This is a genomic window from Yoonia sp. F2084L (assembly GCF_023015625.1).
In the GTDB taxonomy this organism is placed as follows: domain Bacteria; phylum Pseudomonadota; class Alphaproteobacteria; order Rhodobacterales; family Rhodobacteraceae; genus Yoonia.
Map to the genome: position 1 here is coordinate 171,438 of NZ_JALKAH010000001.1, position 56,580 is coordinate 228,017.

Sequence of the window (56,580 nt, forward strand, 5' to 3'; positions counted from 1 at the left end):
CGCCGTAGATGTCGGCCTGATCCATGGTCGTGATGCCTTGCGCAAGACAGGCTTCGATCTTGGCTTGGACGTGTGCAACAGATGTGTCGCTGTCATCGCCCAGACGCCACATGCCATAGATGATGCGGCTGAAAGAAAGGTCGGCTGAGATATCAATGCGGTTCAACGGCGTGGTCCTGTGCCCAATGGGGTCGCTGGAGTTTCGGATGGCACACGCCCGTATTCATGAGGCAATGAGCAGGTTTTGAGGTGTGGCATCACGCGGCTGCCGAAATGTTCGGCCTCGTCGATATGCGGATACCCCGAGAAGATGAAAGCACGGATGCCCATCTTTTGATAGGCTTCAATTTTGGACATGATCTGGTCGGTTGAACCCACAAGTGCAGCCCCGCAGCCAGAGCGCGCCCGGCCAACGCCTGTCCAAAGACCGGGCTCGACATAGCCGAATTTATCAGCCAGTTCGCGCGCTTTGGCTTGGTGTGCGACGCCCAATGAGATGCTGTCATGGGCGCGGTCGCGGATCAGTTTGCCGTATTCATCGTCCAGTTTGGACGCGATGTAATCGGCGTATTCTTTGGCTTCTGCTTCGGTATCGCGCACGATCATGTGCACCCGCAGGCCATAGTCGAGTGTGCGGTTGTGGGCTGCGGCGCGGTCGTTCACGTCTTTCATGCGCTGTGCCAATTGTTCCATCGGTTCCGGCCACATCAGGTAGACATCGCATTGCGCGCCGCAAAGTTCCAATGCGGCGGGCGAGTAGCCACCGAAATACAGCAGCGGGCCGCCGTTTGTTTGGTAGGGGCGGGCTGGGTCCGTGGACAGTTTCGAGATTTGGTAGATGTCACCGTGGTAGCTGACTTCGTCCTGCGTCCAGCATTTGCGCAGGATTTCGACGACCTCGTGGGATCGCTTATAGCGGAAAGCGCTTTCCGCGACTTCACCGGGGAAGTCAGAGCTGATGACGTTCAGGGTCAGCCGACCTTTGAGCATGTGATCGAGCGTCGCGATGGTGCGGGCAAGCATGATCGGTTGCACTTCGCCACAGCGGATGGCGGCGAGGAAATTGATCTTTTCGGTTAGCGGCGCCATGCCTGCGACGAAAGACAATGTGTCTTGGCCAACCTGGTAGGAAGACGGCGCGAGGATGTTGCGGAAGCCTTGCTTCTCTGCGGTCAAAGCGATGTCGCGGCAGTGTTCCCACGACGACCGCAGATCGCCATCGGGCACGCCGAGGAATTGATAATCATCCGAGCAAAGCGCTGAGAACCAGGAAACTTCTGCTGCATCAAGATCGGCGCTGGTGACAGGCACGATGGTCATTGATTCTCCTCCCCAGAAGTCATGTCTTTCCACTTGCCTAGCACGCAAGTATCTGTGCAACAATAGTGTATCAATTTATCGCACAGGCTCAGGGAGGGGTCGCTGTGGCAAAAACCTCTGCCTTACCGAAGTTCATTCAGCTGAGTGAAATGTTGATCCGCGAGATTGCCGCCGGGCATCTGGCTGATGGCGCGCGACTGCCGCCAGAGCGGGATATGGCGGATGATCTGGGAGTGGCCGTTGGTACGCTGCGTAAGGCGTTGGCAGATGTAGAAGCCAAGGGTTTGCTGGACCGGGTGCAGGGGTCTGGCAACTATGTGCGGCACCGTCCAGCGGTTGATTCTGTCTATGCATTCTTTCGGCTGGAACTGCTGAAAGGGGGCGGTTTGCCGACGGCGCAGGTGGTGTCCGTGGATCGCTTGACCAAGCCTGCCGGCTTTGCGCGCTTGGGTGGTGATCCGCAGGGCCACCGGATTATTCGCCTGCGGTCGCTGGATGGTGTGCTGATCGCATTGGAAGAGATCTGGCTGGACGCTGCGGTGCGCGAGAATGTTGCTGTCTCAGACTTATCTGACTCGCTTTATCATTTTTACCGGCATGAATTGGGCCTAGTCATTGCCTCGGTTGAGGATCGGGTCGGGGTTGACGCGATGCCAAGCTGGACACCCGATGCATTTCACCTCAAGGCGGGGCAAAACGCAGGGTATATTGAGCGGGTCAGTTGGACCGCCGCGAAAGAACCAGCAGAATTTTCGCGCACTTGGTATGATGCCAAACGCGCCAACTACATCTCTCGTATGGGCAAGGGTTAGAACGACGTGGATACGGTAAACTACGGCCTGATTGGCTGCGGCATGATGGGTCGCGAACATATCTTGAACATCAATTTGCTGCCGCAGGGGCGGGTGTCAGTGGTGTACGATCCGGTTGCGGAATTGGCAGAATCCGCGGCAACCCTGGCTGAGGATGCGCATGTTGCGGGCTCGCTGGAAGAGCTGCTGGCGTTTGAGGCCCTGGACGCCGTGGTGATCGTCAGCCCCAACTATCTGCATGTGCAGCAGTTGCAGCAGATCGCTACGACGCGCCCCATGCCGATCTTATGCGAAAAGCCGCTTTATACGGATCCGGCGGACGCCGCGGTGCTTGATAAGCTGTTTGAAGGATATGCGCACCCGGTGTGGGTGGCGATGGAGTATCGTTATATGCCGCCGGTGGCCGCTTTGATCGCGCAGGCCGAACAGGCGACCGGCGGGATCAAGATGTTGACGATCCGCGAACACCGCTTTCCGTTTTTGCCCAAGATTGGCGACTGGAATCGTTTTAACGCCAAGACAGGTGGTACGTTGGTGGAAAAATGCTGTCACTTCTTTGATCTGATGCGGTTGATTTTGGACGATGAACCAATACGGGTCATGGCCAGTGCAGGGCAATCGCTAAACCACATTGATGAGCGTTATGACGGGGAAGCGCCTGACATTTGGGACAATGGCTATGTGATTTTGGATTTTGCGAAGGGAAGCCGCGCGATGCTTGAGCTTTGTATGTTCGCCGAAGGATCAAAGTACCAAGAAGAAATCAGCGCGGTTGGCCCCAAAGGCAAGATTGAAGCACTTGTGCCGGGGCCTGGGCGGTTTTGGCCCAAGCTGTTAGGTACGCCACCGGTGCCGCAGATGATCATCAGCCCGCGTGCGCCCAAAGGCCCGTATGTGTCAGAGATTCCGGTCGATCCCGCGTTGCTAGAGGCAGGTGACCATAACGGATCGACCTTCTATCAGCATCAGCGCTTTAACGCCGTCGTGCGAGGCGAAGGCGAGGTTGAGGTGACCTTGGCCGATGGGGCCAAGGCGATTGCTATTGGATTGGCCGCACAAGAAAGTGCGCGCACAGGGCAAGCGGTGACGCTTTAGCCTTCGGCGCGATCAGCCTGCGCAAATCCAAAGCAGTTTGTGCCTTCGCATGTGACCATTTCAATCGGAACGTGCAGGTCGCCGTTTTCAGTTTTGATGATATATGCGTTTTCTTCGAACCCTGCGAATTCGCCGGATACGGTCAAGTCATGCTTCTCAAACGTCAGCGTGATTTCTCCTGCGCTGGCGTTTGAGGGGACCATGAGGACCAGTGTGCCCAAGACCAAAGAACCAATTTTACTATTTACTGTTTTTACCATTACGACCACTCGTTACAATTTTAGTTTACGCGTGTTAATTACGACTGGGTTGACTTTGGGTCAATAAAATTCCCCGAAAATGGTTTACAAGCTGACCAAAAAGGTAGCGTCACGGTGCAATGCGCACATTTTGGATGCATTGTTGCCCTGATTGCGCCACGTTTTGCCATATTTCCCGGTCTGGATCCGCTAAGTTACCAGAATCTCAATCCCGTCGGCACCTATATCGAATTCCGCGGAATCGATTTGCCACAAGTTCTTGAGCAACGATGCAGATACAGTGCGATGGTCGGGGGTGTGCACAAGATCCTCCTCAACAAGTGCTGTCAGAGATGGCCGCTCGCCGCTTAACCCGTATTTGACACTGCCACCTGCGATGAAAAGTGCGGCTGCGGTGCCGTGGTCTGTGCCTGCCGGTGCATTCTCTCGGGCGGTCCGCCCAAATTCAGAAAGTGTCACGATGCTGACCCTATCCCACAGCCCGATGTCGGGCAGTGCTGAACTGAAACTGGCAATCGACTGGGTCAGATCATTCAGCAAATCGCGATGCTGATCTGGCTAGTTGTCATGCGTGTCATAACCATCCTGCACAACCTTGACGACAGAGAGATCAACGCGCGCATCCAACAAACGGGTGGCCGCGCGCAGCTGCGTGCCCAATGCGCTGTCCGGGAAATCAAAGTGACGTGCGGCACTGTTTTGCAATCGTTTGAGAATTGCGCCTGCTGTTATCTGTGCACTGTCATAGGTTTCCAGCACATGAGAGTGAGGGGTGTTCGCAGCCTTGGGCCGGACAGGGTGCATGGTGCCTGGCAGGTTATCGAAAGTTTCAAAGAACACCTCCTCGTCGCGCATCGCTGAAAATCGCCCTGCGCCATCCTGCGGCCGCATCGCCCTACCCAGCACAAGCCCGTCAGCATCGGCAGCCCTTTGCGGATGCTGCGCGGGCCCTGCCGAAACTCACCCTTGGCGCACCTGGCTTTCGGCGCTGCGTCCGACGTTCCAAATCTCGGTTGCGCGGAAGTGGGACCGATTTGGATTGGGATATCCGGTGGCGAAAGGATCGTGCATAATAGTGTCAGTTTTTCGGTTAAGGGCGTTGCCGTTTCGACCATTTCCTTCAACCACCAACCCGGTCACCAAGGCTGCCGCGTGTTCAGCATCAGAACGGGGCAATGCCCATTCCGCGCAACACGCGCAGAACGGTGATGCCATGCATATTCTGCAACATGCGGTCAGGGATCATGCAGCTGTCATGCCAGATGCACGTTTCAGTAGCCCGTCTTTGGGATTTGCAGACCAGTCAACGTTCCGGGTGTATTCGCTCAGCGACGGGCCAATGAGATTGAGATCATATGCAGGCGGGCTTTGGCATGCGGATGATTGGCGTGTTAAGCCATTTCCTGGGCGGTCATGTCGATGGCATCCATAAGGTTCATTTTCGGTAGTATTGTCGCTGAAGCCCCGTCGCCCAGTTGCACCAAAGTCGTCGCCTTTCTTGCATCACCTTTGGGCGGCAGTTCGTACCATTGGGACATTTCGATGCCAACAACCCGATCAACCATAAAGCCTATCTGGTAGCCGGCAGCCCCTGTCAGAAGAATTTTTGCGTTGTTTGGGTCTGCCGGACTGCGCCCCATGCAGGCGCTCAGATCAAAAAGTGCGATACTTTCTTCAAAACGCACAAAGTAGCCGCAAAACCCCGGCTTCTTGCGAAACGTATCGGTCAAGTGGTCAGGTGGTTCGACCACGCAATTGACTTGCGCCAGCGGGATGGCGATCCGCTCTGAGGCATCAACGACAAGATAGCGTTCCTTGGTGTGGACGACGTTTTGTTGATCGGACACCTGCGGCTTTGCCTTGACCTCGGGCTCTGGTTCGCGTTCAGACAGGCTCGCGATTTCTTGTAGGTCCGTTGCCACGTGAAGCTGCGCTACACTGATTGCATAGAGTTGTTTGTCATCGTCAAGAATGATGATTTTTTCGATGAAATTGCGTGCGGCTTGCCAAAGCGGAACGGGTGTCTCGCGGCCTTTTGAAAACGTACCGATCTCATGGATGGCATCCACTGCGAAGCCAAGAACCAGATCGCCAGGGAACCGCAGTGCGACAACCTCTGTCGTAATTGACGGGGTTTGGCTTCCCAAGCCAAGCGTGCGCACAGGACAAACAACGGGAATGCGGCGGCCGTGATATTTGATCTCACCTAGGCATGCGCCCATTGTGATTGCCGTTCGTTCAATTTGTTGTCGGGGGATCGCGGCGTAAACCTCGACCGCGGGCACAGAGTAGAGCGCGTTGCCGGCCTCGAATGTCAGCATTGGCGGCCGAGTGCGTAATAGTTCCTTTTGTGTGATGTTGGGGCGTTGGGCAGTGTAGACATCGGGCAGTGCAAAGACATGAGGGACATTCAGGACCGAGACGAATTGGTCCTGGTGCGCGAACATTTTGCCAAATAATGTGGTTGTTTCGTCGGTGCCTGCGCTGATCGCGTGAATATCCTCTTCGGCGACAGTCGTGATGTCCGCAATCATATCGACAAAACAAGCGAGGAGCTTTTTTTCATATTCCAGAATAACACCGAAGTTTGGTGTTTGGTTGGTATTCTTAAGTTCACCCATCCGGCCCAGATTCAGAACTGGAACGAGCCTGCCGCGTAGCGCGATCCCGCCGCGCAGATAGTCGCTGGCTTGCGGCAAAACCTCCTCTTTGTCGACGTGAAAAACTTCGGACAAATGCTCAATCGGAATACCAAGCGCCGTTTGCCCGATTTGAACAACACCAAACTGTTTGCTGCCCTTTTCAGTCATCACAGCGCTTTAGTTGCGACTTTGACTTGTAGGCTTTCGGCGATTTTCATCACCTCATCCATATTATTCGACTGTGTCTGGGTCTGTTCAATAATGGTTTGCAGGGCCTTTGTGGTTTGATCCAAAGTATTGGTTTGCGCGCCAAAGTCATCAAGAACCGCTTGTGTGCTATGCGCGCCAGCCGAGATATGTCCTGTCGCTTGTTCGACATGGCGACTGATCCCGCGCGCGGCTTCGCCATTGCGTTCGGCAAGTTTGCGGACTTCGTCGGCCACAATTGAAAAACCGATGCCGTGTTCACCTGCGCGGGCAGCCTCAATCGCCGCGTTGAACGCAAGCAGGTTGGTCTGGACGGCGATTTCGCCCACAACTTCAACGATTTCAGCCAGCTCGGACACCTCTGCTGAAACTTGGTTGAGTTTACCGAGCGTTGTTTCCACTTTGGATTTGTTCTGCAATGTCAGATCATGGGCCGATTGTGTTGCGGTCGATAGGTCTTCGGCGTTGCGCCTGATCTGTGCATTCGATGTGGCGCCACCATTCATGACTGTCGCGATCTGCTTGCCGCTTTCGGTCGCAGATTGCTCAAGTGCGATTTGCGGTGAAATCTCTACCCCAGATTTGATAATCTTTGTCACTTCACCGTCAATGTTGCGCACAGGATGATAGTTTGCCGACAGATACACATCACGGTTAAAGCGGGCGATCCGGCGCACCCGTCCGGTGTAGCCCTCACCTTTGCCAAGGTTGAACCAAAGCGATCTATACTCTTCGGTCTGCACATAGTCGGGTGAGCAGAACATCGAGTGGTGCTGCCCGACGATTTCACGCAAGGAATACCCGAAGGTCTTAAGGAAAATATCGTTTGCACGCAGGATGTTTCCGGCCGTATCAAATTCAATAACCGATTGCAGGGTATTAAGCGCATCCAGTCGGTAGCGCGTTTCGAGGCGGTTGAGTTTTTCCGATGTGATGTCGCTGCCATAGAAGATAACGCTGGACACGGCCTTTCTAGGGTCAAGAATTGGGCTGTACGCGCCCAAGAGCCATAGGTCCTGGTCACTTTGGTCACGATGCCGAAATTCGCCTTTTTCGCTGTTCCCGCCCATAACCTGCTCCCACATCTTGCGATGGGAATCTCTTTCTTGGGCGTCGTTGGCATATAGCGTGCTCAGCTTTTGACCTTTGACTTCCTGTTGTGAGATGCCGAACGCAGAGGTGAATTTTTCATTGACGTCGAGAACTGTCCCGTCCGGGGCATATTCGACCATCATTTGGGTCAGATTGATGGCCCGCATCCGTTCATCAAGTTTCATTTCACGGATTCTGCTTTGGGTGACGTCAACAAAGAACAACACCATTTTCCAGAAGTTGCCGCTTGGCGTGAATAGCGGCACATAGCTCGCCTTAATGTAGACGGTATCCCCTTCCGTTGTTTGCATCTCATCTGTTTTTTCGATCGTCGTGCCTTCATGCATGCGATCCCAGAAGTTGCGATAAAGGGCGTCGGCGGTCATGCGGCCGGAGAAAAGCCCTTTCAAATTGCCTTTCGAAAGTTCCTCAGGTTCAATTTTAAAGAGCTTGCGGAAGGTCTTATTGGCCCGCAGCAATGCGCCAGCCCCATCGAATTCTGCACGCCCCACCATGTCCTCGGAGGCGGTCAGCATCGCGCGACAATCTATGTAATCTTCGTATTCGTCGGTGATGTTTTCGGCGACTTTGATCACTTTTTGCAGTTCCCCTGCAGCATCCAGGACCGGGATCAGCGTTGACGACAGCCAGACCAAGCTGTGATCGCGTGCACGGTGTCTGATCCGAAGGTGCTGTATGCGGCCCTCTGCCAGGTCTTCCCAGGTCTTTTTATACAAGGTGCCACGCGCGAACCCTTTGTCGCAGAAATCGTTGTCGTGCTTTCCAACGGCATCATCGGGGTCATGGCCCAACGCATCTGCCATCAGCTTGTTCATCGCCGATACATGCTGATCTTTGTCAAATTCACACATCGGCAAGCTACGCCATAGTCCGTCGCTTTGCTCAATGGCCTTTTCAGCGGCATAGGTGCTTTCCGAGACGTCCATCAAGCACTGCAGCACGCGGCTTGCCTGACCGCTACTGTCCTCAATCGGGGTATAGATGCTGTGAAACCATACCTCTGTGCCGACCGCGGTGATATGTTTGTAGCGCCCTTCCACACTGCGCCCTTGCCGCAGCTTTTCCCAGAAATCAAAGTATTCTTCGGATTGGCAGACCGACTTGGGCCAGATTTTGTCGTGGTTCTGCCCGACAAGTTCTTCGCCATAGTCCTCCATCGCTGTCATGGCCCGATCGTTGAGCGATAGGATGTTGCCATCAAGGTCAAACTGAATTGTGCCTATAGCGGCATTCATACTATTTAACAGTGGGTTGTCGTCGCCGCTTTGTGTGCTTGCCGCTGACGGCGCTACCTCTGTCAGCTGAACCAAAACATGGGTTGCGGTGTCACCAACGCCGCAAGCGACGGCGCGTAGGTCCCCAGCCACCGAAAGCCCCAGCGCGCCTTCAATCGAGCCGGACCATGTGCAATCCGCACCGTCGTTTAGCGCGGTCCAGTGCAGATCCGCTGATTCCGCCCCGACCATTTCGGCAAATGTGGGCTGAATTGGATTGGTCAAGTCGAGCCCAAGCTGCATTTGCGCATTGTCATTCGTTGCAACCAACGTACCGGTTTCCAAATCAAACAAGAGCAGGGTTTTGTCTGCGAGCATTTTCGCCGCAATAGGCCCAATGATCTGCGGCAATAATGCTGCGGTGTCGTCGACTTCAATGCTGAGTGGTTCTTCGGTCATTGCCAATCCTTCGGTTCAGGACCGTGTCATAAACGCTGATCTTTAAGGATTTCTTTCGATCAACACGGGCAAACGCATTTTTCGCATCAAACCGGACGCCTTAGGCTTGCGTTAACCAAGCCGCCCTTAGTGTCACCTGGAAAATAAGGGGGGCCAGATGAGCCTGATGAAAACCGTCTTGAAGGCTGAAATCGTTCTGGATCGCCAATTGTCGATACCGGATGCTGTTGCTGTGGTTTGGGGCCGCGCGACCCTTAGCTTACATGCGCGCGCGCGCGATCGCTGCCGTGCCGCGCATCGCAGGTTGACGCGTGTGATTGCCGAGGATCGCCATGTTTATGGATTAACGACGGGATTTGGCCCACTTGCCAACCGTCTGGTCGATAAGGAATCTGGCGTCCAGTTGCAGCAAAATCTAGTGTATCATCTGGCGACTGGTGTTGGGCCCAATTTTGACTGGGCCAGTGCACGTGCAATGGTTTTGGCGCGCCTGATGTCTATTGTGCAAGGGGCATCTGGGGCGTCTGAGCATGCAATTGGCGCACTGATGGGAATGTTGAATTCTGATCTGTCGCCTTGCGTGCCCAGTCAGGGCACAGTGGGGGCGTCGGGTGATCTGACGCCCTTGGCGCATATGGTGTTGTGTTTTCAAGGTCGTGGTGCGTTCACAGATCAGAACGATCGCATGTTTGAGGGGGCGACCGGGCTTGAACGCTTGGGCCTTTCGCCGATTGATCTAGCCTGTCGGGATGGGCTGGCCTTGGTCAACGGCACCTCTGCGATGACCGGTGTTGCGGTGCTAAATGCGGACTTTTCTGAGCGTGCAGTGGCGTGGTCAATCGCGCTGACGGCGGCGATGGCAGAAACCCAGCAGGCGCGGGTTGAGGCGTGGCATCCCGCTTTTGGAGAATTGCGACCGCACGCGCGGCAGGTCGATGCGGCGCGGGATCTTTGCTTGCGCGTTGAAGGTAGCGACCGAGTGGTGCGAAGCCATTTGGCTGATCGCCGCCTGACAAATGTGGGCCCCGTTATTGAAGAGCAGGCCGGGCAGGATGCCTACACCTTACGGTGCGCACCGCAAGTAATTGGTGCTGTTTGGGATACTTTGGACTGGCACAACACAGTCGTCCTGACAGAGTTATCGTCAGTGACCGACAACCCGATTTTCCCGCCGACTGATGCGGACGATTTGCGCGTTCTGCATGGCGGCAACTTTATGGGGCAACATGTGGGGCTTGCATCTGATGCGCTGGCGAATGCTATCTGTGTGCTTGCCGGGCTTGCTGAACGGCAAGTCGCCCGGCTGACTGATGAGACGCTGAACCGCGGGTTGCCAGCATTTCTACACCTTGGGGCGCCGGGATTGAATTCGGGGTTGATGGGCGCGCAGGTAACAGCCACTGCGCTTTTGGCGGAAATGCGCACGTCGGGCGCTGCGTCTGTCCAGTCGATATCCACCAACGGCGCCAATCAAGACGTGGTGTCAATGGGCACGATTGCGGCGCGAATGGTTCAATCCAAGCTGAAGAAACTTGCACAAATCCAGGCTATTATGGGCCTGGCTGTAGCGCAGGCCATTGATATTCAGGACGAAGCGCAACCTGATAGGATGTTTTCCGACAGCGCCCTGAGCATCCGTGATTTTATACGTCAGATCAGCCCGCCCCTAAAGCAGGACCGGCCGCTGGGACGGGACGTCGAAGCAATCGCCCAAGCGCTTGCAAACAACGCCCCGCCAGCGTGATGAAGCGTCTGTTAGGCGGTGGCGGGATCAACCGTCAGGCCAACTGCTTCGGCGTATTTGAGCCAAGTTTCGACCGATGATACGACAGCGCGTACCTCGATCGCGATCAACTCAATCCCGACAAGTGAAATGCGCACAAATGCGTCAATCACAATGCCTTTGTCGAGGATACGATCCACGACTTCCGCGATGGACGCGGACGCGATATTTTTCTCGATTGCCATGTTATTCTCCATCAATTGACAACGCTGCAGGCCTTACGTTTTGTAAGGCTCGTTTCGGTGTATCGTGCAGTCCATAATTTTGTGTTGATCAGTGCATTTAGATGATGAAAGTTTTAGTGTTCTGGATGTATCCGACAGTCTTCGGTTTTGCTGTCTGATCGTGCATTGTCCATAATCTGCTTGGCGATCAGCTCTGCAAAACTGTGGCGCAAAGCCTCTAATGAAATGCGATCATCAGCAAAGTTGATCGGTGTCTGCTCGTGCGTTTGTCGCGCGGGCGCCGTTTCCGTGGGTGTTTCGAGTACGTGAATGCCGTCAGGTACGGCTTCGATTTGACCGGCGACCGCTTCAAGTCGGTTGAGCATTGCACCCATGGCCGTGCCAAACTGCGCCAGGCTGGCGCGTTGCATGGTCAAGTCGAGCACTGGTCCGGGTTGCTCTAGATGCGTCGTTACAGCGTTCCGTAGTTGTATGATTTCGTGCCGTTGAGTCTGCAATAGATTGGCCAGCTCGTTTGACAGCGTGTCAGGCTTCGCAGAAGCCTGATTTGTGTCCAACCGTGCCAGAATTTCGTTGAGTGTTTTGTCTTCATCAAACTGCGCGGCAACAGTTTCCAGCCGGGCGATCGCCGTCCCAATCGCATTGGCAAAATGCGCAAGGCACCGACGTTGTTCCGTCAGATCAAGAACTGGATCAGGGCGTTGTTTCATGTCAGCGACAGCTGCAGCGATTTCTTCCGACTTTTTGGGCAGCGTCTGCAGGTCTGCGCCTAACGCAGAAATTTGATCGCCTAGTTGGTTCAACGGGCTGATCTGCGCGGTCAGCGCGTCGATCTGTTGTGACAACTGGTTGATTGCGGGATCGGTGCCATTCGGTTCAAGGACGCAAAGCCGTTCAGTCTCGGTTTCCAAGCGCGCGAGTACCGTACCCATGGCCGTTTGAAACCGCGCGAACCCCAATCGCTGTTCGGTCATGTCGATGGTGGGATCAGGACGTTGTCTAACTGCGGTTACTTCAGTCGCCAACGCATTGATTTGCATGCTAAGTTGGTTGAAAGGTGCTTCTTCAGGCGCAGCGTGCGACGCATGGTTCAAGGTTTCGGTCAGTGCCTGTATCGCGCCTTGAACATGTGATAGTTTGTCGTCGATGTCCTCCAAGACTGAAAGACGATCTGCGATCTTATCCACGTCAAAGGTCTGAGCCGCCGCATCCGCCAAACTGCTTTGCTGCGTCGTCACAACGCCCAGATCGGATGATACTGAGTCCAGGGCCCGCAACATCGCGTCTTGTCGGGTGGTGATGTCAACAATGGCTTCCGGTGGCAATTGCGAAGCTGTTTGGGTGATCATTCGCTCTTCAAAGCTCGCCAGTATCTGCGTCAGCCTGTCCGGCGCGTCATCCCTATTTGTCGCTTCAATGCGGGTGACGGTCTTGGCAATGTCCTCTGTCTGTTTGCGCACCGAGTTTAGGTCATGCGCCGATTCAAGCATATCTGGTAAAGCCGCGATTTGTTTTTGAATGGCGTCCAGTGCCGAGACATCAGTCAGTTTTGCAGCGATGGCGTCGTGGCCGGATTGCAGCTTGTGTTCGATTTGGTCGATGCGGTCGTTCATGGACCCGCTGATGTGTGCGTGTTGGTCTAGCGCGGCACTGATGCTGTCCAGCCTGCTGACCAGAGTGTCAAGAAGAGGCGTGCTAACTTCGGTTTGTGGCTCTTCACTGGGCGGGATTGGGTTTGCGATGTTTACAAGCGGCTCAGGCAGGTCGCCATGACAGCCCAACACGATAGATCCATCTTCGAACGCTGCAGCAAAGGAAATCTCGGGAAAGTCGCGCACCTTTGAAAGCGCGAAAATCGGATCGACGGCATCAGCATTTTCTACAATATGCGTCGCAACCCCCGCCTGATGCAGGTTCCTAATCTGTGTCTGAAAGGACATCCCCATATTGTTTGATCCTTCACACTGCAAATGGGGTAACCCGGCCCATGTGATCAGTCATGCACCTGTTTCGTGCTTCATTGTGTAACCAGAATTCATTTACACCGTGTTACCGGTCATTCAGATGGTTTTGCCCAAAGGTCCAAGATCAAGCGACAGATCGGCGGGCGTTAGGCCGAATTTTGCGGCGATATCATGAATTGCCGCCTCCGCTCGCATCAGCGTTGATCCAAGTTTTTCTTCTTGGATATCGGTCAGCGCGCCGTTGTCCATCTGGCGAATGGCCTGCAACTCCATAAGCTGGCGGAGAAACTCCATCAGTCCCAAGACAAGGCGCGCAAGGTCTTGTTCAACGGTTTCTGGGTCAATCGTCACGCGATTGTTGTCATCGGCTACATGGGCAAGAGCATCCTGGACCGCGGCACTGTTAATCTCAAACGGATATGTCATGTCACCGCCGCGTGGTCAGTGCGCAGTTTGGCAAATCCAAAGGGCGGCCAAGGTCCCGTGACAAATAGCGATGCATTTGGAGAGGTGTCAATCGCAGCGGCTTGGGTGATCAAGCGTTCTTGTGTCAGAGCTACATCCTGTTGCTTGATTAGAAGATCGCATTGGACGGCATCCGCCTGATGACGCAGTGATGATAGGGCCGTCTTAGGACCAGCCACCATTGAACGCAAAATCTGTTCGTCTTGCAGCATTTCATCGTGCTGCGCCTTACGCGAGTGTATCCATTGGCGTCCCGAAGTGGGCTTGCTAAGGGTCGTCTGCGCCTTTGTAAGCGATACCGTCAATTGGCCCATGCCGCTCAGGCGGCGCATTTGCTCTTGCAAATCGACGTCTTCGGCAAGCCGCTGTGCCTGAAGAAAGCTTAAGTCAGCAGTTGGGGCCACAGGCATCAGATCCCATTCTGCTTTGAAACACTGCACTTGCAACGCAAGCCGTTCGCGCCCTTTGTCGGCATCGGTCAGCAAGACAAAAAGCCCCGCATGATGGCCGCAAGATACGCCTTGGGGCCATGGACCGTGCTTTGTTGTCCAGCCGAGGACATTCATTGCGGTGCTCCAGAAGCGCGCATTTTGTGGGGTGCTGCCAAAAGCAGATCAATACCGAGAAAGACCAAATCGACATCAGCGACTGTGAGCCAAAGCTCGCCGCGGATGACAACCCCGTGGTGTAACAGGCCGTCAACCAGATCGACCAAACGACGATCGCTTGATCCTATCGCATCTTCTGCTGTTGCCATTTCAAGCTCCAGTGGCATCATGGACCTCTTGTGTTGTCGCAGCATCCGGGTTGAAAGAATAGGGCGGCCAAGGCCCAGCGACGACCAGATCAAGACCGTTTTCTTTGGCCGGGCCATCCAGCGTACGTGCCATGCGCTGCAAGTTGGTAACCCTTTCGATGTCTACCAGAATTGCACAATTGAGCAGCTTGTCTGGCTTGGCATTCCCAGCGGAAGTTACCTGCAATGCGTCGGTTTTGAGTCTTTCAAGGATGTCATGGGCCATTCTTCTCTGGCTGACGTGAAGCTGTTGCCGCGTGTCCCGCTGATGTCGTCGCGCCTGCAAGAAAGCTCTGCCGCCTTTTGGTTCAGAAGCGGTGATCGGCGGCGGCTCTGTCAACGTTAGTTGAACCGTGTACTCTTTCACCTGCGCCAGTGCGCGAAGCGACTGACAGTGTTTATCAATTTCTGCCATTACCTCGCGTTTGATGGCAGCGTCGCTGGAAAATACGGCACCAACCGCCATGGGTAGAACAGGTGTATTAGCACAATATGCCAGCAGGACCGCATGGTGGTGCATCGCCCATGCGGCGACCTCATCCGAGGTGAGGTTTTCGAATTTCTTCAAGCTTGGGAACGAGCTGATCAATGCAGTCACCGGGCCGCAAGTTAGTAAACGATGCGCAGGGCCGCCGGATTGCGCCTGCGCGAATTTTGGAAGGAGTCCGTGAAGTTGCATCAGTCCCATTTCATGCGACCTTTTGTACCGATTTGGCGTGGGCCGCACCTTCTGCCTGGACCGTACAAAGCATCAATGCTTGGTCAAATGCGCCCACACGCACAGCGGCCTCAACAACTGTCACAGCCTGTTTGATTTGGGCGGCGTCCTGCGGTGTTCGTAGCAGGGCATCCCGGCGGGCCTGCTGAATGGCGTTGATCGTGATCTTTTTGTCTAGGCCGAGCCGATCAATCGCATATCTAATCTCAAGTGGGGTGATTGGCGCTATGTCAAGCAAAGCGAAAGATGCGGCAGGGGACGGACCAATTTGTTTGATGAGGAAGCCGTCGCTCCAGATACCATCAACTAATTCAATAGCTTGATCGAGTTTATCGGCGTGGTTGGCGGGCAGTAACACAACAGTGTTGATAAGCATGTCTTCAGCACAGGGCAGATGCAGCAAGTCGGTCGAGACACCATCAAGGATATCTGCAATATCACTGTGCAGCCGTGCGGCCAGCGCTGTAATTCCCAGCGTCAACGCATCTTGGCTGGTTTGGCCAGATTGAAAGATTGGCGTTATTTCGGGCGCGCTGCGGAAATGATCCAAGACCCCCGGTGGTGTCCAACTCACTGATACCTGAAATTGCACCATATCGCGCAGCTGGCCAGCCAGTCGATCCAGAACAGGTTGATTTGCGGTGACGAAAGCCGTCAATTCATTGATGTCCAGATGGCACCCGGGGCGAAAGACAAGTAGCGGCCCCAGCGGCATACATGCTTCAAGCAAGGATTGGCGAACGGCCGCATCTTGCAGCACCTGCCGACGACTTTGCGGCAACGCAATTGTTGGGCGTTTACTTTTTTTCAGCACGGCTGTGAAACCAGCGGCGGTTACAAACTGCAGGCGATGATCGGGGGCAGGTGTGTCGACGGTCGGGAGAATAGCAAGGATTTCATGAGACGGCACTGGATGACCCCCCGGTTGTAATAAAGTCTTGGAGGCGGGATGCATCTGACACCGCAAGCGCGGCCAATGCTGTCTTGAAGTCTGCCATTGTGATAGCCGGATCAGTTGTCTTTTGTGACATCGCGGTACGTAGTGCCGACCGCGCGGCACTTTTCGTCAAGGCCGCGAGCGTGGCACCCGATGTGCCTTCAGTGTTGCGCACGATTTGATCAAGATCCACATCCGGCGCAAGCGGCAAGGTGTTGCAATGGACCTGCAAGATTGCGTGTCGCGCATCGGCGTCGGGCAATGGGATCGGGACGATAATATCAAACCGACCCGGCCGCGTAAGCGCCGGATCAATGGCCGCCGCCCGGTTTGTGGCAGCCAGAACAATCACGTCAGTGTTGCGCGACAGGCCATCCAACTCAGTCAGCAATTGCGCGACAATCCGGTCCAGCACCGCATCCTTGCCAGTCCGGCGAGGGGCCAGCGCGTCAAGCTCATCAAAAAATATCACGCATGGGGCGGATTGGCGGGCCTTTGCAAAAATGTCGGCGACGGCGCGTTCTGCATCCCCTAAGAACTGTGACATGATGCGACCGGGCCGGACGGGGATGAAGTTCATCCCGCTTTCAGTGGCCAAGGCGCGTGCCAAAAGTGTTTTGCCGCTGCCCGGTGGTCCGGACATCAGCACACCTGCAACAGGGTTTAAGTTGAGCCGGGCAAAGCTGTCTTTGTGTTGTTGGGGCCAAATGACCGCTTCGGTCAGCGCGTCTTTGACGGATTGTAGCCCACCGACATCGGCAAAGCTGACCACCGGCGTTTCGACGAAAGTGTCGCGCAAAATGCTGGGGCTGGTGGCAGCAAGGCCCTGTTTGAGGTCTTCTTGGGTAATGAAAAGCTCATCAATGCGAAGCTTATCTTCACCGCCCGCCTTTGTGACAGCGCGGTCCAAGGCCGCAAGCGACGCTTCGCGCGCGAGCGCCGCAAGATCTGCGCCGACATATCCGTGGCTGTCCTGGGCAATTGCATCAAGGTCGACGTGCGGATCCAGTGGGGCATCACGCAGATGAATGGCAAGGATTTCATGGCGTTGGGCCTTGTCAGGCGGACCAAAGCCGATTTCGCGATCAAACCGACCGGGGCGGCGTAAGGCGGGATCAAGGCTATCGGGGAGGTTCGTAGCAGCCATCAAGATGATGCGCCCGCGTTCCGACAGTCCATCCATCAAGGTTAGCAACTGTGCGACAATGCGGCGTTCAACCTGTTTTTCACCAGACAGGCTTTCGCGTTTTGGGGCGATTGCATCAATTTCATCAATAAAAATGATCGCGGGCGCATCTTTTTGCGCGGCATCAAACACCTTTCGCAGGGCGGCTTCGCTTTCGCCGTAGTGTTTTGAAACGATCTCCGGTCCGCTGATCTGAAAGAAGGCGGCTGATGTTTTTGCAGCAATACTGCGTGCGAGCAGCGTTTTGCCAGACCCCGGTGGTCCCGTGAACAGCACACCGCGCGGGGCAGAAACCCCCAACCGCGTAAACAGTTCCGGGCGCAATAGCGGGACCGCAACCATTTCATGTACACGCGCGATTTGTTCGGTCAGGCCTCCAACGTCATCATAGTCGTTGGAGGCCGTCGGCTTTTCGCTCAACGACAGGCTTGTTTTTTCATTGAATAAGCCAGCCGGTGAAGGGTCTAACGCAAGCACCTCTATTTGTGCAGTGCGTCCCATGGGTAGTGTAACTTTGATCACGTCACCCAGTGTCAGTGGCAGATCATAAAGCGTTTCAGACAGATCCTGAACGTCGCTGGTGGTTGTGCCGGACAGTTTAACAAGCACCGTGCTGAGTGGTATCAAGGCGGCCGCGCTCACCGTGACCTTATCGGCCCAGCTGCCACCTGCATTTTGTGCAAGCTCTTCTGTCGTCTCTATCTGGTCACTGCCACGGGGGGCGGGCATGACGCGGGCGTGCGTGGTACGTGTGCCGGAAACTGCGACGGTATCGCCCGATTGCAGACTGAGTGTTTGCAGTTTGTCCATTGGGATACGTACCAATGCGCGTCCCTGCTGCGTTGGCTTGGCAGGATGGAGGGTCAGCTTGATCTTCAAGGCTGTGCTTTCAGCCGTACCAGAAGATCGGTTTCCGCTGCATCATAATCTTCCTCGCTAATTTGGCCTGACAAAAGCTGTTGCTCCAGCTCGTGCAATGTTTGGCGCAGCGTAGCTGGATCATTTAATTCGCGATTGGCGGCTTCTTCCACCTTACGGGCAACCCAAAGGGTGCCATTAACCGGTGCTTTGATGGGTGCCGTCAAAAGAGTGCGCAAGATCCCCATCACGCGGCGGCCTGATCAGGATCAAAAGCAAGATTGAGCCGCACAAAGTTATACATCGGGACCGGCCCGATGATCTGAATTGCCGGGTCGCAACCGGGTGCAAAATCGAGGTCGGTCGCGGCAGTCGCGACCGCGGTTTGAAACGTCTCTTGCTGCGTTTTATCAATCAGGAATTCGACACGTAAGACCTCAGCATCCGTTTCGGGGCTGCGCAGGACATGATCACGGCAGAGTGGCCGAAGTGCTGATATCAGCTTGCGCTGTGCAACGCCCCGCCGTCGATCCAGATGTTCGGCCAGCTTGCCGCCAAATTCAGCCATGGCAAAATGCGCTTCTGGCCCTCTGGACCGCAATGCGTCGCGCGCGGCCGATAGCGTGGCATTGGCGTCCAGTGTCGCGGCGAGTGCGGCGTCACGGGTAAATGACACCCGGACCCCCAATTCAATGCCGCCACTCACTTTGTCAAACTCCGACTGAATGGTGCTAGCGCGGGTTTCAATCAGCGCAGTCACTTGTTCCAGAGTGTCTGCAACCAGACCAAATCGGGCGGGCAGGACGGTTCCCAAGGATAGGACATGTTCAAGCACTTTGGCATGGGTCAAAAGCAGCCGTCGTTTTGGTAAGATTTCCTGATTGTCGTGATCAGAGTATATCAGCGTCCAACCATTGAATTGTATCAACCTGATAGGTCCTTGCAGGCCTTCGGTGTCAGCAAGTGCAGCGGCTACCGGAGAAAAAGGACCTTGGACCAGCCCGTAAAGGTAAATCATGCAGGATCCACCTTCTTAACGTGGAGGGTCAGGATGCCGTTGCGCAATCGTATCTTGATGTCCGTAAGGTTTAAGGGGGCGTCAAGCGCAACCTGCACATCATAGCGGCGGGGGCCTGTTGTTTTGATAATGAGCGTGCTTTCATTCTGGGAAAGCTCCAGATCTGTGCGCTTAACACCAGGCATATCTGCCGTAAGAATCCAGTCTGCGACATCTTCGAATATCTCGTAGGGCAACGACCTGCTATCCACCTCTGCCTTTGTTGGCTTGGCGCGATCTGGATTGACAGGCTGCGGCGTGTCGGCGGTGACGCCTTCGGTGTTGAGACCACCCATACGCAGCCTTACCCCTGCATGTGCTCTAACCGGTCCTTTGGATGTTTCAAAGACTTGATCGCGCATGACGGCACCGGCATTACCCTCTTCCAGACGCGAGACGACATCACCGATGGCATCACCAAGCGCGCCAAGAAGCCCGTTCAGACCTTCCTCGATACGTGTGGAAGTATTTTCAGATGACGGTTTTTTGTAACGTGACATCAAGCAACAGGCCTTTCTTCAATTTGGGTCGCGAGCTTCGCCTCTAAGGCATCAATACGGGTCAAAAGGGATGCATTCTGCGTTTCCAACGCATCTGCCTGAGCAGACAAACGTGGATCGTTTTCCCACCAATTGATGCCCATTTCCTTGGCCTTATCGACAGTCGCAATCAAAAGCCGCAGTCGGATGGTTAACAGTTCGATCCCGACAAGCGAAATTGACACATCCCCCGCAATCACTACACCTTTATCGAGGATACGTTCCAATACGTCAGCCAGACCATCGCCCTGTGCGGGACCCTGAATATCATATGCCATCAGGCGTCCTTATCCTCGCGGTGATAACGACGAAGCCGATTGAATTGAATTAGGTTGGCCTGCGCGTCGATTTGCACCTCATAGGTCGCAAGCAGGTCATTGTCGCCCATACGTGCAAGGCTTTCTATGACGTCCAATGCGACTGTCCATACCGTTTCCGCACTGCGCGAGCATTGGACAATTGAATCGATGTCCTGACCTGTCATGCTATTGACTGCGGACTTTGCTGCGGCGATTGCCTCTAACATCGTCAGTGCACTGTCATCGCTCTGGGCCGTTTTGAACTGATCTTTTTCTTCGTGCTTCATAATTCTCGTTCACTGAATGTTCTATACATTCAATATCCCCATCAGAATCTTGCGCTGGTCTGTGTTGCGGCTCAGCTCTTGTTGATAGCTCTCCGCGCGGTTGTTTGCTTGGTCGATGCCCATTTGCAGTCGTGCGGCGTCAAACTCCAATCTGACCAAGTTGATCGCGGCATCCTTTGGCGTGCGTGCGCTGGCGCTACTTGCCATGCGTGGGCGCTTCGGCATTTGGGTCTTGGGTCGCTTCATTGGGCCACCTCCTTTTGGGCTGTTTGGCCGAGGTAATTGGCGACTTGGCCGGTGGTGACTTTAACGCCACGTCCGCTTAAAACATCGGCAGCGATCTGCGCCAGAAGCACGTCTGACAGGCTTGCAGTTCGCAGGCGCATGGCCGAAATCTGGGCAATCAGGATCGCGGCACGCATGGAACATGCCGTTGCTGTATCGCTGAGGTCGTTGACGAGTTGAACAATCCGCATGCTAAGCTTTGTGGACAACCCCGTACGGGCTGCGACGATGCCGCTTTCGGTCTCAGGCGAGTAACGGGCCATTTGGAATGTCACCATCCGATCAAGCAAGGCATCCGGTGCCATGTTGACGCCCGCGTAATCATGTGGGTTTGAGGTTAAGATGATCCTAAAATTCGGATGCGCTTGGATGTTGTCATCGCCTGCCAAACGATCCGCAACCACCAGCACACCCTCCTCAAGAACGCTGAGGAGAATACCATTTGCCTTTGCGTTAGAGCGGGTGAACTCATCGTAGACCAGCGTATGACCTTGTAGCATCGCGTCGGCCAGGATCGCATTTTCCCAGTCATAGCGTATTGTCGCCTCGCTTCGGCGGACCCGTTGCACGTATTTGTCCACGACTGAGTGGGTCGATTGGCCGACTTGCTTGCCGACCATGTCTTCGATGCCTAACCAGTCATTTCCGGTCATAATACAAACAGGGCGACCCAAGCGTTTTGCTATTTCCATGGCCACGGCAGTTTTGCCGCGCCCCGCTGTGCCCTGAAAATGAATGGGAACACCGGACCGTGCATAAAACAGCCCGCGGTGCAGCAGCGCCGTGATTTCGTCATTCTCGAAAAAACGCGCGTTACCCTGCAGTCCCAGCCACGGATTATATGTCTGGTCAGCATCGTCCAGCTGTAGACCTTGCATAGGTTGTTGATACTTGCTCAATCTTGGTCCTGTTCTGACACGATTAATGATTTCCGGTGGCTGTAGGTTCTGACATCCGGGTGAAGTTTTTATTAACTTTGATCTAAATCTCTGCAGATTTGCTTGCCTCGTTATGAGGTGGCTAAAGCAAATCTGTGGCCATCTAGATCCAGCTCCCGATTTTGCCAAAGTCACAGCGTGGAAATTGATCGCTATATGTAATGCTGTCTGGCCGAGCTGCCGGTGCCAGATTTGCGCTCACATGGTTTTGCACCTCGCGCGCGACAGTTGCGCGATCTTGGCCGTTCTTTGGGATGACAAAGGCTTTAAGCCGCTCGTTTTCAAAGCGTACATGCACAGCGCGAACATTGGCTGCTTGGGAAATGACCTGTTCCACGTGTTGAGGGGATACATTTACGCCGGCGACTTGGATGACCTGGTCAATGCGTCCGGCGAGGCGAAAGTGGTTCTGGCCTGTCCAGACAAGGTGGTCCTGCAAATCGAGTGTTGTCTTGTTGGCTGATCGGTGACGCACTATGCCGTGATCTTGTGTCAGATGCGGCAAAAGTGTGAAGTCGTCGTTTTGTACTTTGCGAAACCCGATTCCTCCGGTTTCTGTTGCCCCATAGATTTCCATCAAATCTGCGAGATGCAAGCGCCCAACAGCGGACCAAGTCAGTGCATTTGATGGGCCTGCTGAAGTGACACCGAGAACGTCCGGTGGCACCTGCTGCCCGGACTTGACCAATCGTTCCCAAATGAAAGGTGTCGCTATAATGATATCGCCAGATCGTGCTTGTCTGATGACGCTTGTGGGTGATTTTTGATGCAGGTCGACAGTTTCAAAATCAGCAAGCGACGGTAGTAAGCACGAAAAGAGGAAGCCGTAGATATGATGCGGCGGGACAAGCGAAAGGATGCGCGTGCTATCCTCTTTGTGGCTGAGCATAAGTTCAAGAAACATGCGCGCTTCGGCGCTCAACGTTGTAACTTCATGCGTTATGACGGAAGGATTGCCAGTGGAGCCCGAGGTTTGAAAAGAAAAGGTTGCATCATCGCCACATAGGGCAAGATGGTGAAGAACGAGTTCCACCCAATCGCCAATTTTTCGTTTCACTAGAAAATAGTCGTCGACCCCGGAACTGTGCAGGCTAAAAAACTGGTTTACACGCAAGACGAGGTCGAGTCGGGAAAGGCTGTCAAAGCCTAGTGATGTTTCGTCGACAGTCAAAGCGTCGATCTCGGCCTCAGTTCGGTTGAGGGTCAAAAGCGGCACCGCGCAATTCTTGCTCAAGGTGCCTTTTTTGATCAGCATCGACTGCTCAACAGCTATTAAGCTGAGTAGCAGCCGCCGGACGCTGTCGCGCGTCAAGACAGCAGTGCTGGCTGGTTCAGTTTTTTGGATGAAACTAGCAGTCATGTCTTCGATTGCTGCAGCCTTGCGCTATTCCTAGCTGCCATTTTCAAGGTCAAACAGGAATTCACCGACAAGACTGCGGTAATGGTGCCGTGCGTCTGCAATTTGCGCAATCATTTGCAATGCAGTTGCTGCCGCTTCTGCGGCGGGTGCATCGACTGATCCCAAATGCAGTCCAACTGGTACATCATGTGCGGCATCATAGCTTGTCAATTTGTCGATGGCGGCGTCCAGTGACACGGACTCCCAAGCGTTGACACTGTCTTGCTGGTCTTCCGCCTGATGGAATAAACGTACGGCGGTCACGAAGCTTTGTTCAACGGTGCGGTAGATATTGATCTCGTACCAATAAGGAATGGCAGATGTGTAGCTCATTGCCATGGCCAATTCTGAACCTTCGAAACGCAAAGGGCGACCGCCTGCGCGTTTGATATTGTACGACATCGCCGTCTGAGAGAATTGCGACACGCTTGTCGTCATTGTCGGATCTGACTGGGCAACTTCCATCATAGTCGTCATAGGTTTTTCCTTTCTTAGGACACAGGTTCAAACTGGATGCTGTGCGATGTGATTGACTGAAACTGGTATAAAATCTCGGTGAACATATCTGCAGGTCGTGAAGACTGTGTTACCGACGCGGCAGTTTGGGAGAGTGTCTTGCACCACTCCAAAAAGAGCGATTTTGGCGTGGCCGGATTTATCGTTGTAGCAAGAAAAACTGACCGGGTCGGTGCATCAGGCAAAAGCTCCAAGCTTAAAGATGCAACCAGCGCATGCGGTGAGCGGAGGTAAATCAAAACGTTTTGTCGACCTGACAGATTACCTACACATAAATCACCAGAGAAGTTCAGAATTCGCAGACCGTCAAATACCATGGGCTGTGTGCCGTCATTGCGCAGGCACACACGCTCCCAGTGTAATTTGCGCGTTACAACAGCCTCTTCGTGCGCCGGTGCTGCCGCCGAAGCCAGAGGCAAGGGCGGCCCGCGGTAACGGTCGCCAATCACTCCAGCGGCGCGCAGATCTCGTAAGGTTTGCGAGATCGTCACGCTGATGTCTATCGGTGCGGGCTGGTGCATTCGATCTAACGCTTAAGTACGCTTGACAAACATCCAGCAGTTTTGCCCATCGGGCTGCGCTTTAAGGTGAATTTTCACACCAACATCAGCACCCTTGTAGGCGAACTTATAGTCAAACATCACATTCAGTTGGCCGGTGCGGTGGAATTTCAAAAATTCACCATGGAACCGCTTGCCTTTGGCGCAGGGTGCGACGTCGTTGAAGAAGTCTTTGCCGATCATTTCTTCAGGCGTACGGCTTGCGATCAAGCCTTCAGCTTTGTTGTATTTTACGATCTTTCCGTGACGGTCCAACATGACTGCGCCGAACGGAAGGTATTCCGCGCGCTGTGGTTCGCGGTTGAGAATGTTATCAAGGTCTTGGCTACCGAAGGGGATGATTTCCATGTTTTTGTCCTTGCTCTAAGCTTGTGTTTCGGTTGTCGCGTCATCGCCGTCGTGATCGTTCTGCAAGAACGTATCTGCACGGGTAAGCGACATGTCGTGAACGCGTTTCAGAGCTTGATCGCCAAACTCTTCTTGCTTTTTTGCGCGGCCTTCCGGGGCAGCCCATTTATAATCCATCTTTCCGACCGTCACGATACACTGCGGTATGAGGTCAAACCGTTCCTTGAGTGCATATTTGGCCGAGTCGACCTCAATCGGTTCAACGGCTTCGAATTCGACCATCGCGTTCAGTTCTTCGACAACGCTTTCCGCTTCCAGGCGCGCTGTGTTTCCGACAACTTCGGCGGCGGCCAGAAGAACCCATTCCGGATGTTCGCCCCTTACGATGAGATTGCGACTGGGGTCCCGGAATTCATATTGACCGTCAGCTTCGCTTAGGCGTCCAATTTCATTCATTACTTTGCTCCTTTCGGCGCAACGCGGGGCTTTACAAACCGCATTGCTTTGCGAATGACCCCTTCAATCGTGGCGAATAATGAACATTTCGCAAACTACCGAAGAAAATCGCGATTTGTTTTGGATTGACTGAACAGGTGTCGTGTTAAGCTGTTTTGCGTCGTCCAGTCATTAACGTCAAAGTAACCGCCCGCCTGATATGCAATGGTGATGTGCCAGAGCTTTGCAATATGACGGTCTGTATGACAAACGAACTTGGGTCGCCTGATGTGCCGGTAGATGACCCGTGGGAAATCACTGTTGTGGCACGCCAGAACAAGCCGCCTTTGCGGTTCAAAGGGCAGCGTATCGCACGCGTCAGCTGCGCGCTGACACCGCACGCCGACATCTTTATTGACGTTTGGTTGCGCAAGAAGGGCGACTGCGTTGTAGCCTATAGTGATGTGGTCGGTGGGGTTATCAAACCTGATGCGCTGGTGCTTGCGGATATTTCTGATGTGGCCGATTATTTAGAAGACTTGGGGCGGCGCACCATGATCCCAATGTCGCAATCGGCCTTTCCAGCCGCATTAAATGACATCCTGCAATCGGTGGGTTTTCAACGGCAGTTCGGGATTCTTATTGGCGATCTGTTGGCGGTATTGGATCCGCTCTGCGCACCTGATCTGACTATCGCATCTGACAGTGAGGTATGAATATGCAAACGGAAAACTATAAGAAACGGGCGGTCGACGTGAGACGCTCTGCCCGGGCAAATCTAATCGAAATCCGCAAAGCACGGATGGCAAGGAAGTCTGCCATTTCCGCCGACAACAACCGCTTGGTTGCGTCATTTGAAGAAGAACAGACTTCGCAAAGCGATCCAACGCCGCAGGACGCGATTGTAACGGCAGCAGCAGAACCTGTCGAAACTGACTTGGTTGCAGATGAGGCGATGAGCACTGCGATTGAGGATGATGTGCCGGCGGAAGAAGCAGGCGACATTCCAGAAATGGATAGTCTTGATGAGTTAGCAACCAAGAATGCGGCTATGCCGGAGATGGAAACGCCGGAGATCGAAACGCCGATCGCGCCGGTTGAGACTGTGCCTCAGGCAGAGCCAACCGAGGCGGATGTGGCGCCCAAAAGCTTGATTGAAAACTGGAAGGAAAGCGACTTGGCCGCGTTACCCGGAGCGGGTCCTGGCCTGATCTGGATGTTGGCACAATGTGACATTGATAGTTTGGCGACACTGGCGACGCAGGATGCAACAGAGTTAGCGGCACGCCTTGGTGTTGTGGGTCAGATTCTGGATGTCGGTCAATGGATTACTTTTGCGCAAGAATATGGATGAGGCTATGGCGCGCCGTCTGCCTTTGACTTGGCATGCTGCGACAGACAGGAGGCGGTTTTGCTGACAGGGGAGTCTTCCAAAGGGGCACGTGGTTGATTTGTTGCTGCGTAATGCGATGCCTTTGATCCGGTCCCCACTTCGGAACGTTTTTGCTGCATGCACGTACTTAAAATTGTTTTAGAACGCCAACTCTTGGGGCTTTGCCGTACAACCCTACGTCATGGCGCCGGCACGCGCATCTTTTGCCGTGCCGTAGGTGGGCAAATCTGCGGTTGTTTTCCCATGCGCCGCCATCAATGTGTCGCGAACAAAGGCAATATGCGCGGTCTCTTCGATGATCTCGGCCAAGTATTGCGCTGCCGTCAGTGTTCGACCAACGCCGATAGTGCCGTGGTTGGCCAATACAGCAGCGCGTATGGAGGTGTCTTGAAACACCGGGCTGATCTCAACCTCGGTTTGTGGACCGCCATTTTCGGATAGTGGAATAAGCGGCATGCGCCCTATTTTCTCAATGGTTTGGACCGTAAGACAGGGTATCTCGATCCCGGCGCTCGCAAAGCCGGTGGCCCATGGGCTGTGGCAATGGACGATAGCATTGATGTCAGGTCTGATCCGATACAAATCAAGGTGAAAATCCATATCCTTGGATGGCTTGAAGGCGGATGGTTCGATAGTCCCATCCAAATGGACCACTTGCAGATTGTCGCGGCTGCATTCGGCAAAGCCAACACCTGATGGTTTGATCACGATAGCCGGTGCTGACGAGAGCCGGATCGACAAATTGCCACCCGCATTGGTTTGTAAACCCAGATCAAAGCAGCGCTGTGCAGACCAGATTAATGCATCTTTTTTGGCTTCGATGTCTGATGGATCAAGCATTTGTGTCGTCCTTTGTGATGTCATTGAGTGCTGCAACGGCGGCCTCTGCCACCGCGGCGTCATTGATGTGCCCGTCAAGTCGGGTCAGTGGCACATGGGTTTCCAGTGCATTGGCAAATGCAGCACGCAGGTCGGGGCTTTCAATCGCGCCACCCGGACGGTCTTCGGAGGAAAAGCCGCCCATCGGGATCAGTACCCGCACGGGCCCGGTCGCTGCCTTCAAAGCGGTCCCAAGGATATTGGCGCATTTGATGATCTCAGCTTCGCTGCATTGCACATGCGTAAACAGCGGTGAATGCGAATAATGCGGGCGCGCAAGATAGGATTCCGGCATCAGCTCTGGTGCGCCCATCCCGATGAAGTTTACGCCGCCGGGTAATACGACGCGGGGCAGGTGGCCTGTGCTTGTGAAACGGTCAGGCATATCCGCCGCCACACCCGCGATGTAGCAGCGCGTCAGTTCGTGCGGAGTATAGTCGACCACCGATTTGAACGCGCCGATCTGCGCCCAACGACTAAACGCAGCTCCGCCAAATCCGTTGGCATGAAAAACGGTAACTTCTTCGCCTTGCGCCTTTAGTGCGGCGCAAAGTGCATCGGTGCCGGGTCCCGTGACACCCAGCGCAGTGACGCCAATTGACGGGGCCAGTGAAGCCGGACCCGTTGGCAGCGTTGCGTCATAAAGCCCGCCAGTGATCGCCGCTGCCCGGTCCAGTGCCGCGCGCGTGGTCGCATTGAGCCCGCAAAGATCTGCGATCGTGGGGACCAGCACGATGGCACTGTCAGCGATGATGTACCGTGGATCGAAGGGCAGGGTCGTGACCAGCACTTTTGGCATCGCGACAGGCAAAGAGCGCAGCACGCGGATCGCAATCTGGCCACCTGTGCCACCGCCAATGGCGACGACCATGCGCCGTCCGGTTTGAGGTTTATGCGAAATCTCAGAGATGGCGCGCTCTGTCGCCTCTGCCATCCCCGCGATCTTTTCCTTTGGTGACCAATGCGCGCCGCCTGCGTGCAGGGAAATGTCGATGGTTTCGACCGGCACGCCCAAGGCTGTCAGCGCCGTGATTAAGTAGTCGGCCTCTTCCTGCTTTGTATCGTAAGTGGCCAGCAGTAGGACGCTCATTACCCTTTCACGGCTCCTGCGGTCATGCCGGTGATGATCTGGCGGCTGGCAACAAAGGTAAAGATGATCGGCGGGATCGCAAGCAACATGCCTGTCGCCATGATCACACCCCAGTCGATGTCGAATTCGGTCAGGCTGTTAACGATTGTGACGGGCACGGTGCGGCTGTTGCGGTCTGCCAGTGCGTTGGCCAACAAGAATTCGTTCCATGCCACCCGGAAGGTAAAGATTGAGGCGGCCGCGATGCCGGGTTTGATCAAGGGCAGGACCACGAGAAAGAAGACCTGAAAAGGGCCAGCGCCGTCCATGCGTGCCGCTTCTTCCAACTGGATTGGCACCTGCACGATAAAGCTTTGCAGGATCCAGATGACGAATGGCAGGTTCAGCGCGACATAAACAAGAACAATCCCGCCGCGTGACCCGTCTATGCCGAACTGAAAGGTCCAGATGCCAAACACTGGCACCAGCAAAACCGCAGGTGGCACCATACGCATCATCAGCGTCCACAGCGACACCACATCGCGGCCCATAAACCGGAACCGGACCAGTGCATAGGCGGCCATTGTGCCGATCACCAGTGTGATTGCGGTGGAAACCAAACCGATTACCAGCGAGTTGACCAAAGCGCGCCCGAAGGTCGGATCGCAACGCCGCAGATGTTCGGGCTCATACCAAAGGAAATCGCAAAGGGCTGTTTCATAGTTGCGCAGTGTCGGCATGAACAGCAGGCTGGAGCTGTCGGACATGATATCGACATTCAGTTTCAGCGATGTCGCCAGCATCAGGTAAATCGGTCCGATGGCCATGACGACCAGCGCGATCAGAAGTGCATAAAAGGCCGGGTTCTGGCGATCATAGGTCTTGTCGCTCATACCTCTTCCTCCACTTTGCGCAATCGGGCCATGCGGGCGTCTTGTGCCTTGTTGTAGATGAACATTGTGAAGGTCAGGATCAGCAGCACGATCAACAGCAGGTTCGACATGGCTGCGGCCTCGCCCAATTCCCGGAATTCAGACGCGGTGCGGTTGATACGAAGCGACAGGATTTCAGTCGATAGACCGGGTCCGCCATTGGTCATCACAAGGATCACCTCAAGCACCTTGAAGCTGTCGATCAGACGCAACAGCAGGGTAACAATCAGCACCGGCAGCATCAGGGGCAGTTTGATGTAGATGATCTGTTGCCAGCCTGTCGCGCCGTCGATCTTGCTGGCCTCAATGGCCGAGGCAGGCAGGGATTGCAGGGCCGCCAGCGACAGGATGAAGATGAACGGGGTCCATTGCCAGACGTCGGCAATCACGACAGAGGCAAAGGCCCAGTCACCATCGGCAAGCCATGGGATCGGGTCAAACCCCCAGTCGGTCAGCGTGCGGTTAAAAATGCCCACGGTCGGGTGATACATATAGCGCCACATCAAACCCACAACGATGGGTGCAATCATCATTGGTAGTATAAACAACGTGCGCAGTACTGACATGCCGCGGATATTGCGATCCAGCAGCAAGGCAAGACCCACGCCAAGGATCATTTCGATGGTAACCACGACCATTGAAAACTTAATCGTGACCCACATGCTTTCGCGGAAGGCGGCGTCGCTGAAAAGCTTGGTATAGTTGCGCAGGCCAATAAAATCCGCCTCACCAATACGTTGGCTGGGGTTCCAGTCCAGAAAACTGGCGTAAATCATATAGCAGATGGGATAAAACAGCGCGACGGCCAGCACGATCCCGGCGGGGGCCAGAAACAGATAAGGCGTCATGCGATTGGCGCGGGCTGTGCTCATGATCCGGGGGCTTTCTGATACGGCGCGGGGCGAAAATGGGAGGGCCGATGCGCAATGCACCGGCCCACCACTTGGGAGGTTTTACTGCCAGGTATAGTAACCGGCTTCTTCCATGATTGCGCGTGCACGTTCGGCCACCCCATCAAGCGCTTCTTGCGGGTCCAGACCTTCGGTCAAGACCTGGCTCATGGTTGTGCCGATGTCTGCGTTGATCGTACCCCACGTCGGGATGATCGGACGCCAGTCCGGGTCAGCATATTGCAGCGCCTCACCGAATGTCGCCGAATAGGGGTATTTCTCATTCAGCGCGGCATTCTGATACGTCGAGAACCGGGACGGGTTCCCGCCGGCCATCGCAATCGCAAGGTCCTGCTCTTTGCTGGTCAGCCACTGCATCAAGAGAAACGCAGCCTCTTTGTTTTGAGCGTTTGACGGGATACCGATACCAAAACCACCGGTCTGTGATCCACGGCGGACACCTTCGGGGTGCATTGCATAGCCGACGTTACCTACAACAGTGGACCGGGTCGGATCCTCAAACCCGGCTGCAAAAGCAATCGAATCCATGAACATCGCAGCTTGCCCTTGCTGGAACGCAGCGGCTGCTTCGGCAGGGCCGAATGTTGTGCCACCCTCTGGGCCGCAGTCGACGATGGTTTTCAATGCGTTTGCGGCTGCAACACCTTCAGGGCTGTTGATGATCGGGTTCCATTCCGCGTCAAACACACGACCGCCAAGAGGGGCGAGGTGCAGCAAGAACGCGTGGCTTGCCTGGTGACCGGATGCCGCACGTGATGCCATGCCGCCCATTCCCGGCTCTAGCTCAGGAATTTGGCAGGCCACTTCCAGCAACTGGTCATAGTTTGTCGGCACCTCGATGCCGTGCTTTTCAAAGATGTCCTTACGGTAGGCCAGAACGGATGTCTCGGCACCGAACGGAATACCGAAAAGCGAACCGGTTTGACCGGGCAGATAGCCCTTTTCACCACCGGCAACACCAATGTTGGCAACATAGCCGTCGATCAAATCGGCAGCGTCATAGTTTGGGTCCGCAAGGCGCGGGTTCATGAAGTATTTGGCAAGGTTTTCCAACTGGTCAGCGAAGACATAATCCGCCTTGGAAAACACAACATAGGCGATGAGGTCATAATCGCCTTCGTCCTTCGTCAGCTCAAGCGTCTGACGTTCGCGCATCCGCAGGTACTGCAACTGGTCGACTTCTACTTCGATACCTGTCTGCTCTGTAAACTCAGGCAGTACTTCCAGCACAGCGTTGTAATGCGGGTGTGCGGGGAAGTTCACGACCAGCGTCGTGCCTTCATAAGGGGCATAGACGTCGGCCGTATGGCCATCGGCATAAGCGGCCGTATAGGTCAGGGATACGGCGATCGCCGCAGACCAGACTTTCGTTTTCGTTACCTTCATATCATCCTCCCAGATGGTTTTTTGCGGGCTTCAAAGCGCCGCTTCGGTTTTGGGATCAAAGAGATGGACTTCATCCCCTTGCACCGTGAATTCACGTTCTTCGCCGGCACGGATAGGCGCGACGGTATTGATTTCGATAGATACACGCTGACCACCCAGCTCAGAGATCAGCACGGATTGCGCGCCGATATATTCCGACAGGATCACCGGCATTTTAAGACCACCGGGTCCTTCGGCAAAGCTTGACGGGCGAATGCCTATGTGAATGTTGCGGTCGCGGTGGGCTTGCAGCGCGCCTTTGCGCGCGTCAGGCAGTGGGATGGAAAACCCATCACCCTTGGCAAACAGGGTGCCCGCATCATCGACCAATTCAGCGTTGAGGAAATTCATTGTCGGCGAGCCGATAAAGCCCGCAACAAATTTGTTGGCGGGACTGCGGTACAACTCTTCTGGCGTACCGGCTTGCATGATCTCGCCAAACTTCATGACGACAATCTTGTCGCCCAATGTCATCGCCTCGACCTGATCGTGGGTCACATAGATCATGTTCTTCTTGATCCGCTGTGACATCAGGGCCAATTCAGCGCGCATCTGTCCACGCAGTTTGGCATCCAAGTTTGACAGCGGTTCATCGAACAAAAACGTGCCTGCATCGCGCACGAGCGCACGACCCATGGCCACCCTTTGACGCTGACCGCCGGACAATTCCGCAGGCTTGCGATCCAGATAAGCGGTCAGGTCCAAAGTCGCCGCGACGTCTTTCACGCGCGCTTCAATGTCGGACTTGTTCATTCGCGCAAGACGCAGAGCAAACGACATGTTTTTCGCGACATTCATATGGGGGTAGAGCGCGTAGTCCTGAAACACCATCGCGAGGTCGCGTTCTTTCGGTTCAAGCAGTGACACATCACGATCCCCGATCATGATCTGGCCGCCTGTCACGCTTTCCAAACCAGCAATCATCCGCAGGGTCGTGGATTTGCCGCAGCCCGAGGGGCCAACCAAAACGGTAAACTCACCATCTGCCATCTCAAGATTGAGATTCTCGATCACATTCACTGCGCCGTAGTCCTTGCGCAGTTGTTGGAGCCGTATTTCGGGCATGTGGCGTTTACTCCCCCTTGTCGCGATCAAGGAATATCACTTTGTATACAAAATCAACCAAAATTATCCAAAGTGACGACTTTTGGTGGTTTTGGTCAGGAAATCATGCTACGGATGTGGCATCGCAAGACATGTTAGGATGCCAAAATGGACCGCCCCACAGCCAATTCGCGCGAATCTACCGGACAGAAAATCGAAACTGTTCTTTTGAGTGACATCGCTGCGGGGTTGCTGCAACCGGGCGAGCGTCTGGACGAAACAAAGTTGGCCGAACGTTTTGGTGTATCGCGCACCCCTGTGCGCGAGGCGCTGAGCCGACTGACTGCACAAGGCGTTTTGGTCGCCGGAGAGAAGCGCGGTGTGCGTGTTGCGCAGTATTCGCGTGATGAACTGGGGCAGATGTTTGAGGCGATGCAAGAAATCGAAAGTGTTTGCGCACGCCTTGCAAATCAACGCCTTACGCTTCTGGCCCGGTCCGAGATTGAGGCGGCGCAATTGCGGTGCAAGGCCGCGGCTGACGCCAATGATCGGATCGCCTACATCCACGCCAACGAGGCGTTGCACCTGTCGATTTATCGTGCCACTGAAAACCCCTACATCTTTGAATTGGCCTCTGACTTTCGCCGCAAGACTGGTCCCTTCCGCGCCAAAAAACTTGAGACACAAGCCGATCTTGTTGCCTCGGTTGCTAATCATGAAATCCTACTCGCCAAGATCTTTTCAAGCGATACACAGGTTGCTGTTGACGGTATGCGCCAACATATGACCGAAAGTTTTATGCGTGTTTTGGCGGTCAATAGTTAGTCAGATGACGCTTTTGTGGTGAAATCGACCCCTTACTGTAGACAGTTTTATATTTTTGTATACAAACATAGGCGACTCATTATCGGAGGACCCTATGGGCATTGCTGAGACAAAGATTTACCCGATCAACACAGGCTGGCTCGAAGCTGACCTTGGCACCTATATTTTCTGGAAGGGACCAGCGGGTAAGAAAATCTGGAACCCGGTTTATTGCCATTACGTCGATACCGGCACCCATAAGATCCTGATTGATACTGGCCTTTGTGATGAAGAACGCGCCACCAAGTATCACCATAAATGCGACAAACGCGGCTGCCTTCAGGTGCATGAGCATCTGGAACAAAAACTTGGCGTCCACCCTGATGAGATTGACGCGATTGTCTTCACGCACCTGCACTGGGATCACGTCCAGAACATGAAGCAGTTCAAGAACGCGCGCTACATCGCGCCCAAGGCCGAGATTGAAATGGCCTATAACCCGCTGCCGCTTTACTACCGTACTTACGAATGCGGCATTCTGGATATTGAACCGGCCTATGCGGGCTGCGTTTTTGAGGCGGTCGAGGATGAATGCGAGGTACTGCCGGGCATCACGATGTTCCATACGCCGGGCCACTCGGTGGGGCATATGGCCGTGTCGGTCGCGACCTCTGCGGGGGATATTGTTGTTGCAGGTGATGCGATTTTTCAGGAACGCAACATGGAACCGAACCCGGATGAAAAGTGGCGTTACTGGGTACCTGCGCGTTTCGTGAACAGCTTTGAGGGTTGGAAATCGGTTGAGGAGCTGGACAAGCGTGCAGACTACATCCTTGCCTGCCATGACAAGGTGGCCAACGCGCGCTCTGACGTGTTTCCCTACGAGGGGATGCCGATCCGCAAGCGCCGTCAGGTGATCCCCGGCTATCAGTTCTACTTTGGCGATATGCCTGCTGGGGCGGTGGATAAGGCCGCGCCCGCGTTGACACAAGCCGAGGCCGACGCCTATATCGCCGCGCTTGTGCCGCCAACGCCTGATCCGTGACCCAACAGATCGCAAGCATCGCTGCAATTGCAGGTCAATTCGATGCGATTGTTCTGGACCAATGGGGCGTGTTGCATGATGGCAGCAATGCCTATGAGCTTGCACAGGCGACGGTCGATGGCCTGCATGATACCGGGATGAAGCTTGGCGTCTTGTCCAATTCAGGCAAACGCGCGGCCCCCAATGCGGCGCGTATAGCCACGATGGGTTTTGATGCCGCAGTATTTGATTGTGTCATGACCTCGGGCGAGGCTTTGTGGCAGGTCTTTTCAGGCGACAGTCCCCCTGCGGCGCGTCTTTATCCAATCGAAGGTCAGGCCGGTGATGCGGCGGTGTGGGCCGCAGGGTTGACGATAGATCTTGTGGATACGCCGGCATTGGCCGATGCGATCTTGTTGATGGGGTTGCCCGACGGCACAGGACCAGATGACTATGATGGGCAACTGACGGCAGGTCTGAAACAAGGGTTGCCTCTTTACTGTTCTAACCCAGACCTGACATCGCCGCGTGGCGGGGGCACTTATGTGATGTCGCCGGGTGCTTTGGCGCATCGGTATCGTGACATGGGCGGCACCGTATATTTCTACGGGAAGCCACATTTGCCGATTTTTGCAGCAATGCAAGCAGCACTTGGCTGCCCGCCTGAGCGCATTTTGATGGTCGGCGACAGCCTGCACCATGATATCCTTGGGGCACAAACCGCCGGATGGGGCAGCTTGCTGATTTGTGCAGGTGTGCATGCGCCCGACCTAAGCGACGCGACACTGGCCGATGATCTTGATCGGCTGGCGCAAGCGGCCGGTATGGCAGCACCCGACTATGCACTTCCAGATTTAAGGTAAGACGATGGATCACTTGCTTACACCTGCCTTCCGCGCGTTTTCAGCCGAATTGGGTCAAGACCCGTTGCGGGTGCAAGGCCCCGGTGGCAATACCTCGATCAAGTCAGGCGACGTGATGTGGATCAAGGCCTCTGGTACTGAATTGGCCAATGCGGAAACAGCGCCGATTTTTGTGGCGGTGGATCGCAATGCTGCCAAGGCAGAGGCTGGCGGGGTAGGGGACGGCAGCTGCAAGACAACTGTGCTGGACCCCGAAAACACCCTGCGCCCATCCATTGAAACCACGTTTCACGCGGCCCTTGATTGGCCGGTTGTGGCGCATACGCATTCGATTGCAACGCTGGTACACGCGATCAGCCCGCAAGGACGCAAAGCGGCGGCTGAAAAGCTGCATGGATTGCCCGCGGTCTTTGTCCCCTACGCCAAACCCGGCCTGCCGCTGACCCGTGAGATTCTGAAGCGCATCACGCCTGAGACGCAGGTTGTTGTGCTGGAAAATCACGGGCTGATCTGCTGCGGTGAAACAGTTGCAGAGACATCAGCGATCATGGCCGAGGTCGAAACCCGGCTTGCGATGCCAGAGACCCCGCGTGCGCCAACGTCTGACGGGCCCGCCCGATTAGGTTTTGAACGGCTGGCCGAAAGCTGGATGGCCTTTGATGAACGGGTCAGCGCACTGGCGCTTGCCGGGTCGTATTACCCTGACCACGTAGTGTTTCTTGGCCCTGCACTGCCTAAATCGGATGTAGATCAGGACCGTCCTGTGCTTTTGATCCCGCAGCAGGGGGTTTATCTACGGGCAGGGGCGACCCCGTCGCAACGTGCGATGATCCGTTGTTTGTCCGATTGTCTGGGCCGGTTGCCCGCCGATTGGACGCCGCAGGCGATTGGTCAGGCCGCCGAAGCCGCGCTTTTGAATTGGGACGCCGAGAAATATCGCCAAGCGCTGGCCGAACGGTCATGACGACCCTCAGCCTTGGGATTGATATCGGGACATCGGGTGTCCGCACGGCTGTCTTGGACGAAATTGGTGCCGTGGTCGCGACCGCGCGCGCGCCGCATGTGCCTCAGGACCTTGCGCGTATTGATGCGATGGGCTGGTGGCAAGCCGTGAAGGACTGTCTGAAAGCGCAATTTGCGGCGCTGGACGCGTTGGGTTTCCAGCCAGGCGACATCGCGCGGATCGGTGTTGATGGCACATCAGGCACGATGGTCTTGACCGACTCGGATTTGCGCCCTGTCACCCGGGCACTGATGTATAACTCCGCCGGGTTCGACGCAGAGGCCGCAGTTATCGCGCGTCATGCCCCCGACGTTCATATCACGAAAGGTGCTAATTCGGCACTGGCGCGTGCCTTGCGATTGCAGGCTGAGGATACGGCGTGCAAGGCTGTGCATCTGTTGCATCAGGCAGATTTTATCACGGCGCATTTATTGGGGCGCGGTGGCGTGTCGGATGACAATAACGCGTTGAAAACCGGGTATGATCCTGAAACGAAGGCTTGGCCTGCGTGGTTTGCTGACACAGGCTTAAACGTAGATCTGCTGCCGACGCCTGTGGCGGCTGGGGCGCATATCGGACCGATATCGCCCGGTATCGCGCAAAAGCTTGGCCTGTCCGCTGATACGCAAATCCACGCGGGCACAACTGACAGCATTGCCGCGTTCTTGGCGGCAGCGCCTTTGAAATTGGGCGCTGCGGTGACATCCTTGGGGACAACACTGGCGATCAAAATCCTCAGCGAAACCCGTGTCGACGACCCCTCGGTTGGTCTGTATTCGCATCGTTTGGGTGACTTTTGGCTTGCGGGTGGTGCGTCAAACACCGGTGGCGGTGTGCTTGCAGCACTGTTTTCAGCGGAACAACTGGCTGCGCTGTCCAATGAGATTGATCCCACAAAGCAGAGCCCCCTAGATTATTACCCATTGCTGAAACCCGGCGAGCGGTTCCCAATTAACGACCCGGATCATGCCCCCCGAATGACGCCACGCCCGGATGATGACGTGACCTTTCTGCATGGGCTTTTGGAAAGCATCGCGCGCATCGAAAAGCAGTGTTATGACAGTATCGCCGCACAGGGCGGCGCCTTGCCAACGGTCCTATTCACGGCAGGCGGGGGCGCACAAAACGCTGTTTGGACGGCCATGCGATCAAGGGTGCTTGGGATGCCGTTGCAAAAGGCCGATCAAACCGAAGCCTCCGTCGGGATCGCCCGGTTGATCATGCACGATGCTTTGTAAGGTCGCTATCCGCACGCTCTTTCAGAGCAACACCTACCATCGCGCGCCATATGCGTGTCTTTGACTACGGTCTTATTGATTGGGCATGCTGAAATACATCTTCCGGATCATAGTGCCGTTTTATCTGCTGCAACCGCGCAAGATTTTGGCCCCAGTATTGCTGCGCCCAGTCAGTCAGGCCCCGATCTGGATAGTTGACATAAGCACCGGGCACCGTCGCGGGTACTAGCGTGGCCTGCACCTCTCTGAGTGCGGCATCAGTTTCAGCCGCGTCGTCTTGGGTAAGATCATTGACCTGAATTTGCACCAGGAAGCTGCCGGATCGACGATGTACATAGGCCGTCGCATCCGGTGACAGATCATCAATTGCTCCACCCAGAACTTCAATGCTGACTGAAGGCTGATAGGATATGTGGGCATCAAGTGCATTCAGGACATTCGTCCAAATGCCAGTATCAGTGAAAGCGCCCAGATAGTTTGAAGCGGCGCGTGTTTCAGTCCGCGGGTCATGGGCGCGGGGCCAGACCTGTTCGGCGATATCGTCGAAACTGCCCTTCAGAACAAAGGGTTCCGTAAGGCTAGGGGCGAGGCTTTGTAGGTCAGCGATTGCCTTATTGCTCGCGGCCTCCGGTGTGGTTGCAACCATGCGGACCCGGATGCGCGCGCGACCGGGCGCGTGACTGCTCAGATAAAGATAGCTGCTGATGGCGGGGTCAAGTGCCTCATTCAGGCTTTGCCAGCCGGCTATGAACTGCGCGGCAGTGGTATGATCAAGTATCCAGAAACTTTCAGCGAAGGTCGCGGTTGGCACATGTTGCAGCCGAAAGGTGAAGTCAGTCACGATGCCAAAGCTGCCAGAGCCACCGCCGCGCAACGCCCAAAAGAGATCAGGGTTTTCCTTTGCACTGGCCGTCACGATCTGCCCGTCGGCCAACAGGACACGCGAAGCAGTCAAGTGATCACAGGCCAGCCCAAAGCCCCGCGATAACACGCCAAGCCCGCCACCACCGATATGCCCGCCAATGCCAACGTTCTGGCAATAGCCTGCCGGCAGCACTTGGCCTGTGGGTGCGGTGGCCAGATTGGCATCGCCCAGCGTTGCCCCCGGTCCGGTGCTAAGTTGGGTGTCGCCGGTTAGTGCGACGTGATTGAGGTGGCGCAGATCAATGATCAGGTGATCGCTTTGCGACAACCCTGCAAAGCAGTGTCCGCCGCTTTGAATGCTGAAGGGCATGTCGCGGTCCTGCGCCCATCGCAGGGCTTGGGCGACACCTGCCTCGGTCTGGCACAGGGCGCGGTGGGCAGGCGTTTTGGCGGTCCTGCGATTATAGGCGCTGGTATCGGTGCTGCGATCAGCGTCAGTTTGCCAGATCAGATCGGCGTTACCGCCGCTCTGCGCATGCAGGAGGCCGGGTAGGGGCAGGTGCATGGCCGCCCCGGCCAGACCGGTCAAAACAGAACGGCGTTTCACTGGCATCGGGAGTTCACTCAGTCAGCCCGTAGGCGACGCGAATGCCCCGCTGGGTGCCGGGGCCAAAGTCGCCGTCAATGGTGCCAGAGTAGAATGCGTTGTCGGCAAGAACCGATTGCAAAGCCTTGCGCGTATCGGCTTTGAACATGGTGGGTTGGTCACGCAGCAACTCGAACACCTGGGCGGAACCGGACCGCAACGCTTGGTAAAGATACCCTGCGGCGGCCTGACTGCCCTTGTCGGGGACAAGACCGTCATCAATCAGTGCGGCATAGTTGAACATCGCCTGCGGATGGCGCAGGTCGGCGGCACGTTCAAAGAACCCAAGCGCGCGGTCAGGATCGCGCGGGATACCGAGCCCGCCTTGGAAGTACAAAAACCCCAGATCGTTGATTGCATCGGGAAAGTCAGCCGCGGCTGAGGCATGGTAGAGGGCGACGGCCTTTTCAATGTCCTGCTCAACGCCCAGACCAATCTCATATAGCTGTGCCAACTCGAACTGTGCCTCGGCAGAGTTTGCATCAGCAGCTTGTGATAACAGCATCGCTGCCTCTTGCGGGTTATAGCGGTCGTCCTGTGCATTCAAACGCATATAGGCCAGCCCGACCATAGAGCGTGTGTCGCCTTCATCGGCGAGTGCGGCCAGCTTGGTTTCCTGATCAGGGCGGATATCGGCCCAGGCGATGCGCATATCGGCATTGGTGACCAAGCTGTCATCATCGCCTGGTCCCGCGATGTAGAATGGCTTGCCGGGAAGTGATCCGTAGGTGTGGGGTTCTTGCTGATTTTGTGTCGCTGATAGCACTTGGTCGCGGACCTGTCGGAACATCAGGCTGATTTCCAACTGAGGCTGAGTCAGGTTGTTCATCAGGGCTGTGGCAAAGGGGCTGTTATTGCCTGCACCATCCAATGCCACTTCGCCATCACGGGCGGCGAAAGCCACCAAGGTTCCGCGATCAGGGGCAGGGGGTGCCAGACCGCCGCGGACGGCACTGCGGGTGGGTTCCAGTGATGTACCGGTATCGGCGTTGGCAACCAAATCAAGCGCGTCACCAAAGGGATCGTCACGGCAGGAATCCAAAATGACGATCCGCATCTTGCGTGCGCCGTCGACGGCTTCCAACAGGTAATCCAGCGATAACGCCTGACGCTGCACGTCCCGGTTTGAGGTCACATTGGCATCAATCGGGATCAGGAAATTTTCGCCCTGCACCTCAACCCCGTGTCCGGCAAAGTAGATCAACGCCAGATCGGCGGTCTCTGCCCGGAAAGAGAATTCATCAACCCCCGCTCGAAACTCTTCTCCGGAGGCATCCAGCAGCGTCGTCACCTCAAACCCGATCTCGGCCAGCGTTTCCGACACACCGATGGCATCGTTGATGGTATTGTCCAGCGTGACGACCGTTTCATATTCGGCCATGCCGATGACAAGTGCGACGCGTTCGCTGGCGTGGCTGAATTGGGCAAAGAACAAAAAGAAACACAGAACTAACTGGCGCATTGTGATCATCCTTACGGGAATCATGCAGGCGTAGCGCTAGTATAGCGCTGGATGGCCCGACCGCGAAATGCAGGCCGGGCCTTGTAAGAGGGCTGTGGATGCCGAGGCATCAAAGCGAGCGTAACAGCACTTTGTTTGAGCCGACGGCCTGCGCGATCTGTTCGTAATGCACCCGTCGCGCCGCCGAATTGGCAGCAGAGCGCAGAAGGATTGTTTCAGCCTCTTCGATAATCGCGATAGCTGCGGCATTGGTCTGCGCGAGGGTGTCGGTCCGCACCGGTGTCAGGGGGCTGTTGGACTGCGTACCATCGGGACCTGTGCTGCGAATGACGCCGGTGGGCAGGTCCGGGCTGGCATTTTCGCGTGCCAAAGCCCGCAGTTTGCGCGCGGCCTGCTCAATGGCGCCTCTTGCTTCGGCATAGTCGCCGGTTTGCGGCATGTCGCGCGCGATTTGTTCCAGCGCATCGCCAAGACAGTCGATGCCGTATTCCGCACTTGGTGCGCGGCGACAGAAGTCTTGTGCTGACTGGATGTCAAAGCGGATGGCGTCAGTCGCCTCGGCACTCACGGCAACACTGGTCACCGTGCCAGTTGGCGCAAAGACCGGTGCATCCACACCAACGGGTGGCGGCACAAAGACAGGCGGCGGCGGTGGGAGTTGTCCCTCGGTTGTCCCCGCATGAGCGAAGCCAGACAGATTAAGCTGCATCACGACAGCGGCTGAGAGGACGGTTTTGAAAGTAAATGTTGTCAATGTCTTATCTCCACTGTCCGGCATCAATAAACCAGCTAAGACCAAGCGAGATTTGTTGTCTGTCTGTCTCGTTCAGCGCGTCCGCGACGGCTAGTGTCACGGTCAGGTTCTCAATCGCACCGATCTTGAAACCGGTGCCAAGTTCGATCCATTCGCCATTCCATGCGGCACTCATACCAAGGTTGCGCGACAGGCCTATCCCGGCACCAAAAAAGACGCCCGGCTCAGTTGCCAGATCGCTGACATGGGTGCCAGCACCTACGGTGGCAATGGTCGGATAGCTGCTATTGCCAGCCTGCATGCTGCTAAAACGGGTCAGCATCACAGATGCGGCTTCATCAACATCCTCGGCCGCACCAGAGCCAGCGATCCGATCAATCGCAAAACCAATGTAAGTGGGCGCAGCGGCCGATTGCAGCCTTGTTGCGGTCTTCAGTCCGAAGTAGCTGAAGCTATCAAACGTATCCGTTTCAGAGTTGGCCGTGGCTGTGAATTGTAACCCAAATCCGTTATTTGCATCGCCCAGTCCAAATCCGAGAGATGCTGCGACGTCTTCTTCGGAATCGTCACCTTCAAGGTTGAAGGATTGAGAGACGCCGCCAAACAAGATCCCGCTGGGTGCCACGGTGGCTGAATGAATGCCCAGTAGTGTCACGAATTTACTGTCAGGCGATGCGCTGCTTTCTGCGCCTTGGCCTAAAACCGGCCCAGATATCAGCCCTGCGGCTGCCAATGATGCAAGAAATGGCCTTGAAAATAGGCGGGCGCACCAGACCCTTTTATGGTCAGTTCGTTCCATGTGATCGTTTCCAAATCAAAAATACTATAGGTAACCGGGCGCCGGGAAATCAGGTAGGTGGCGCCCGCATATTCGTTATATACTGCTCAAAACCGTAGCCGTTGACGAACATTACGTCAACTTTGTGGCGCTGTTAGCTCAGCGCTTGGAACTCGACTCTGCGGTTTTCGTCGGCACGTGGATTGGCCTCGTTGATCGGAAAACGTTCTCCCAAACCAAGAGTGCTGAGCCGGTTTGCCGCGATGTTACAACTGCCGACCAGATAGCGTGCGACTTCTTCTGCCCGCAGTCGCGACAACTGTTCGTTGTAGTCATCCGACCCGGAGGTATCCGTGTGACCGACGATCTGAAACATGTCGATGTCACTGTCACGCATCACCGTGCACATCTGGTCCAGGGTCGGTTTCTGATCATCTTCGATAGAAGCGGAATCGAAAGCGAATTTTACAAAAAGATTGACCTGTAAGTCCGGGTCCAGCCTTCCAAAAGTCACTGTTGTCGCAGTTTCTGGTGCCAAAGGTGATGTGCGTGCCACATCGGTATCGGTTTCAGTCGTTAGCGGGGCAAGTTCGGTCCCGGCAACAGGATTATCGGGTGTCTCAACCTCTGTAACGCTGGCGGGCTCAACGTCGTCGACCGTCAAAAGCGTCAGGCCACGGGTTTTGACTGTGCCTTCCTCGCGCAGCTCGGTAAAAGCGTCGCGCTGCGCTTGAAACCGCAACAGGATTTCGTTGTTGTCGATGTCTTGGGCATAAGCGGGCACGGTCGTGGTGATAAAAAGTAATGTCGTGAAGAAAGAAAATTTTTGCATAACAGTCCCCAAAGGAAAAACATTAGGACAAGCTATATTATTACGATAAACTGCCAATTATTGCAACGCTTGCCATGCGTGGTCAGTACATAATGGGCTATTTCAACCTACGCGGTCTGGGCATTGTCGCCTGTATTCTGGCCGCAGTGCGATGACTTCAGGTTTTTTTCCGCATTCGCTGCGGTTTTCCGGTGCGGGTTACACACACACGGGTCGGGTGCGGACGCGCAACGAAGATGCCATCTTACTTGATCCCTCGGGTCAGTTGTGGGTTGTCGCCGATGGCATGGGTGGGCACGGCCAGGGTGATGTTGCCGCCGCAATGGTGGTTGATGGTCTGGCAACGCTTGCCGATGGCGATGAGCCCGAAGCGATCCTCGCTGCGCAGATCCAGCACATCAACGCCGATATCTATGCCCTTGCCACACAGAACGGTAGTACGATGGGCGCTACGCTCGTGGCCGCCTTTCTGCAAGACGGGGTGTCCTATCTGGCGTGGGTAGGGGACAGCCGCATCTATCTTTGGCGCGATGGCGCGCTGCGCCAGCTTTCGCATGATCATTCCCGTGTGCAAGAATTAATGGATCAAGGGCTGATCGGTGAAGCCGAAGCCCGCAACCATCCAGACCGCCATGTCATTACCCGCGCTATGGGGGTGGCTCCTGCTGTCGATGCCGATTTTGCGACCTTACCGCTACGCGCAGATGATCGGATCATGTTGTGCAGCGACGGTTTGACCACCTGTGTCACTGATACGGCGATTGCCGACATACTCGGCGGCACCCATGGCGATCCGCAAACGACGGCTGCCGCGCTTGTGCGTGCTGCGCTGGATGCCGGTGCGCCGGACAATGTGTCAGTCATTGTCATCGCTGCGACAGAGGACTGAGGCCATGCGCGACACTGGATTTGTGGGACCATTGATCATTGCCATTGGACTTGTGATGGGTGGTCTGGTCTTTGCGATTGTCACTGTGCTGTTCCAGGTCGAGGATGGCGGCGCGCTGGTGCGGTTAAACCGGGCCGAGGTGGAGTTGCGTGCTGCACGCGCAGGTCAGGCCGTGGCAGAAGATGCGCTGAAGCAGGCGCAGGACGAAATCGCCGGTTTGCGCGCAGCGTTAGAGGCGGCACCCACGACGCCCATGTCTCCCGCAATTGGACCCAGTAGTCTTGATGCCGTCGATGTGCTGGCCGATCATGACGATACCGTTGAATTGACCGAGGAAATGACGCTGGCCCGTGATCGGTTCAACAATGGCGTCACCCAGCCCGGCAACCGCGTGATGCTTGAGGTGCTGGGCCAGCCGCGCGCGCAATATGGCACAACCTGTCAAAGCGTGACCAATCCCAATTTGCGCGCCATGCTGGAAACGCGCCAAATCGGTCCGATCCGGGTGACGATGATCAAACCTGCGCTCGACTCGCTGGAACGCATCATGGGCCGTTTGCAAGAGACTGAGCCGGATATTTACGCATCTATCGGAACCGCGGGTGCGCTTTGTGTGCGGCTGATCCGGGGCTCAAGCTCTTCCATTTCCAATCATAGTTGGGGCACCGCGGTTGATATCAAGCTCGAAGGTCGTTTGGACGGGTTTGGCGACGGCAGCACCCAGTTCGGTTTGCTGATCATTGCCGAGCTATTCAATGAAGAGGGCTGGTTCTGGGGGGCGACCTATTCGCGCGAGGACTCGATGCATTTTGAGGTTGGTGTCGAAACGCTCCGCGCCTGGGCCGATGCCGGGCAGATTTGATGGCCGAGCCGGGCGAACATAGCGTTTTTCGCGCACAGGCGACGGACCTTGAAGATTTTCTTGCCCACCTTGGCGCGCAAGATATTTCTGATCCGCGCCGTTTGGCAGATGAGCTGGCCGTGCGTCTGCGCCGCTTTGCCCAACACTGCCAGGCGCAGGGTCTGCCGTCCGTTCAGGTGCGGCCTGCGCGGTTGGCGCTGGCCACGCTGGCCGATCAAACAGTGCGCGTGCGGCGCGGTATTGATTTGAAAGCATGGTCGGGGTTGGCCCGTCAGAGCCTTTTCGACGGGCGCGATATGAGCAAGCAAGAGGTCGCGGGCTTTGCTGAGATCGCCAAGGCGCAGGGTAAGGATTATGCCGATCTCTCAGCGTTTCTGGATTACTGCCTGCGGCGCATGTCGGACGCACGCGGGCTGCGTTCTCGGCCACAACGCGCGCGGGGCATGGGTGCACTGGCCGCGGTGCTTGCGTTCCTGATCGTCGGACTGGCGTCTTATGTGGCTTTCTTGGAGGCGCGCTTTCATCGGCAGGCGTTTGAGGCTTACGCCGCCTTTGAACAGGACCTCATGGCGCAAAGCAGTGGACAGAGCGATCAGGTAGTGGGTGTGCTGAATACGCTATCTGACGATCTGACCCATGTGCGCGGAGCAGTGGCGCAGGCCCCATTGCGCGGAATGATGACGCTGCCCTTTGCCGATGCCTTCAGTCAGTCGCAGGCGCGTTATCAACGTGCCGTCAGTCAAACAGCGTCACCCTTGCTAAGCGAGGCGATCGGGCTTGCGCTGGCAACCGAAGGGCAGGGGCTGGCGCTTTACGACACGCTGCGGGCGCATGGCATTCTGACAGGTCTGACCGCGTGGGAGCCTGACTTTCTGGCCGGTTGGGTGGCCGCACGCGAAGAGGCGTTTGGATTACATGGCTTCGCCGCCCATGTGGCGCTGATCCCCGGACCGATCACTGATTTGCCGCCACCTGACCCACTGGTCATGGCGCAGGCTCGCGAATTTGCCGCCGAAACGGCAGAGGCAGATCGCGCATGGCTTGAAATGCTGCGCGCACCAGAGATCGCAGGGCTCGCCGTTTGGGATGCGCAAGGTGCAGTGCCAAGGCTGGGTCAAGTGGCGTTGCGTCGGTCTGGCACACCGTTACAAGTGCCGGGCCTATACACCATCGCCGGTTGGGAGGTAGCCCGCGATGTCGCGGCGGGTGTCGCGGTGCAAAAGACCCGCGATTTGGCGATGCCGCTTTTTGGGCAAGAGCTGCCACGGCAGAACGACACGCCGGATTTGGTGATGGCGCGCCAACAACGCGAAACCGTCGCGGTGTGGCAGGACTGGCTGGCTGACTTGCGTGTTATCCCCTTTGATCAACCTGAGACGGCGATCATCGTGTCAGGCACGCTGTCGCAATCACGCTCGCCCCTTCCTGCGCTTTTGGAAGAGGTCTGGTTGCAGGTCGGTGGGCAGGATCGTGGGCGTCCGCGTCCGTTGCAACAGGAGGTTGCGCGTGCCTTTGGCCCAACGATCCAATATGTTGAACAAGGCCGCATGGAGGAAATTGCCGCACTTTTTGCCAGCGTGAACGTTGCACTCAGCACGCGCGACCTTGATCAGGCGCGCGGCAACGACGCGATCATGAGCGTTGCCACCCGGGCAAAATCAATTCAGTCGTTGCGCGCCGCCCCTAGGGTGGTGGCTTTGTTGGTTGAAGACACGCTCGCCCAGATCAGCGGGGGCAACGCCATTGACAACCCGCTTGCACGGGCATGGGTGCAGGTCCATGTGCAATGTCAGCAGACGCTGGCCGGGCGTTTCCCCTTTGGTGAGGGTCCACCTGCGACCGCCGCCGCAGTTACGCAGACGCTGGGGCCTACGGGAACGATCCCTTTGTTCTTTCGTCAGTTTGCCGCTCCCAATCTGGATATGGACATGCGGCCTTGGCGCTGGAAGACCGAAGCGCGTTTTGCAGGGCTGTCGCCCGAAAGTGCCACGTTTCTTGAGCAGGCGATGACAGTCAGTGCCGGGCTTTTCGGGGGTGGCAATCTGGGCGCGGAGCTGACCGTCGCCACATTGGCAGAGAGAGGGCAGGCCACGCTGTCACTGGGCGGGGTGGCGGCACCGGTGCGCGCCAACGCAGCGCCAACTGCGCTGACTTGGCCCGGCCCTGCGGCAGAGCAAGGCATTGCTTTGCAGTTTTCAGGTGCGGCCCCCAGCCCCTCATTGACCCGCACCGGTACCTGGGGGTTCCTGCGGTTGCTGGATGATCTCCGCCTGCGCCCCCGTGATGATGGCCAGCGGTTCCTTGTCGACATGCGCGATGAGGTTGGGCGGCTGTTTATTGACCTCAGCTTTGCCGATCCGGTCAACCCGATCTCGGTCCGCCCACTCATGCAATCACTGCAGTGTCCGGCGCAATTATAAAGGAAACCTGACGTCTGCGCCAATTTACGTTATGCTGGCGTCATATCGCGGCAATTTCAGCCGTCCGAATGATGATTTGGAGAAAGCGATCTAAAATATGCCTAAAGGACGCGAATTTACCGTCACCACGCCACTTGGACCCGACACGTTGCTGTTTTCGCGCATGTCGGGATATGACGAAGTCGGCGGCTGTTTTGCCTTCGATGTCGATATGGTCAGCGAAGATATTGATATCGCAGCTGCCGATCTTTTGGGGCAGGGGATTACCTTGCGCATCGGCCATGAAGACGCAGAACCGGTGTTCCTGCATGGGCTGGTTGACCGGCTGAGTATGACAGAGGTGTCAGGCAAATGGGTCGGCTACCGCGCACAGTTGCGCCCTTGGCTTTGGTTCTTGTCGAAATCGACTGACAATCGCATTTTCCAGAACCTTTCGATTGTGGAAATTATTGAAGAGGTGTTTGGGGCCTATCCCGCCGCGAAGTTCGAAAACCGCCTGCAAAGCACCTATGATCCGATCCCATACTGCGTGCAGTATGGCGAAAGTGACCTCGATTTCCTGATGCGCTGGATGGAGCATGAGGGGATTTTCACGTTTTTCGAGTTTGAAGAAGGCGCGCATACGCTGATCCTTGTCGATACGCTCAGCGCGCTGGAACCGGCTGACGGTCAGGCAGAGATCGCCTTTGCGCCTGATCTGCCCCCGACCTATGACAACCGCGATTTTATTACGCAGTGGACATGGGATGCGCAGGTCACAACAGGTGAGTTCGCGCACACGGATTATGATTTCACCAAACCTGCTGCCGATCTGATGGGCAAATCCGTCAATCCCGGTGAGCATGATCTGGGTGATCTGGAGGACTATCACTATCCGGGCACATATACCGCGCTTGATCGTGGTGACGCGTTGGCTTTGGTGCGGATGCAGGCGTTGAAATCACCCTTTGCCCGTGCGTCTGCGCAGGCCACCGTACGCGGCATCCATAGCGGCAATCTGTTCACGATGACAGATTTCTGGCGCGAGGCTGAAAATGCCGAATATGCCATCCTGCGTGCCGAATATGAGCTTTGGGATGGGCAATACAGCGCGCACGCCAGCCAGATTGAAGAAGGGTTTCAGATCCATCTGGCGCTTACCCCGACGACCGAAGAATACCGCCCGCCGCGCCGCACACCCAAACCGGTCATGCGTGGCCCGCAGACTGCCGTGGTGGTTGGCCCTGCTGGAGAGGAGATTTTTACCGATGAATATGCCCGTGTGAAGGTGCAATTCCATTGGGACAGGCTTGGGGCGAGCGATGAAAATTCATCTTGTTTCGTGCGGGTCAGTTCGGTCTGGGCAGGCTCTGGCTATGGGTTTATCCAAATCCCCCGGATCGGGCAGGAGGTTATCGTCGATTTCCTCGAAGGCGACCCTGATCAGCCGATCATCACGGGCCGGGTCTATAATGCCGCCCAAATGCCGCCTTACGGTCTGCCCGGCAGTGCGACGCAATCGGGATGGAAATCCGACAGCTCACTTGGTGGCGGCGGTTTCAACGAGCTGCGGTTCGAGGATAAGGCCGGGTCGGAAGAGGTCTATTTCCAAGCCCAGAAAGACTACAATGAGCTGATCAAAAATGATGAAAGTCGTTTGATCCAGCATGACTTTTCAGAGCGTGTTGACAATAACGCCACCCAATCCATCGGTGTGGACCGGGCAGAGGATGTGGGGAACAACAAGACCACAGATATCGGGGTGGACCGTACCGTCACCATCGGTAGCAACGATACTGAAAGTGTCGGCAGCAACAGGTCGCTTTCGGTTGGTGTTGATGAGACGATTGATATTGGATCAAACAGTAGTGAAAGTATCGGGGCCAATCACACACAATCCGTGGGGGCCAACCAGACGATCACCGTCACGGTCGCACGCAGTGACAATGTCGGTGGTGCCGAAAGCCGCGTTGTCGGTGCGGCACAATCACAGGCCGTGGGCGCTGCGCGTACTGTCACTGTGGGTGCAGCTCAAAGTCATACCATCGGGGCCAATAACTCCTGGACCATTGCAAGCAATGAAAGCCAGACGATTGGGGGCAATCGAACCGAAGACGTCAGCGGCAATGAAACGATCAACCTTGGCGGTGATCAGAGCTGGACGGGCGCGGGTGCACGGCTGGTCAAGGTCGGCAAAGGCCAAATCCATGATGTGGCCGAGGACGTCGGGGTGAAGGCAGGCAAAGCTATGGTATTGGAGGCCGCCGACAGTATTGTGTTGAAATGCGGATCAGCCGTGATGACCCTAAAGAAGGACGGCACCATCACGGTGGCAGGCAAAGACATCAGCTTTGATGCATCGGGCAAGTTCAACATCAAGGCGGATGGTGAGATCACGATGAAGGGCAGCAAGATCAATCAGAACTGAAGGAGGCAAGCGCGTGTGCGAGTGGCTGCGGCGTCTCACCTTGCCTCCACAGCGCATCCGCGCGCTGCGGGTCGCCCGTGGTTTCATGCGGCGGGGGCGGTAGGGTCTGCACAAGCGTGTCGGCTTCTGTCGCATCGCTGATACCCTCGCCCAACATCTCGGCCACGAGGTCACACCATTCATCGACAAGTGCCATGTCTTGTCCGGTGTCCCGTGCCAATGCGACAATCGGAAAGATCCGCCCACGCTTGTCGCGGCTGGTCATAATGACGGCAAAGATGGATGTGCCGCCAAGCGTCAGACGCGCACGTAACCCTCCCGCAGGCAGCGCCTGCTGACCGATGTAGCGGGTGATCCAGTGGTCCAGCGCACGGCGCAGGGGGGCAGAGACGTCGCGGCAAATGAAGTCACCATGCGCCGGCAGTTTTCCAAACAGGCCCGGATGCATCGGCTAAAAGCCCTGTGCGCAACGAAAGCCGGAAAAGATTTGTAGATCAAAGGGATTGACCACGCTGTTGGCCTGTAGCTGGAAACTGGCGCTGTAACCGCCGCCGCCAAGACGCAAGCCAAAGACCTCTGGCAGGGCCGTCGGTGTCAATTGTCCGTCACCGATCAGCCGCAGAATGGCCCATGAGCCAGTCACGGTCCGGATGGCCTCTGGCCCGCCTTCAAGCGGGACGAACGAGAGCGAAATCATGTTTGTGCCGTTGGGTCCGGGCCATGTCATCGGCTGTGCTGCGGCGTTGGCGTGGAAGTAGCTGAGTGTCTGGCCGTCAACATTCAAAGTTACACGCGATGCATTGGGGCTCAGGTCGTCTGGCACCAGAATGAACCCGATAACTGGCCCCGCGCCGCCAGGGAAAAGCGCGTTGCGGATCGCGCGCGCGTTCTCAAAGGGCGCCAGCGCCTCGGGTGCCAATCCGAAATCGGCACGCCAGGACCAGGGTCGGGTATCGGTGTTCACATATTGCACGAGGCTGTTTTCGATGAAGCTGTCGATCATGCCGCCCGCTCCAAAGAGGCGGGAAAAATCGAGGATATTCACGTCGATCCTGCTGGATTGGTCAAAAGGATACCGCCCCTGCGTGGCCGAGGTGCAGAAGGGCAGTACGTCGGCGCGCCATTTGGCATTCAGCTGTGCGACGATGGCGTCACGGGTCACCGCAGTGGTGTCGCCAGCGATGCCGGTGATCCAGTCGTCAATAGGGTCAGGCAGGATCGCAGCTTCGTTGGCGATGGCTCCGGTCAGAACTGGAAGCCCACCAGATGACAGGAGTGCCGCTTGGGGGTTCGGGCTTGCAGAAACGACCTGCAACTCGTTTGACAAGGCGACCAATGCGGCGGTCGTGTCGGTCAGTAGCGGGGGTTGCCCATCCACTTCTGCAATCGCGGCACGCAAAGGCTTGAAATGTTCTGAGACGCGCGCGCCGCTCAGTGCCTCAACTGCGCGTTCGCCGCCCAATTGGCCAGAGAGGCCGGTATTTTTGCCAAGCCGCGTTAGGCCTGCGAGGCGGCGCTGGGCAGCGGCAAGGACTGTTTCTGTCGCAGCATCCTGTGCCATTTCGCCTTGCGTTGGGCGAGCCAGATCAGTTTCAGCCACGACAGCTGTGAGCAGCCGCTGGAGCGAGGAATCCGCTGATGACAGATCACGCAGGTTTCGGCTGGCTGTTTGCAGATCGGTGATCGGGGCAATGCGGATATCACGCAGCAGGCTGTCCCATTGTGCGATGAATTCGTCATAATAAAGCTTGATGATATCCGCTTCGATACTGGTTTGCGAGGCATCCGCGCTTTCCGCACAACCGCCAGCAAAGACAGTGCGATCCACGGCGGCTTGCACCGCGACGCTGCCAATGCGCGGTGCGACGGTTTGGTGAAAACCGGCATAGGTAAAGGCACCCGGCAAGCCCACGCGCAGGGTCTTGTCCGACAAGCGGGTAAAAGTCTCAGCCCCGTTAGGTCCGACATGGGCCGCAGGGGTCCATTCGGGCAACGCCGTTACAGCCGGATCGCTGAGCAGCGCGCGATAGGCCCGCACGCTGATTGGGATCGAACAGACGCTTTCAAGTGCGGCTGTCACCAGAACAGGGTCGGGTTCCGGCCAATCCGTCGACAGCGCCATGACGTTGATCGCCTCGATCTGATAGTCGCGTGCTTCCGCGTCGGGAAACGGATCAATCGGTGCGTAAAGCGGTAGTTGATCCTGCCACCAACCCGTAACGAACGCATCGTCAAAGGGGGCTAGCCCGGTCATCATCTGATAGGTCTTGAGCGCACCCAGCAAGTATTCGGGATCGCGGATGCGCCGCCACATCGTCGCCTCAAGCAGTGCGACCATGCGGGGCCGCAGGATATGATCAAGGCCGCGTTCATACGCGATAGTCTGGGCGTGCATCCGTTCTGCGCTGGCAGTGGGGCCTATGGCGGCAAGGAACCCCGAAGGCTCGCCCGCACTGGCGCGCGAGACCTCGCCCATCGCATCCAACGCCAAGGGCAGGTCAAGCGGGTCGGTTGGTGCCTGACGAGAGGCCACGTTTGACAGGCGCGCAGTCAGCCCCGTGAGCGTATCACCATAGGCCGCAATGGCGCGGCCTTGCTGGATGTAGGAGCCCAGAAAGACGCCCCCTGCGACAACCGTTGCTACGCAAGCCGCCGCCAGGGTCCCACGCCAAATCCAGCGCCGCCGCTCTTCTGATTTGGCATCAAACGTGCCAAGCCCTGCTTCTGGAAAGATCAGATCGGTCAGCAGGTTGCGCAGGAAGAATGACCGTTTATCGCCAAAGTGCCGTGCACTGAGCGTTGGTTGGGGCAGGCCAAAGTTAGCAGCTACACTGCCTACCAGTACATCGACAGGCGAACCTTCTTGCGTGGCAGAGGTGAAATAGAACCCGCGCAGACGTGCGGGATCGTCAAAGCGGCTTTCGCCAAAGACGGTTTCGATTAACTGCTTCAGCGGGCGGGTCAGCGCGTCAAGCTGGGCCGGAAAGCGGAACGCCGCTGCGCGATCCGCAACAGGGATATCATCGGCGACCCGGTTGGTCGTGCGGTGTTCAAGCGTGGCCAGCAGGGCCTTCATTTCTTGCTCAACAATGTCGCCATCTATGCGTGCGCCCACGGGCAAGGTCGCTCCCCACACTTGTTCGCGTTCGCGGGTCGATAGATCGTTGAAAAACGCCTCGAACCCCACAATCAGGTCGGCCTTCGTAATCAGCAGATACACCGGCAGGTCGATCCCAAGTTCTTGGCGCAGCTCGGTCAGGCGTTTGCGGATTTGGCGTCCGTTTTCGCGCAACTCCGCCTCGCTCTCGGTCAGTTCATTCACTGAAAGTGTCAGGATCACACCGTTGAGTGCACGCCGTCCCCGGTGCTTTTTCAGAAGTCTCAGAAACCCGAACCATTCGGTTGAATCGACATCCGGGTCGCTCTTTTGTTCGACATACCGTCCGGCAGTGTCGATCAGAACCACATCTTCGGTAAAGAACCAGTCGCAGTTGCGCGTCCCGCCGATCCCTTTCAGATCATCCGTCAGATCAACCGGGAAATGTAGACCGGACTGGCGCAGGGCGGTGGTTTTGCCGGTTCCCGGAGGCCCCACAATGGCATACCAAGGCATGTCGCGGACAAATTTCCGCCCACCCAGCTTTGAGCGTTTCATCTGCTCCAGCACGCCTTGGAATTTCTCATGCACCTCTGCGACGTTCTCTTCGCCCGGGGCGGCGGGGGGCGGCTCTGCGGGACCTGCCAGTTCGGTGACGAACATGCGGTTCGCGCGTGCTGCACGCAATTGCCGCAGCAGGACCGACACCAACCATGCGATCACGATCAGCCCGATCAGGATGATGCGGGCGATGGGGGTGGCCAACGGCACGACCGTGCCAAATTGCAGCAGTGCACCATAGAACCAGATCACCAGACAGATCAGCGTAATCCCGATCAGCGTCCAAAGCAGTCTGGAAAACAAAAGACCGAAGATGGCTTTGACAATGCGCATGGATCAGACCTTTTTGGCGATGATGATTTCGACCCGGCGATTGCGCGCCCGGCCTTCACGAGTAGTATTGTCGCCGATGGGTTCAGTCGCGGCCTTGCCGGATGCGGTGACCAGATCCGCCGCGACCCCGGATGCGATCAGCAGATCGGCAATTGTCTGCGCGCGCGCCTCGCTGAGCCCCTGATTGGTGGCAAAGGGATTACTGCGCTGGACGGGGACACTATCGGTATGCCCGATCACCGACACACCGCCAATGAATTCGCCGTTTTCGATGATCACCCGTGCCATTGCGGCGATCAGATCAAGGTACTCTTCGTTCACATCTGCCTGTGCTGAACGGAAGACCTCTGGGTCGGTTGCCTGAACTGCGATGACAACAAGCGAAACATCCTCTCGCCCTGTCAAGGCGGGCAGATCCTCGGGCGGGGCCGCTTCTGCAAAAAGCGGCAGCATCTCAAGTGATACGGTTTCCAGTACGATTTCAGGCACAGGCTCGGTGTCGCGTACCGGGCGAAAGATATCGGCGCGTTCCGGTGGGGGCAGGACACTTGCCAGCGCATAAAGCCGTTCTGACTGACCGGTCAGCCGCATCGAAAGCCCCACATAAATGCCTAGTATCAGTACGGCTGCGATGATCACAATGGCCCAATGCGGAACGGCAAAGGCCTGTTTTTCCTCTGGCGCATCCACGCCTTTCCAATGCGGCGAAAGCGGTTTGTCGTCGGCTTCTGCATCGCGCAGATGACGGGCCATCTGCGCGCGCAGGCTTGTCAGCTCACTCTCGCCACGGCTCCCGGTGACGCGGTGCATGCCGCGAAAACCAAACGAGAGGCACATAAACACCAGTTCCAGCATATCGCGGTCCCGGTCGGGAAAGCGCAGCAACTCATCCGTGCGGGCAAAGAAACGTTCGCCAGCATCAACATCGCCGTAAAGTGTGGCCGTCAGCGGTTGGCGCGGCCAGGACGATTGTCCGCCCCACGGCGTGTTCAGCGCGATATCGTCCAAAAGCGCGGCGACAAACCAGCCTGCCTGATCGGCGCGTGACAAGGCGACGCCAGATGAAACTGCCCGGTCGCGGGCGTATGTCACATTGTCCAAAAGGCGCGCGCGCAGTGTTTCGGGGTCCTCAACAGCGGTGGCGGTTTCCAGTTCGGGGGCGAGCCCCAAAAGCAGCGAAAACGCCCCGATTAGCGGGTTGTCACTTGCCCGCGACTGGCGCATCCGCGCCGAGGTATCAGCCATTTGCGCTGTCCGCGCCTGTGCTTGCGGCGTGGGTGCACGAGCGGCGGCCTTGGCTGGCCTGATCCGGGTTCGCCCGGCGTCTGTTTCCAGACCAAAGGGGTCGTCTTTTGTCATCGTTTCACCGCGTAGCAATCAATCAGCGGCGGCTTGTCCAACTTGCCTGCAACGCCGATCACAAATCCGGGCGCATCGGCCAGTTTCGCCCAATGGTCTGAATTGCGATCCAGTTCGAGGCACAGCCTGTCCCCATCGTAGGGGATTTCGCGTGGTTGCGAATGCAGTGGCTTCAACGGGATGCCCGTCAGCTTGGATTTCCACAAAGCATCGAATTCATCTGCAGATCCAATCGTGGCCTGCTCAACAAAAATCTTGCGCAGCATTTCTTCCGACATCTCGCCGCCCACACGCAGCACGATGCGGCTGTTGTTGATGATATCTGCGTTGTCGATGCGTACCGTCCAGACATTTTCGGCGTGGTTGGCCACCTGAAGCGTTTGGCTTTTGACCTCAACATGTCGCAAGGACAGGATCAGCGACCGCAGTGTATCTGCGATGGCGGCAAAGCCCGCCTGCGGGTCATCATGGGCATAGGCCGGTAATTCAGACATGCGCCGCGAAGAGCTGCCAAAGGTTGCCATGCGCCCGGCTAGTCCTGCGAGTTCAAAGAATAGCTCAGACGGGTGGAACACATCCTGTGTCATCATATGGGCAATGCGCGGATGGGCAGTATTGGCAAGCTCAAGGATCAAGAGGTTCTCGACCGACGCACCGGCACCGCGCATCACGATATCGCCATGCGCCTGCCTGATCCGATCCAGCCCGGTCAACACCTCTTGCAAAAAGGTGGCGTACCAAGGGCTAGCAGCCGTCACCAGCGCAGGTGGTAAGAACGCGGCATCAAGGGCCACTGATCCATCGGCATGCAACCCGTTGATGCGTGCAATGGGCATGCAGCTATAGCCGTCTGTCGCAACGTCAGGCAGGAACAGCCGGGGGGCAAGGCGTGCGACTTCAATCTCGGCAGGGTCAGCACCGCCTTTGATTGTGTCGCGGACGGTGGCGATCTGGCCCAGATAGCGGGCACCGGCGGGGCCACTGCTTTCGGGGTCGATTGTGGATGTACCCGCTTGTGTGGCCGGAATACCCAACATCACAAGCCCCGCATTCGTGCTGGCTGTGACGGCTGCCGCCTTCAAACCGGTTGTCATGTCCGGCAGCGTGAATGATGTTCCATCGGGAAAGATGCCTTGCGCCGCAGTCAGTCCGATCTGTCCGGCCTGAATGGCTGCCTCATCCAGCGCGAGATGGCGAAAGCCAAAATTTTGATGTGACGCGGCCAGCATCGCCCCACGGACGAGGGCATCGGTATGGCGGTCTTGTTGTTGCAGGTGTTGCGGGCGCAGGAACAACCCTTCGGACCAGACAACTTTATTTGCGTCACTCATGTGGTGCAGGCCTTTTTTACTTATGAAACGGACAATCCAGCGGAACTGACCATGATGTTAACAGATACGTCACCCGAGGCGGGCAGGGCCGTGGTTGTGCGGAAGATCTTGCCGCTGGCATCACGGAAACCGGCTACAATCCCAAGCGCTGTGGCCCCGGCCACGACAGGGATATCCAGCGTGCCACTGCCACCGGGGGACAGCACCAGTTGATCGCTGCGCAGCAAGGTGGCCCCAAGGGCCGTTTCAGGGTCCTGCAATGATAGCACATCGGCCCCGTCAAAGGCATCGGTGGCGTTGAGTTCCAGCAGGGTGACTGTCAGAGGCCTGTCGGCCCCGTCCGGTCCGGGGTTGGCCCCTGCGGCCATGCTGGCGGATACGCTGATTGTGCCGGGCTGTTCTGCGCCGCAGGCGGCAAGACCCGCTGTACTGATCCCTGCGATGATGAGTGTACGCCGTGTGATAATCATCCGTGTTTCTCCTCATTATTGCCTTCATAGGCGTCGCGAAAATTCTCGCCGACTTCACCCAGAAACCGCTCTTCAGCAGCGCGGGCGATGTCCTGATACCGCTCTTCATAGGCACTCCAGAGTTGCGCGCTGCGCCCCCCGGCCAAAAGCGCCTCGATCATGCCGCTATCTGCCAATTCAGTCTCGATCTGTTTGGGATCAAACTGGTCGATCATCCGTCGCAGCGCCGATTGCAGCGCTTTCCATGTGCGCA

The 56,580-nt window shown here is 56.3% G+C and carries 56 protein-coding genes and 2 pseudogenes (2 of these 58 running past the window's edge); 14 read left to right on the forward strand and 44 right to left on the reverse strand.

Features of this window, described 5'->3' with window-relative positions:
• Positions 1-166, reverse strand: partial view of an aldo/keto reductase gene (locus MWU60_RS00750; protein WP_247225132.1) — the start only. It extends 731 nt beyond the left edge of the window; 166 of the gene's 897 nt are visible here — the first part of the coding sequence; it begins with the start codon at positions 164-166; the stop codon falls past the left edge of the window.
• Complete coding sequence (locus tag MWU60_RS00755) at positions 163-1,320, reverse strand: LLM class flavin-dependent oxidoreductase (RefSeq protein ID WP_247225133.1); 1,158 nt, start codon at positions 1,318-1,320, stop codon at positions 163-165. The genes MWU60_RS00750 and MWU60_RS00755 overlap by 4 nt, the downstream gene beginning before the upstream one ends.
• A gap of 104 nt (positions 1,321-1,424) precedes the next feature.
• Between MWU60_RS00755 and MWU60_RS00760 the strand changes: the two genes are divergently transcribed.
• Both MWU60_RS00760 and MWU60_RS00765 read left to right on the forward strand, forming a co-directional pair.
• Positions 1,425-2,132, forward strand: coding sequence for a GntR family transcriptional regulator (locus MWU60_RS00760; protein WP_247225134.1), 708 nt, complete (start codon positions 1,425-1,427; stop codon positions 2,130-2,132).
• Between the two features lie 6 nt (positions 2,133-2,138).
• Positions 2,139-3,227 carry a Gfo/Idh/MocA family oxidoreductase gene (locus MWU60_RS00765; RefSeq protein ID WP_247225135.1) on the forward strand — a complete coding sequence of 363 codons (1,089 nt, stop codon included), beginning with the start codon at positions 2,139-2,141 and terminating at the stop codon, positions 3,225-3,227.
• Here the strand turns inward: MWU60_RS00765 and MWU60_RS00770 are convergent.
• From MWU60_RS00770 to MWU60_RS00790, 5 genes and pseudogenes are all read right to left on the reverse strand, one after another.
• Positions 3,224-3,430: a hypothetical protein gene (locus MWU60_RS00770; RefSeq protein WP_247225136.1), complete on the reverse strand. Its 207-nt coding sequence runs from the start codon at positions 3,428-3,430 to the stop codon at positions 3,224-3,226. The genes MWU60_RS00765 and MWU60_RS00770 overlap by 4 nt on opposite strands.
• Before the next feature lie 246 nt (positions 3,431-3,676).
• Positions 3,677-4,030, reverse strand: a pseudogene (locus MWU60_RS00775) (DUF1501 domain-containing protein); the annotation flags it as partial.
• A gap of 15 nt (positions 4,031-4,045) precedes the next feature.
• Entirely contained in the window at positions 4,046-4,378 is a 333-nt protein-coding gene (locus MWU60_RS00780; RefSeq protein WP_247225138.1) for a hypothetical protein, read from the reverse strand.
• A gap of 500 nt (positions 4,379-4,878) precedes the next feature.
• Positions 4,879-6,297, reverse strand: coding sequence for a chemotaxis protein CheW (locus MWU60_RS00785; RefSeq protein WP_247225139.1), 1,419 nt, complete (start codon positions 6,295-6,297; stop codon positions 4,879-4,881).
• Entirely contained in the window at positions 6,297-9,122 is a 2,826-nt protein-coding gene (locus MWU60_RS00790) for a PAS domain-containing methyl-accepting chemotaxis protein (protein WP_247225140.1), read from the reverse strand. Before MWU60_RS00790 ends, MWU60_RS00785 begins: the two co-directional genes overlap by 1 nt.
• Positions 9,123-9,279: 157 nt before the next feature.
• On the opposite strand from MWU60_RS00790, the gene MWU60_RS00795 reads away from it, so the two are divergent.
• Complete coding sequence (locus MWU60_RS00795; protein ID WP_247225141.1) at positions 9,280-10,866, forward strand: aromatic amino acid ammonia-lyase; 1,587 nt, start codon at positions 9,280-9,282, stop codon at positions 10,864-10,866.
• Positions 10,867-10,877: 11 nt separating this feature from the next.
• Here MWU60_RS00795 and gvpA read toward each other — a convergent pair whose 3' ends face one another.
• The 20 genes and pseudogenes from gvpA to MWU60_RS00895 form a co-directional block, all read right to left on the reverse strand.
• Positions 10,878-11,090, reverse strand: a complete 213-nt coding sequence (gene gvpA, locus MWU60_RS00800) for a gas vesicle structural protein GvpA (RefSeq protein WP_100366348.1) — start codon at positions 11,088-11,090, stop codon at positions 10,878-10,880.
• A gap of 113 nt (positions 11,091-11,203) precedes the next feature.
• Complete coding sequence (locus tag MWU60_RS00805; RefSeq protein WP_247225142.1) at positions 11,204-13,036, reverse strand: hypothetical protein; 1,833 nt, start codon at positions 13,034-13,036, stop codon at positions 11,204-11,206.
• Positions 13,037-13,150: 114 nt separating this feature from the next.
• A complete protein-coding gene (locus tag MWU60_RS00810; RefSeq protein WP_247225143.1) occupies positions 13,151-13,480 on the reverse strand; it encodes a gas vesicle protein K in 330 nt (109 codons plus the stop codon).
• On the reverse strand, positions 13,477-14,085 hold the full coding sequence (locus MWU60_RS00815) for a hypothetical protein (RefSeq protein WP_247225144.1): 609 nt from the start codon (positions 14,083-14,085) through the stop codon (positions 13,477-13,479). The genes MWU60_RS00810 and MWU60_RS00815 overlap by 4 nt, the downstream gene beginning before the upstream one ends.
• Positions 14,082-14,297: a gas vesicle protein gene (locus MWU60_RS00820; protein ID WP_247225145.1), complete on the reverse strand. Its 216-nt coding sequence runs from the start codon at positions 14,295-14,297 to the stop codon at positions 14,082-14,084. The genes MWU60_RS00815 and MWU60_RS00820 overlap by 4 nt, the downstream gene beginning before the upstream one ends.
• The gene (locus tag MWU60_RS00825; protein ID WP_247225146.1) at positions 14,278-15,003 is read right to left on the reverse strand and encodes a GvpL/GvpF family gas vesicle protein; all 726 of its coding nucleotides are present in this window, start codon (positions 15,001-15,003) and stop codon (positions 14,278-14,280) included. Before MWU60_RS00825 ends, MWU60_RS00820 begins: the two co-directional genes overlap by 20 nt.
• Position 15,004: 1 nt before the next feature.
• Positions 15,005-15,943, reverse strand: a complete 939-nt coding sequence (locus tag MWU60_RS00830) for a GvpL/GvpF family gas vesicle protein (RefSeq protein WP_247225147.1) — start codon at positions 15,941-15,943, stop codon at positions 15,005-15,007.
• A complete protein-coding gene (locus MWU60_RS00835; RefSeq protein WP_281493173.1) occupies positions 15,930-18,035 on the reverse strand; it encodes an AAA family ATPase in 2,106 nt (701 codons plus the stop codon). The genes MWU60_RS00830 and MWU60_RS00835 overlap by 14 nt, the downstream gene beginning before the upstream one ends.
• Positions 18,032-18,241, reverse strand: coding sequence for a gas vesicle protein GvpG (locus tag MWU60_RS00840; protein WP_247225149.1), 210 nt, complete (start codon positions 18,239-18,241; stop codon positions 18,032-18,034). The genes MWU60_RS00835 and MWU60_RS00840 overlap by 4 nt, the downstream gene beginning before the upstream one ends.
• A gap of 20 nt (positions 18,242-18,261) precedes the next feature.
• The gene (locus MWU60_RS00845; protein WP_247225150.1) at positions 18,262-19,032 is read right to left on the reverse strand and encodes a GvpL/GvpF family gas vesicle protein; all 771 of its coding nucleotides are present in this window, start codon (positions 19,030-19,032) and stop codon (positions 18,262-18,264) included.
• Complete coding sequence (locus MWU60_RS00850) at positions 19,029-19,571, reverse strand: hypothetical protein (protein ID WP_247225151.1); 543 nt, start codon at positions 19,569-19,571, stop codon at positions 19,029-19,031. Before MWU60_RS00850 ends, MWU60_RS00845 begins: the two co-directional genes overlap by 4 nt.
• A 155-nt stretch (positions 19,572-19,726) precedes the next feature.
• A pseudogene (gvpJ, locus tag MWU60_RS19565) lies at positions 19,727-19,888 on the reverse strand (gas vesicle protein GvpJ); the annotation flags it as partial.
• Entirely contained in the window at positions 19,888-20,196 is a 309-nt protein-coding gene (gvpO, locus tag MWU60_RS00860; RefSeq protein WP_247225153.1) for a gas vesicle protein GvpO, read from the reverse strand. The gene gvpO and the pseudogene gvpJ, both read right to left, overlap by 1 nt.
• A 21-nt stretch (positions 20,197-20,217) precedes the next feature.
• Complete coding sequence (locus MWU60_RS00865) at positions 20,218-20,442, reverse strand: hypothetical protein (RefSeq protein ID WP_247225154.1); 225 nt, start codon at positions 20,440-20,442, stop codon at positions 20,218-20,220.
• The gene (locus MWU60_RS00870) at positions 20,439-21,359 is read right to left on the reverse strand and encodes an AAA family ATPase (protein WP_247225155.1); all 921 of its coding nucleotides are present in this window, start codon (positions 21,357-21,359) and stop codon (positions 20,439-20,441) included. The genes MWU60_RS00865 and MWU60_RS00870 overlap by 4 nt, the downstream gene beginning before the upstream one ends.
• Before the next feature lie 163 nt (positions 21,360-21,522).
• Complete coding sequence (gene pcl, locus MWU60_RS00875) at positions 21,523-22,779, reverse strand: 4-coumarate--CoA ligase (protein WP_247225156.1); 1,257 nt, start codon at positions 22,777-22,779, stop codon at positions 21,523-21,525.
• Between the two features lie 30 nt (positions 22,780-22,809).
• Positions 22,810-23,295 carry a hypothetical protein gene (locus MWU60_RS00880; protein WP_247225157.1) on the reverse strand — a complete coding sequence of 162 codons (486 nt, stop codon included), beginning with the start codon at positions 23,293-23,295 and terminating at the stop codon, positions 22,810-22,812.
• Between the two features lie 14 nt (positions 23,296-23,309).
• On the reverse strand, positions 23,310-23,855 hold the full coding sequence (locus MWU60_RS00885; protein WP_247225158.1) for a hypothetical protein: 546 nt from the start codon (positions 23,853-23,855) through the stop codon (positions 23,310-23,312).
• 12 nt (positions 23,856-23,867) lie between these two features.
• Positions 23,868-24,242 (reverse strand): photoactive yellow protein, encoded by a 375-nt coding sequence (pyp, locus tag MWU60_RS00890; protein ID WP_247225159.1) that lies wholly within the window; start codon positions 24,240-24,242, stop codon positions 23,868-23,870.
• 15 nt (positions 24,243-24,257) lie between these two features.
• The gene (locus MWU60_RS00895; RefSeq protein WP_247225160.1) at positions 24,258-24,698 is read right to left on the reverse strand and encodes a hypothetical protein; all 441 of its coding nucleotides are present in this window, start codon (positions 24,696-24,698) and stop codon (positions 24,258-24,260) included.
• A gap of 242 nt (positions 24,699-24,940) precedes the next feature.
• Here MWU60_RS00895 and MWU60_RS00900 point away from each other — a divergent pair, with 242 nt between their 5' ends.
• On the forward strand, positions 24,941-25,393 hold the full coding sequence (locus MWU60_RS00900; RefSeq protein ID WP_247225161.1) for a hypothetical protein: 453 nt from the start codon (positions 24,941-24,943) through the stop codon (positions 25,391-25,393).
• A gap of 38 nt (positions 25,394-25,431) precedes the next feature.
• Positions 25,432-26,031: a hypothetical protein gene (locus tag MWU60_RS00905; protein WP_247225162.1), complete on the forward strand. Its 600-nt coding sequence runs from the start codon at positions 25,432-25,434 to the stop codon at positions 26,029-26,031.
• Between the two features lie 213 nt (positions 26,032-26,244).
• On the opposite strand, the gene MWU60_RS00910 is transcribed toward MWU60_RS00905, so the two are convergent.
• The 6 genes from MWU60_RS00910 to ugpC form a co-directional block, all read right to left on the reverse strand.
• Complete coding sequence (locus tag MWU60_RS00910) at positions 26,245-26,910, reverse strand: class II aldolase/adducin family protein (protein ID WP_247225163.1); 666 nt, start codon at positions 26,908-26,910, stop codon at positions 26,245-26,247.
• Positions 26,903-28,039 carry a Tm-1-like ATP-binding domain-containing protein gene (locus tag MWU60_RS00915; RefSeq protein WP_247225164.1) on the reverse strand — a complete coding sequence of 379 codons (1,137 nt, stop codon included), beginning with the start codon at positions 28,037-28,039 and terminating at the stop codon, positions 26,903-26,905. The genes MWU60_RS00910 and MWU60_RS00915 overlap by 8 nt, the downstream gene beginning before the upstream one ends.
• Positions 28,039-28,911, reverse strand: coding sequence for a carbohydrate ABC transporter permease (locus MWU60_RS00920; RefSeq protein ID WP_247225165.1), 873 nt, complete (start codon positions 28,909-28,911; stop codon positions 28,039-28,041). The genes MWU60_RS00915 and MWU60_RS00920 overlap by 1 nt, the downstream gene beginning before the upstream one ends.
• Positions 28,908-29,822, reverse strand: coding sequence for a sugar ABC transporter permease (locus tag MWU60_RS00925; RefSeq protein WP_247225166.1), 915 nt, complete (start codon positions 29,820-29,822; stop codon positions 28,908-28,910). The genes MWU60_RS00920 and MWU60_RS00925 overlap by 4 nt, the downstream gene beginning before the upstream one ends.
• Before the next feature lie 81 nt (positions 29,823-29,903).
• The gene (locus MWU60_RS00930) at positions 29,904-31,247 is read right to left on the reverse strand and encodes an extracellular solute-binding protein (RefSeq protein WP_247225167.1); all 1,344 of its coding nucleotides are present in this window, start codon (positions 31,245-31,247) and stop codon (positions 29,904-29,906) included.
• 30 nt (positions 31,248-31,277) lie between these two features.
• Positions 31,278-32,351, reverse strand: coding sequence for a sn-glycerol-3-phosphate ABC transporter ATP-binding protein UgpC (gene ugpC / locus MWU60_RS00935; protein ID WP_247225168.1), 1,074 nt, complete (start codon positions 32,349-32,351; stop codon positions 31,278-31,280).
• Positions 32,352-32,498: 147 nt separating this feature from the next.
• On the opposite strand from ugpC, the gene MWU60_RS00940 reads away from it, so the two are divergent.
• The 5 genes from MWU60_RS00940 (at position 32,499) to MWU60_RS00960 (ending at position 37,262) form a co-directional block, all read left to right on the forward strand.
• A complete protein-coding gene (locus MWU60_RS00940) occupies positions 32,499-33,155 on the forward strand; it encodes a GntR family transcriptional regulator (RefSeq protein WP_247225169.1) in 657 nt (218 codons plus the stop codon).
• A gap of 94 nt (positions 33,156-33,249) precedes the next feature.
• On the forward strand, positions 33,250-34,179 hold the full coding sequence (locus MWU60_RS00945) for an N-acyl homoserine lactonase family protein (protein WP_247225170.1): 930 nt from the start codon (positions 33,250-33,252) through the stop codon (positions 34,177-34,179).
• Positions 34,176-35,021 carry a TIGR01459 family HAD-type hydrolase gene (locus tag MWU60_RS00950; RefSeq protein ID WP_247225171.1) on the forward strand — a complete coding sequence of 282 codons (846 nt, stop codon included), beginning with the start codon at positions 34,176-34,178 and terminating at the stop codon, positions 35,019-35,021. Before MWU60_RS00945 ends, MWU60_RS00950 begins: the two co-directional genes overlap by 4 nt.
• 4 nt (positions 35,022-35,025) lie before the next feature.
• A complete protein-coding gene (locus tag MWU60_RS00955) occupies positions 35,026-35,985 on the forward strand; it encodes a class II aldolase/adducin family protein (RefSeq protein WP_247225172.1) in 960 nt (319 codons plus the stop codon).
• Positions 35,982-37,262 carry an FGGY-family carbohydrate kinase gene (locus MWU60_RS00960; RefSeq protein ID WP_247225173.1) on the forward strand — a complete coding sequence of 427 codons (1,281 nt, stop codon included), beginning with the start codon at positions 35,982-35,984 and terminating at the stop codon, positions 37,260-37,262. Before MWU60_RS00955 ends, MWU60_RS00960 begins: the two co-directional genes overlap by 4 nt.
• A 64-nt stretch (positions 37,263-37,326) precedes the next feature.
• Here the strand turns inward: MWU60_RS00960 and MWU60_RS00965 are convergent, their stop codons facing one another.
• The 5 genes from MWU60_RS00965 to MWU60_RS00985 all read right to left on the reverse strand — a co-directional run bounded on the left by MWU60_RS00965 (position 37,327) and on the right by MWU60_RS00985 (position 42,598).
• Positions 37,327-38,739: an FAD-binding oxidoreductase gene (locus MWU60_RS00965; protein WP_247225174.1), complete on the reverse strand. Its 1,413-nt coding sequence runs from the start codon at positions 38,737-38,739 to the stop codon at positions 37,327-37,329.
• A 7-nt stretch (positions 38,740-38,746) separates the two neighbouring features.
• Positions 38,747-40,234 (reverse strand): caspase family protein, encoded by a 1,488-nt coding sequence (locus MWU60_RS00970; protein WP_247225175.1) that lies wholly within the window; start codon positions 40,232-40,234, stop codon positions 38,747-38,749.
• 109 nt (positions 40,235-40,343) lie between these two features.
• Positions 40,344-40,988 carry a hypothetical protein gene (locus tag MWU60_RS00975; protein ID WP_247225176.1) on the reverse strand — a complete coding sequence of 215 codons (645 nt, stop codon included), beginning with the start codon at positions 40,986-40,988 and terminating at the stop codon, positions 40,344-40,346.
• Positions 40,989-40,992: 4 nt separating this feature from the next.
• The gene (locus tag MWU60_RS00980) at positions 40,993-41,787 is read right to left on the reverse strand and encodes a hypothetical protein (RefSeq protein ID WP_247225177.1); all 795 of its coding nucleotides are present in this window, start codon (positions 41,785-41,787) and stop codon (positions 40,993-40,995) included.
• A gap of 133 nt (positions 41,788-41,920) precedes the next feature.
• Complete coding sequence (locus tag MWU60_RS00985) at positions 41,921-42,598, reverse strand: OmpA family protein (protein ID WP_247225178.1); 678 nt, start codon at positions 42,596-42,598, stop codon at positions 41,921-41,923.
• Positions 42,599-42,749: 151 nt separating this feature from the next.
• Here MWU60_RS00985 and MWU60_RS00990 point away from each other — a divergent pair, with 151 nt between their 5' ends.
• The 4 genes from MWU60_RS00990 (at position 42,750) to tssI (ending at position 49,176) form a co-directional block, all read left to right on the forward strand.
• Complete coding sequence (locus tag MWU60_RS00990; RefSeq protein ID WP_247225179.1) at positions 42,750-43,487, forward strand: PP2C family serine/threonine-protein phosphatase; 738 nt, start codon at positions 42,750-42,752, stop codon at positions 43,485-43,487.
• A 4-nt stretch (positions 43,488-43,491) separates the two neighbouring features.
• Positions 43,492-44,349, forward strand: coding sequence for a M15 family metallopeptidase (locus MWU60_RS00995; RefSeq protein ID WP_247225180.1), 858 nt, complete (start codon positions 43,492-43,494; stop codon positions 44,347-44,349).
• On the forward strand, positions 44,349-46,769 hold the full coding sequence (locus tag MWU60_RS01000) for an ImcF-related family protein (RefSeq protein ID WP_247225181.1): 2,421 nt from the start codon (positions 44,349-44,351) through the stop codon (positions 46,767-46,769). The genes MWU60_RS00995 and MWU60_RS01000 overlap by 1 nt, the downstream gene beginning before the upstream one ends.
• Before the next feature lie 97 nt (positions 46,770-46,866).
• On the forward strand, positions 46,867-49,176 hold the full coding sequence (gene tssI, locus MWU60_RS01005; RefSeq protein WP_247225182.1) for a type VI secretion system tip protein VgrG: 2,310 nt from the start codon (positions 46,867-46,869) through the stop codon (positions 49,174-49,176).
• Here the strand turns inward: tssI and MWU60_RS01010 are convergent.
• The 6 genes in view from MWU60_RS01010 to tagH are tightly spaced (at most 20 nt apart) and all read right to left on the reverse strand, a layout consistent with a single transcriptional unit that may run on beyond the window.
• Positions 49,163-49,624: a TagF domain-containing protein gene (locus tag MWU60_RS01010; RefSeq protein ID WP_247225183.1), complete on the reverse strand. Its 462-nt coding sequence runs from the start codon at positions 49,622-49,624 to the stop codon at positions 49,163-49,165. The two genes, tssI and MWU60_RS01010, sit on opposite strands and share 14 nt — an antisense overlap.
• Positions 49,625-49,627: 3 nt before the next feature.
• On the reverse strand, positions 49,628-53,167 hold the full coding sequence (tssM, locus tag MWU60_RS01015) for a type VI secretion system membrane subunit TssM (protein ID WP_247225184.1): 3,540 nt from the start codon (positions 53,165-53,167) through the stop codon (positions 49,628-49,630).
• Positions 53,168-53,170: 3 nt separating this feature from the next.
• On the reverse strand, positions 53,171-54,526 hold the full coding sequence (icmH, locus tag MWU60_RS01020; RefSeq protein WP_247225185.1) for a type IVB secretion system protein IcmH/DotU: 1,356 nt from the start codon (positions 54,524-54,526) through the stop codon (positions 53,171-53,173).
• Entirely contained in the window at positions 54,523-55,857 is a 1,335-nt protein-coding gene (gene tssK / locus MWU60_RS01025) for a type VI secretion system baseplate subunit TssK (protein ID WP_247225186.1), read from the reverse strand. Before tssK ends, icmH begins: the two co-directional genes overlap by 4 nt.
• A 20-nt stretch (positions 55,858-55,877) precedes the next feature.
• Complete coding sequence (gene tssJ / locus MWU60_RS01030; protein ID WP_247225187.1) at positions 55,878-56,327, reverse strand: type VI secretion system lipoprotein TssJ; 450 nt, start codon at positions 56,325-56,327, stop codon at positions 55,878-55,880.
• Positions 56,324-56,580, reverse strand: the 3' end of a protein-coding gene (gene tagH, locus MWU60_RS01035; RefSeq protein WP_247225188.1) for a type VI secretion system-associated FHA domain protein TagH. Its footprint extends 1,048 nt past the window's final position; the window shows 257 of its 1,305 coding nt (coding positions 1,049-1,305); the start codon falls outside the window, past its right edge; its stop codon occupies positions 56,324-56,326. The genes tssJ and tagH overlap by 4 nt, the downstream gene beginning before the upstream one ends.

Bases quoted from the DNA above. Each gene is read 5' to 3' on its own strand.
- MWU60_RS00755 (WP_247225133.1), bottom strand. From the start codon at position 1,320: ATGACCATCGTGCCTGTCACCAGCGCCGATCTTGATGCAGCAGAAGTT.
- MWU60_RS00770 (WP_247225136.1), bottom strand. From the start codon at position 3,430: ATGGTCCCCTCAAACGCCAGCGCAGGAGAAATCACGCTGACGTTTGAG.
- MWU60_RS00780 (WP_247225138.1), bottom strand. From the start codon at position 4,378: ATGCGGCCGCAGGATGGCGCAGGGCGATTTTCAGCGATGCGCGACGAG.
- MWU60_RS00785 (WP_247225139.1), bottom strand. From the start codon at position 6,297: ATGACTGAAAAGGGCAGCAAACAGTTTGGTGTTGTTCAAATCGGGCAA.
- MWU60_RS00790 (WP_247225140.1), bottom strand. From the start codon at position 9,122: ATGACCGAAGAACCACTCAGCATTGAAGTCGACGACACCGCAGCATTA.
- MWU60_RS00795 (WP_247225141.1), top strand. From the start codon at position 9,280: ATGAGCCTGATGAAAACCGTCTTGAAGGCTGAAATCGTTCTGGATCGC.
- gvpA (WP_100366348.1), bottom strand. From the start codon at position 11,090: ATGGCAATCGAGAAAAATATCGCGTCCGCGTCCATCGCGGAAGTCGTG.
- MWU60_RS00805 (WP_247225142.1), bottom strand. From the start codon at position 13,036: ATGGGGATGTCCTTTCAGACACAGATTAGGAACCTGCATCAGGCGGGG.
- MWU60_RS00810 (WP_247225143.1), bottom strand. From the start codon at position 13,480: ATGACATATCCGTTTGAGATTAACAGTGCCGCGGTCCAGGATGCTCTT.
- MWU60_RS00815 (WP_247225144.1), bottom strand. From the start codon at position 14,085: ATGAATGTCCTCGGCTGGACAACAAAGCACGGTCCATGGCCCCAAGGC.
- MWU60_RS00820 (WP_247225145.1), bottom strand. From the start codon at position 14,297: ATGATGCCACTGGAGCTTGAAATGGCAACAGCAGAAGATGCGATAGGA.
- MWU60_RS00825 (WP_247225146.1), bottom strand. From the start codon at position 15,003: ATGGGACTGATGCAACTTCACGGACTCCTTCCAAAATTCGCGCAGGCG.
- MWU60_RS00845 (WP_247225150.1), bottom strand. From the start codon at position 19,032: ATGATTTACCTTTACGGGCTGGTCCAAGGTCCTTTTTCTCCGGTAGCC.
- MWU60_RS00850 (WP_247225151.1), bottom strand. From the start codon at position 19,571: ATGTCACGTTACAAAAAACCGTCATCTGAAAATACTTCCACACGTATC.
- gvpO (WP_247225153.1), bottom strand. From the start codon at position 20,196: ATGAAGCACGAAGAAAAAGATCAGTTCAAAACGGCCCAGAGCGATGAC.
- MWU60_RS00865 (WP_247225154.1), bottom strand. From the start codon at position 20,442: ATGAAGCGACCCAAGACCCAAATGCCGAAGCGCCCACGCATGGCAAGT.
- MWU60_RS00870 (WP_247225155.1), bottom strand. From the start codon at position 21,359: ATGCAAGGTCTACAGCTGGACGATGCTGACCAGACATATAATCCGTGG.
- pcl (WP_247225156.1), bottom strand. From the start codon at position 22,779: ATGACTGCTAGTTTCATCCAAAAAACTGAACCAGCCAGCACTGCTGTC.
- MWU60_RS00880 (WP_247225157.1), bottom strand. From the start codon at position 23,295: ATGACGACTATGATGGAAGTTGCCCAGTCAGATCCGACAATGACGACA.
- MWU60_RS00885 (WP_247225158.1), bottom strand. From the start codon at position 23,855: ATGCACCAGCCCGCACCGATAGACATCAGCGTGACGATCTCGCAAACC.
- pyp (WP_247225159.1), bottom strand. From the start codon at position 24,242: ATGGAAATCATCCCCTTCGGTAGCCAAGACCTTGATAACATTCTCAAC.
- MWU60_RS00895 (WP_247225160.1), bottom strand. From the start codon at position 24,698: ATGAATGAAATTGGACGCCTAAGCGAAGCTGACGGTCAATATGAATTC.
- MWU60_RS00900 (WP_247225161.1), top strand. From the start codon at position 24,941: ATGACAAACGAACTTGGGTCGCCTGATGTGCCGGTAGATGACCCGTGG.
- MWU60_RS00910 (WP_247225163.1), bottom strand. From the start codon at position 26,910: ATGCTTGATCCATCAGACATCGAAGCCAAAAAAGATGCATTAATCTGG.
- MWU60_RS00915 (WP_247225164.1), bottom strand. From the start codon at position 28,039: ATGAGCGTCCTACTGCTGGCCACTTACGATACAAAGCAGGAAGAGGCC.
- MWU60_RS00920 (WP_247225165.1), bottom strand. From the start codon at position 28,911: ATGAGCGACAAGACCTATGATCGCCAGAACCCGGCCTTTTATGCACTT.
- MWU60_RS00925 (WP_247225166.1), bottom strand. From the start codon at position 29,822: ATGAGCACAGCCCGCGCCAATCGCATGACGCCTTATCTGTTTCTGGCC.
- MWU60_RS00930 (WP_247225167.1), bottom strand. From the start codon at position 31,247: ATGAAGGTAACGAAAACGAAAGTCTGGTCTGCGGCGATCGCCGTATCC.
- ugpC (WP_247225168.1), bottom strand. From the start codon at position 32,351: ATGCCCGAAATACGGCTCCAACAACTGCGCAAGGACTACGGCGCAGTG.
- MWU60_RS00940 (WP_247225169.1), top strand. From the start codon at position 32,499: ATGGACCGCCCCACAGCCAATTCGCGCGAATCTACCGGACAGAAAATC.
- MWU60_RS00945 (WP_247225170.1), top strand. From the start codon at position 33,250: ATGGGCATTGCTGAGACAAAGATTTACCCGATCAACACAGGCTGGCTC.
- MWU60_RS00955 (WP_247225172.1), top strand. From the start codon at position 35,026: ATGGATCACTTGCTTACACCTGCCTTCCGCGCGTTTTCAGCCGAATTG.
- MWU60_RS00960 (WP_247225173.1), top strand. From the start codon at position 35,982: ATGACGACCCTCAGCCTTGGGATTGATATCGGGACATCGGGTGTCCGC.
- MWU60_RS00965 (WP_247225174.1), bottom strand. From the start codon at position 38,739: ATGCCAGTGAAACGCCGTTCTGTTTTGACCGGTCTGGCCGGGGCGGCC.
- MWU60_RS00970 (WP_247225175.1), bottom strand. From the start codon at position 40,234: ATGCGCCAGTTAGTTCTGTGTTTCTTTTTGTTCTTTGCCCAATTCAGC.
- MWU60_RS00980 (WP_247225177.1), bottom strand. From the start codon at position 41,787: ATGGAACGAACTGACCATAAAAGGGTCTGGTGCGCCCGCCTATTTTCA.
- MWU60_RS00985 (WP_247225178.1), bottom strand. From the start codon at position 42,598: ATGCAAAAATTTTCTTTCTTCACGACATTACTTTTTATCACCACGACC.
- MWU60_RS00990 (WP_247225179.1), top strand. From the start codon at position 42,750: ATGACTTCAGGTTTTTTTCCGCATTCGCTGCGGTTTTCCGGTGCGGGT.
- MWU60_RS00995 (WP_247225180.1), top strand. From the start codon at position 43,492: ATGCGCGACACTGGATTTGTGGGACCATTGATCATTGCCATTGGACTT.
- MWU60_RS01000 (WP_247225181.1), top strand. From the start codon at position 44,349: ATGGCCGAGCCGGGCGAACATAGCGTTTTTCGCGCACAGGCGACGGAC.
- tssI (WP_247225182.1), top strand. From the start codon at position 46,867: ATGCCTAAAGGACGCGAATTTACCGTCACCACGCCACTTGGACCCGAC.
- MWU60_RS01010 (WP_247225183.1), bottom strand. From the start codon at position 49,624: ATGCATCCGGGCCTGTTTGGAAAACTGCCGGCGCATGGTGACTTCATT.
- tssM (WP_247225184.1), bottom strand. From the start codon at position 53,167: ATGCGCATTGTCAAAGCCATCTTCGGTCTTTTGTTTTCCAGACTGCTT.
- icmH (WP_247225185.1), bottom strand. From the start codon at position 54,526: ATGACAAAAGACGACCCCTTTGGTCTGGAAACAGACGCCGGGCGAACC.
- tssK (WP_247225186.1), bottom strand. From the start codon at position 55,857: ATGAGTGACGCAAATAAAGTTGTCTGGTCCGAAGGGTTGTTCCTGCGC.
- tssJ (WP_247225187.1), bottom strand. From the start codon at position 56,327: ATGATTATCACACGGCGTACACTCATCATCGCAGGGATCAGTACAGCG.